Origin of the sequence: Siminovitchia jepli (assembly GCF_047228825.1) — a bacterium.
Classification (GTDB): Bacteria; Bacillota; Bacilli; order Bacillales; family Bacillaceae_C; genus Siminovitchia.
The window spans coordinates 1-57,671 of the sequence record NZ_JBFEGN010000004.1; the positions used below are offsets into that span (position 1 = coordinate 1).

57 protein-coding genes, 1 tRNA gene and 1 pseudogene (1 of these 59 running past the window's edge) are annotated in these 57,671 nt (G+C 43.5%); 47 read left to right on the forward strand and 12 right to left on the reverse strand.

The window, feature by feature from the left end; genetic code table 11:
• The first annotated feature begins 178 nt into the window (after nt 1-178).
• From AB1L08_RS03545 to AB1L08_RS03555, 3 genes are read left to right on the forward strand one after another with little or no spacing between them, the layout of a single operon-like run.
• Nucleotides 179-346, forward strand: coding sequence for a hypothetical protein (locus AB1L08_RS03545; protein ID WP_413063303.1), 168 nt, complete (start codon nt 179-181; stop codon nt 344-346).
• Nucleotides 347-397: 51 nt separating this feature from the next.
• Nucleotides 398-625 (forward strand): hypothetical protein, encoded by a 228-nt coding sequence (locus AB1L08_RS03550; RefSeq protein ID WP_413063304.1) that lies wholly within the window; start codon nt 398-400, stop codon nt 623-625.
• A 28-nt stretch (nt 626-653) separates the two neighbouring features.
• Entirely contained in the window at nt 654-869 is a 216-nt protein-coding gene (locus AB1L08_RS03555) for a hypothetical protein (protein WP_413063305.1), read from the forward strand.
• Between the two features lie 165 nt (nt 870-1,034).
• Here AB1L08_RS03555 and AB1L08_RS03560 read toward each other — a convergent pair whose 3' ends face one another.
• Entirely contained in the window at nt 1,035-1,385 is a 351-nt protein-coding gene (locus AB1L08_RS03560) for a zincin-like metallopeptidase domain-containing protein (RefSeq protein ID WP_413063306.1), read from the reverse strand.
• 357 nt (nt 1,386-1,742) lie between these two features.
• Between AB1L08_RS03560 and AB1L08_RS03565 the strand changes: the two genes are divergently transcribed.
• The 8 genes from AB1L08_RS03565 (at nt 1,743) to AB1L08_RS03600 (ending at nt 6,758) form a co-directional block, all read left to right on the forward strand.
• Nucleotides 1,743-1,976, forward strand: a complete 234-nt coding sequence (locus AB1L08_RS03565; RefSeq protein ID WP_413063307.1) for an AbrB/MazE/SpoVT family DNA-binding domain-containing protein — start codon at nt 1,743-1,745, stop codon at nt 1,974-1,976.
• Entirely contained in the window at nt 1,970-2,305 is a 336-nt protein-coding gene (gene mazF / locus AB1L08_RS03570; RefSeq protein ID WP_413063308.1) for an endoribonuclease MazF, read from the forward strand. The genes AB1L08_RS03565 and mazF overlap by 7 nt, the downstream gene beginning before the upstream one ends.
• An 822-nt stretch (nt 2,306-3,127) precedes the next feature.
• Nucleotides 3,128-3,220, forward strand: coding sequence for a hypothetical protein (locus AB1L08_RS03575; RefSeq protein ID WP_413063399.1), 93 nt, complete (start codon nt 3,128-3,130; stop codon nt 3,218-3,220).
• A gap of 115 nt (nt 3,221-3,335) precedes the next feature.
• Nucleotides 3,336-3,929, forward strand: coding sequence for a Uma2 family endonuclease (locus tag AB1L08_RS03580; RefSeq protein WP_413063309.1), 594 nt, complete (start codon nt 3,336-3,338; stop codon nt 3,927-3,929).
• Nucleotides 3,930-4,214: 285 nt separating this feature from the next.
• The gene (locus AB1L08_RS03585) at nt 4,215-4,460 is read left to right on the forward strand and encodes a sulfurtransferase TusA family protein (RefSeq protein ID WP_413063310.1); all 246 of its coding nucleotides are present in this window, start codon (nt 4,215-4,217) and stop codon (nt 4,458-4,460) included.
• Between the two features lie 19 nt (nt 4,461-4,479).
• Complete coding sequence (locus AB1L08_RS03590) at nt 4,480-4,839, forward strand: DsrE family protein (protein ID WP_413063311.1); 360 nt, start codon at nt 4,480-4,482, stop codon at nt 4,837-4,839.
• A 12-nt stretch (nt 4,840-4,851) separates the two neighbouring features.
• A complete protein-coding gene (locus AB1L08_RS03595; RefSeq protein ID WP_413063312.1) occupies nt 4,852-5,574 on the forward strand; it encodes a sulfurtransferase TusA family protein in 723 nt (240 codons plus the stop codon).
• A gap of 23 nt (nt 5,575-5,597) precedes the next feature.
• Nucleotides 5,598-6,758, forward strand: coding sequence for a vitamin-B12 independent methionine synthase (locus tag AB1L08_RS03600; RefSeq protein WP_489686518.1), 1,161 nt, complete (start codon nt 5,598-5,600; stop codon nt 6,756-6,758).
• A gap of 90 nt (nt 6,759-6,848) precedes the next feature.
• On the opposite strand, the gene selD is transcribed toward AB1L08_RS03600, so the two are convergent.
• A complete protein-coding gene (gene selD / locus AB1L08_RS03605; RefSeq protein WP_413063313.1) occupies nt 6,849-7,895 on the reverse strand; it encodes a selenide, water dikinase SelD in 1,047 nt (348 codons plus the stop codon).
• Between the two features lie 97 nt (nt 7,896-7,992).
• Here selD and selA point away from each other — a divergent pair, with 97 nt between their 5' ends.
• Nucleotides 7,993-9,390: an L-seryl-tRNA(Sec) selenium transferase gene (selA, locus tag AB1L08_RS03610; RefSeq protein WP_413063314.1), complete on the forward strand. Its 1,398-nt coding sequence runs from the start codon at nt 7,993-7,995 to the stop codon at nt 9,388-9,390.
• An 18-nt stretch (nt 9,391-9,408) separates the two neighbouring features.
• Here the strand turns inward: selA and AB1L08_RS03615 are convergent.
• Nucleotides 9,409-9,505: transfer RNA gene (locus tag AB1L08_RS03615), tRNA-Sec, on the reverse strand.
• Nucleotides 9,506-9,599: 94 nt separating this feature from the next.
• Here AB1L08_RS03615 and selB point away from each other — a divergent pair.
• The 9 genes and pseudogenes from selB (at nt 9,600) to AB1L08_RS03660 (ending at nt 16,873) form a co-directional block, all read left to right on the forward strand.
• A complete protein-coding gene (gene selB, locus AB1L08_RS03620) occupies nt 9,600-11,498 on the forward strand; it encodes a selenocysteine-specific translation elongation factor (RefSeq protein ID WP_413063315.1) in 1,899 nt (632 codons plus the stop codon).
• 740 nt (nt 11,499-12,238) lie between these two features.
• Entirely contained in the window at nt 12,239-12,541 is a 303-nt protein-coding gene (locus AB1L08_RS03625) for a hypothetical protein (RefSeq protein ID WP_413063316.1), read from the forward strand.
• A gap of 96 nt (nt 12,542-12,637) precedes the next feature.
• Nucleotides 12,638-12,772, forward strand: a complete 135-nt coding sequence (locus AB1L08_RS03630) for a hypothetical protein (protein WP_413063317.1) — start codon at nt 12,638-12,640, stop codon at nt 12,770-12,772.
• A 446-nt stretch (nt 12,773-13,218) separates the two neighbouring features.
• On the forward strand, nt 13,219-13,647 hold the full coding sequence (locus AB1L08_RS03635; RefSeq protein ID WP_413063318.1) for a hypothetical protein: 429 nt from the start codon (nt 13,219-13,221) through the stop codon (nt 13,645-13,647).
• Nucleotides 13,648-13,764: 117 nt separating this feature from the next.
• Nucleotides 13,765-13,917: a hypothetical protein gene (locus AB1L08_RS03640; RefSeq protein WP_413063319.1), complete on the forward strand. Its 153-nt coding sequence runs from the start codon at nt 13,765-13,767 to the stop codon at nt 13,915-13,917.
• 62 nt (nt 13,918-13,979) lie between these two features.
• Complete coding sequence (locus AB1L08_RS03645) at nt 13,980-14,342, forward strand: hypothetical protein (protein WP_413063320.1); 363 nt, start codon at nt 13,980-13,982, stop codon at nt 14,340-14,342.
• A gap of 120 nt (nt 14,343-14,462) precedes the next feature.
• Nucleotides 14,463-15,704 (forward strand): selenium metabolism membrane protein YedE/FdhT, encoded by a 1,242-nt coding sequence (yedE, locus tag AB1L08_RS03650; protein ID WP_413063321.1) that lies wholly within the window; start codon nt 14,463-14,465, stop codon nt 15,702-15,704.
• 78 nt (nt 15,705-15,782) lie between these two features.
• Nucleotides 15,783-15,953 (forward strand): annotated as a pseudogene (locus AB1L08_RS03655) (sulfurtransferase TusA family protein); the annotation flags it as partial.
• A 14-nt stretch (nt 15,954-15,967) separates the two neighbouring features.
• Nucleotides 15,968-16,873, forward strand: coding sequence for a selenium metabolism-associated LysR family transcriptional regulator (locus tag AB1L08_RS03660; RefSeq protein WP_413063322.1), 906 nt, complete (start codon nt 15,968-15,970; stop codon nt 16,871-16,873).
• 28 nt (nt 16,874-16,901) lie between these two features.
• On the opposite strand, the gene gbsB is transcribed toward AB1L08_RS03660, so the two are convergent.
• Together gbsB and betB are read right to left on the reverse strand one after the other, a co-directional pair.
• Nucleotides 16,902-18,155 (reverse strand): choline dehydrogenase, encoded by a 1,254-nt coding sequence (gbsB, locus tag AB1L08_RS03665; protein ID WP_413063323.1) that lies wholly within the window; start codon nt 18,153-18,155, stop codon nt 16,902-16,904.
• Between the two features lie 26 nt (nt 18,156-18,181).
• Nucleotides 18,182-19,684 carry a betaine-aldehyde dehydrogenase gene (betB, locus tag AB1L08_RS03670; RefSeq protein WP_413063324.1) on the reverse strand — a complete coding sequence of 501 codons (1,503 nt, stop codon included), beginning with the start codon at nt 19,682-19,684 and terminating at the stop codon, nt 18,182-18,184.
• 202 nt (nt 19,685-19,886) lie between these two features.
• On the opposite strand from betB, the gene cudC reads away from it, so the two are divergent.
• The 5 genes from cudC to AB1L08_RS03695 all read left to right on the forward strand — a co-directional run bounded on the left by cudC (nt 19,887) and on the right by AB1L08_RS03695 (nt 24,816).
• Nucleotides 19,887-20,453: a choline uptake/conversion transcriptional regulator CudC gene (gene cudC, locus AB1L08_RS03675; RefSeq protein WP_413063325.1), complete on the forward strand. Its 567-nt coding sequence runs from the start codon at nt 19,887-19,889 to the stop codon at nt 20,451-20,453.
• Between the two features lie 129 nt (nt 20,454-20,582).
• On the forward strand, nt 20,583-22,796 hold the full coding sequence (gene betT / locus AB1L08_RS03680; RefSeq protein WP_413063326.1) for a choline BCCT transporter BetT: 2,214 nt from the start codon (nt 20,583-20,585) through the stop codon (nt 22,794-22,796).
• A 118-nt stretch (nt 22,797-22,914) separates the two neighbouring features.
• Nucleotides 22,915-23,490, forward strand: coding sequence for a CD3073 family putative ECF transporter S component (locus AB1L08_RS03685; RefSeq protein ID WP_413063327.1), 576 nt, complete (start codon nt 22,915-22,917; stop codon nt 23,488-23,490).
• Nucleotides 23,480-23,944, forward strand: a complete 465-nt coding sequence (locus tag AB1L08_RS03690; RefSeq protein WP_413063328.1) for a CD3072 family TudS-related putative desulfidase — start codon at nt 23,480-23,482, stop codon at nt 23,942-23,944. The genes AB1L08_RS03685 and AB1L08_RS03690 overlap by 11 nt, the downstream gene beginning before the upstream one ends.
• A gap of 176 nt (nt 23,945-24,120) precedes the next feature.
• Nucleotides 24,121-24,816, forward strand: a complete 696-nt coding sequence (locus AB1L08_RS03695; RefSeq protein ID WP_413063329.1) for a TetR/AcrR family transcriptional regulator — start codon at nt 24,121-24,123, stop codon at nt 24,814-24,816.
• On the opposite strand, the gene AB1L08_RS03700 is transcribed toward AB1L08_RS03695, so the two are convergent.
• Complete coding sequence (locus tag AB1L08_RS03700) at nt 24,809-26,332, reverse strand: glycine betaine uptake BCCT transporter (RefSeq protein WP_413063330.1); 1,524 nt, start codon at nt 26,330-26,332, stop codon at nt 24,809-24,811. The two genes, AB1L08_RS03695 and AB1L08_RS03700, sit on opposite strands and share 8 nt — an antisense overlap.
• 223 nt (nt 26,333-26,555) lie before the next feature.
• On the opposite strand from AB1L08_RS03700, the gene AB1L08_RS03705 reads away from it, so the two are divergent.
• From AB1L08_RS03705 to AB1L08_RS03740, 8 genes are all read left to right on the forward strand, one after another.
• On the forward strand, nt 26,556-27,863 hold the full coding sequence (locus AB1L08_RS03705; protein ID WP_413063331.1) for a glycine/sarcosine/betaine reductase component B subunit: 1,308 nt from the start codon (nt 26,556-26,558) through the stop codon (nt 27,861-27,863).
• A 17-nt stretch (nt 27,864-27,880) separates the two neighbouring features.
• Nucleotides 27,881-29,197, forward strand: a complete 1,317-nt coding sequence (locus AB1L08_RS03710) for a glycine/betaine/sarcosine/D-proline family reductase selenoprotein B (protein ID WP_413063332.1) — start codon at nt 27,881-27,883, stop codon at nt 29,195-29,197.
• Between the two features lie 17 nt (nt 29,198-29,214).
• Nucleotides 29,215-30,189, forward strand: coding sequence for a thioredoxin-disulfide reductase (gene trxB / locus AB1L08_RS03715; RefSeq protein WP_413063333.1), 975 nt, complete (start codon nt 29,215-29,217; stop codon nt 30,187-30,189).
• Complete coding sequence (gene grdC, locus AB1L08_RS03720; protein WP_413063334.1) at nt 30,170-31,621, forward strand: glycine/sarcosine/betaine reductase complex component C subunit beta; 1,452 nt, start codon at nt 30,170-30,172, stop codon at nt 31,619-31,621. The genes trxB and grdC overlap by 20 nt, the downstream gene beginning before the upstream one ends.
• On the forward strand, nt 31,618-31,947 hold the full coding sequence (locus tag AB1L08_RS03725) for a thioredoxin family protein (protein WP_413063335.1): 330 nt from the start codon (nt 31,618-31,620) through the stop codon (nt 31,945-31,947). Before grdC ends, AB1L08_RS03725 begins: the two co-directional genes overlap by 4 nt.
• Before the next feature lie 20 nt (nt 31,948-31,967).
• Nucleotides 31,968-32,438: a glycine/sarcosine/betaine reductase complex selenoprotein A gene (grdA, locus tag AB1L08_RS03730; RefSeq protein WP_413063336.1), complete on the forward strand. Its 471-nt coding sequence runs from the start codon at nt 31,968-31,970 to the stop codon at nt 32,436-32,438.
• Nucleotides 32,439-32,722: 284 nt separating this feature from the next.
• A complete protein-coding gene (locus tag AB1L08_RS03735) occupies nt 32,723-33,733 on the forward strand; it encodes a TAXI family TRAP transporter solute-binding subunit (protein ID WP_413063337.1) in 1,011 nt (336 codons plus the stop codon).
• 93 nt (nt 33,734-33,826) lie between these two features.
• Nucleotides 33,827-35,788: a TRAP transporter permease gene (locus tag AB1L08_RS03740; RefSeq protein ID WP_413063338.1), complete on the forward strand. Its 1,962-nt coding sequence runs from the start codon at nt 33,827-33,829 to the stop codon at nt 35,786-35,788.
• Between the two features lie 160 nt (nt 35,789-35,948).
• Here AB1L08_RS03740 and rraA read toward each other — a convergent pair whose 3' ends face one another.
• Both rraA and AB1L08_RS03750 read right to left on the reverse strand, forming a co-directional pair.
• A complete protein-coding gene (rraA, locus tag AB1L08_RS03745; protein ID WP_413063339.1) occupies nt 35,949-36,437 on the reverse strand; it encodes a ribonuclease E activity regulator RraA in 489 nt (162 codons plus the stop codon).
• A gap of 105 nt (nt 36,438-36,542) precedes the next feature.
• Complete coding sequence (locus tag AB1L08_RS03750) at nt 36,543-37,442, reverse strand: LysR family transcriptional regulator (protein WP_413063340.1); 900 nt, start codon at nt 37,440-37,442, stop codon at nt 36,543-36,545.
• Between the two features lie 133 nt (nt 37,443-37,575).
• Between AB1L08_RS03750 and AB1L08_RS03755 the strand changes: the two genes are divergently transcribed.
• The 3 genes from AB1L08_RS03755 (at nt 37,576) to AB1L08_RS03765 (ending at nt 42,573) form a co-directional block, all read left to right on the forward strand.
• Nucleotides 37,576-39,336, forward strand: a complete 1,761-nt coding sequence (locus tag AB1L08_RS03755; protein WP_413063341.1) for a thiamine pyrophosphate-requiring protein — start codon at nt 37,576-37,578, stop codon at nt 39,334-39,336.
• Nucleotides 39,337-39,427: 91 nt separating this feature from the next.
• The gene (locus tag AB1L08_RS03760) at nt 39,428-40,891 is read left to right on the forward strand and encodes an MFS transporter (protein ID WP_413063342.1); all 1,464 of its coding nucleotides are present in this window, start codon (nt 39,428-39,430) and stop codon (nt 40,889-40,891) included.
• A gap of 221 nt (nt 40,892-41,112) precedes the next feature.
• Nucleotides 41,113-42,573: an aldehyde dehydrogenase family protein gene (locus AB1L08_RS03765; RefSeq protein ID WP_413063401.1), complete on the forward strand. Its 1,461-nt coding sequence runs from the start codon at nt 41,113-41,115 to the stop codon at nt 42,571-42,573.
• Between the two features lie 986 nt (nt 42,574-43,559).
• Here the strand turns inward: AB1L08_RS03765 and AB1L08_RS03770 are convergent.
• The gene (locus tag AB1L08_RS03770; RefSeq protein ID WP_413063343.1) at nt 43,560-44,477 is read right to left on the reverse strand and encodes a LysR family transcriptional regulator; all 918 of its coding nucleotides are present in this window, start codon (nt 44,475-44,477) and stop codon (nt 43,560-43,562) included.
• A 518-nt stretch (nt 44,478-44,995) separates the two neighbouring features.
• Between AB1L08_RS03770 and AB1L08_RS03775 the strand changes: the two genes are divergently transcribed.
• The 7 genes from AB1L08_RS03775 (at nt 44,996) to AB1L08_RS03805 (ending at nt 51,972) form a co-directional block, all read left to right on the forward strand.
• Complete coding sequence (locus AB1L08_RS03775; RefSeq protein WP_413063344.1) at nt 44,996-46,057, forward strand: quercetin 2,3-dioxygenase; 1,062 nt, start codon at nt 44,996-44,998, stop codon at nt 46,055-46,057.
• A complete protein-coding gene (locus AB1L08_RS03780; RefSeq protein ID WP_413063345.1) occupies nt 46,050-47,027 on the forward strand; it encodes an alpha/beta hydrolase fold domain-containing protein in 978 nt (325 codons plus the stop codon). Before AB1L08_RS03775 ends, AB1L08_RS03780 begins: the two co-directional genes overlap by 8 nt.
• Before the next feature lie 442 nt (nt 47,028-47,469).
• Nucleotides 47,470-47,694 (forward strand): hypothetical protein, encoded by a 225-nt coding sequence (locus AB1L08_RS03785; RefSeq protein ID WP_413063346.1) that lies wholly within the window; start codon nt 47,470-47,472, stop codon nt 47,692-47,694.
• Between the two features lie 273 nt (nt 47,695-47,967).
• Nucleotides 47,968-49,086 (forward strand): cupin domain-containing protein, encoded by a 1,119-nt coding sequence (locus tag AB1L08_RS03790; protein WP_413063347.1) that lies wholly within the window; start codon nt 47,968-47,970, stop codon nt 49,084-49,086.
• Nucleotides 49,087-49,102: 16 nt separating this feature from the next.
• The gene (locus tag AB1L08_RS03795; protein ID WP_413063348.1) at nt 49,103-49,963 is read left to right on the forward strand and encodes a fumarylacetoacetate hydrolase family protein; all 861 of its coding nucleotides are present in this window, start codon (nt 49,103-49,105) and stop codon (nt 49,961-49,963) included.
• Nucleotides 49,960-50,373 (forward strand): acyl-CoA thioesterase, encoded by a 414-nt coding sequence (locus AB1L08_RS03800; protein ID WP_413063349.1) that lies wholly within the window; start codon nt 49,960-49,962, stop codon nt 50,371-50,373. The genes AB1L08_RS03795 and AB1L08_RS03800 overlap by 4 nt, the downstream gene beginning before the upstream one ends.
• A gap of 15 nt (nt 50,374-50,388) precedes the next feature.
• Nucleotides 50,389-51,972 (forward strand): class I adenylate-forming enzyme family protein, encoded by a 1,584-nt coding sequence (locus AB1L08_RS03805; protein ID WP_413063350.1) that lies wholly within the window; start codon nt 50,389-50,391, stop codon nt 51,970-51,972.
• Nucleotides 51,973-52,021: 49 nt separating this feature from the next.
• Here AB1L08_RS03805 and AB1L08_RS03810 read toward each other — a convergent pair whose 3' ends face one another.
• Complete coding sequence (locus tag AB1L08_RS03810) at nt 52,022-52,807, reverse strand: IclR family transcriptional regulator (protein WP_413063351.1); 786 nt, start codon at nt 52,805-52,807, stop codon at nt 52,022-52,024.
• Nucleotides 52,808-52,986: 179 nt separating this feature from the next.
• Between AB1L08_RS03810 and AB1L08_RS03815 the strand changes: the two genes are divergently transcribed.
• Both AB1L08_RS03815 and AB1L08_RS03820 read left to right on the forward strand, forming a co-directional pair.
• Nucleotides 52,987-54,213 carry an FAD-dependent oxidoreductase gene (locus tag AB1L08_RS03815; RefSeq protein ID WP_413063352.1) on the forward strand — a complete coding sequence of 409 codons (1,227 nt, stop codon included), beginning with the start codon at nt 52,987-52,989 and terminating at the stop codon, nt 54,211-54,213.
• A 30-nt stretch (nt 54,214-54,243) separates the two neighbouring features.
• Nucleotides 54,244-54,795 carry a hypothetical protein gene (locus AB1L08_RS03820; protein ID WP_413063353.1) on the forward strand — a complete coding sequence of 184 codons (552 nt, stop codon included), beginning with the start codon at nt 54,244-54,246 and terminating at the stop codon, nt 54,793-54,795.
• 53 nt (nt 54,796-54,848) lie between these two features.
• Here the strand turns inward: AB1L08_RS03820 and AB1L08_RS03825 are convergent, their stop codons facing one another.
• Complete coding sequence (locus AB1L08_RS03825) at nt 54,849-56,135, reverse strand: phenylacetate--CoA ligase family protein (protein ID WP_413063354.1); 1,287 nt, start codon at nt 56,133-56,135, stop codon at nt 54,849-54,851.
• Nucleotides 56,136-56,278: 143 nt separating this feature from the next.
• Here AB1L08_RS03825 and AB1L08_RS03830 point away from each other — a divergent pair, with 143 nt between their 5' ends.
• Nucleotides 56,279-57,463, forward strand: a complete 1,185-nt coding sequence (locus AB1L08_RS03830) for an MFS transporter (RefSeq protein WP_413063355.1) — start codon at nt 56,279-56,281, stop codon at nt 57,461-57,463.
• Here AB1L08_RS03830 and AB1L08_RS03835 read toward each other — a convergent pair.
• Nucleotides 57,460-57,671, reverse strand: partial view of an IclR family transcriptional regulator gene (locus AB1L08_RS03835; protein WP_413063356.1) — the 3' end only. 556 nt of this gene lie beyond the right edge of the window; the window shows 212 of its 768 coding nt (coding positions 557-768); the start codon falls outside the window, past its right edge; its stop codon occupies nt 57,460-57,462. The two genes, AB1L08_RS03830 and AB1L08_RS03835, sit on opposite strands and share 4 nt — an antisense overlap.

A 57,671-nucleotide genomic window follows, 5' to 3' on the forward strand; every position in this document is an offset into this window, starting at 1 on the left:
ATGTGTTTGTAAATTCTTTAAAGAAATGACGCTGAATTTTGACGAACTCGAAGAAAAAGTTTTTATTTTTTTCTCTTTCACGTTTTTCTTTTCTTGTAATCATCCATAAATCCCCCTAAATCATGATAAACACAGTTAAATTATCCCATATTTATCAAAATTTGGGGGGGTAAAATAAGTGAATTATCTCGAAGAATTTTTACTCCTCAAAGCTGTAGCTAAAGAACAAGCCCATCTTGAAAAGGAAGTCAAGAAGTTTGAAAGTACCGTCTATCAATGCCCAGAAGATGGCGAAAAAGCGATAAAAGTGTTCCTGAAAGCCCATTCCAGCACCTATTTTCATTAGCTCCAACAGCTGACAAAAAATGAAGAAGCCATTGAAGAGAAAAAGCGTAAAATGAGCACATTTATCCTGATCACCAATAAGGTTGACCAAAATGAGCTGCCTGATCGCGGAGTCCTTCAAACATATAAAGGGCAGGAGGCTGCAGAGACGCGCTTTCGCCTGTTGAAAAGCCCTGCTATGATTGACGGTTTCTTTTTAAAGAAGCCAAGCCGAATCGACGCATTGGGCATCGTATTTGTCATGGCTCTTTTGATTTATGCCTCCTGGAACATCGAGTAAGGGAAAAGATGAAGCAGGAGAAGCTCCATTGGTCCTGGCCGGGAAGCGCAAGCTATTTCGCTCGACGGGGCAGGTATTGTTAAAAGAGTTGCAGGAAATTAAGGTCATTTATATTCGTCAGGCAGGGCAAGTGATTCGCTTTCTTCCTGACAATATCGGGGATCAAACGAAACGGATCCTTGAGCTGGCAGGATATGACATGTCCATCTATGTGACGAAAAAGGCCGAAAAAACGATGATTTGACTCCTAAAGGATACGGGAACGCTCAAAAACTGTCGAAATGGATGGATTAAAGTTGAGATAAGTCGATTGGAGACTTAATAAATCCAAATTTTTAAACAGGCACCTGGAAAAAAGAGGAACAGCTTGTCTTTCAGGTGCCGGATATGGGTTATATTCTGAATATAATCAGCTGCTTTTAGAGCCTGTGCAGCTGCGTGTAAGACTAATTTTGTATCTCCTTTCCAAAGTCCTTAGCCAAGATTGGATATAAGCGGCGCTATTGGGTAAGGTGCTGTTATCAGTTCTCGCAACTCCGCATAACATGGCGGCTCCCATTTCGGCAACTAATTCCTCTTTGCTGTAAACTTCATCCCTGAAACTTGCTGTTTGTGGGATGCCTTCCCGATCTAGACGGCTCTTATGGCCTGTACTATGAATCATTTCATGAAAAAGCGTTGAATAATATTCATCAGAGTTTTCATAATCTTTTAAAGGCGGTACATTTATATGGTCTCTGAAAGGCTGATAATAATGCATTCCCTGAATTGTAGTTGGATGAAGGGGAATTGATGTATTCGGCTTTTATTCTCTCGGCGACTTCAATTGGGTTATACTCGAAAGTTTCTTCTTTTCGTTTGCTTTGGAGCCCTTCAACCTGGCTATTGATTTCAAACACCCGGTAATATCGAAGTAAAGGGAATTTCTCTTTTTCGTCGCTGTCCTTATCTTCCTTTTCAATTAATGCTGAGAAATTGGACTTTTTATTTTGGAATTTCCTTAACGTTGTAAATCCGCATTTTCCTGACGGTACCCCTTGTATTAAAAGTTATCTTGTATATATTGTATTTTTAGTATAAACTTTGTATATACTATTAGTAAAGGGAGGTTGGTGACATGCAAGTTCAAAAGTGGGGAAACAGTTTAGCCATTCGTTTACCAAAAGCCTTATGCCAAGCGGTAAATATTAAAGAGGGAAAAGAAGTAGACCTCAGTATTAAAGAAGATGCTATTATCATAAAGCCAAAGCCTAAAGAAGAAACTTTAGCGGAAATGTTAGAGGGCATCACACCCGATATGTATCACAAAGAAACGTTTGATGATGGGGCGGTTGGGAAAGAAGAATGGTAACAGAATATACCCCAAAAAGGGGAGATATTATTTGGATCTCCTTCAATCCACAAGCAGGGCATGAACAGGCAGGGAGGCGACCTGCACTTGTTTTATCCCCTGAAATTTATAATGCCAGAACAGGGCTTTCTTTATGTGTTCCTCTAACAGCCAAAGTGAAGAATTTACCTTTTGAGGTTCCTTTACCTACTGGTTTGCCCATTAGTGGTGTGATTTTATCAGACCATATCAAAAATTTAGATTGGAAAGCCCGAAATGCTGATTATATTTGCGATGTAGATGAAGAAATCATTACGAATGTCCTTGAAAAGCTAAAAAAGTTATTGTAGGGCGGTTTTTATTAACCGTTCTTTTTTATGCTTGAAACTCCCTTAACGTTGTAAATCACGTTTTCGGTACTGTACCCCGAAAAATAAAATAAACGGGATAACAAGGATATAAGGGATACAAGGGGAACTCCCCTTGTTTTGAGGTGGGAGGCTGGCTGGGGTGAATTGGCGGTTCGGCGGGTACAATGGACAGAGCAAGCCGCCCTCGGGACCCCTCGTTTTGAGTATGGTCGGCTTGGGACAGACCATCACCCGCCGAATTTCTCCCTGCAAGGGGAAAAGGGTGAGATTTTCGGAGCAAATGGGCGGAGAAAATACTACCCGGCCCTTGCAGGGATGTTGAAGTTCCAGAGATTTCGGCATAGACAGTCTGTCAAGGGACCAAGAGCAAAAAAAAGTTTTTTGTTGCGTAGCGTTTTTAAAAAAAGTTTTTTTCTCCCCTTGACTGGCTGGCTCCGCCACTTGATCAAAACGAGTTGGGTTCGGGGATCCCGACACGTTTTGATCTTAGTGGCGTTGCGAACGATACGCTGCTACAGACAAAAGAAAAAAGCCTAATCATAAGGAGCGTCAGCGACACGCTTTGCGTTAGCAAAGGAACCACGATAAGATTAAATTTTTATAAAGAGCAATTATGAAATTGATTCACTCAATAAATTCAAGTCTGGCGTTAAAGGAACTGTAATATAACGTCAGCCTTAATTATCTCCCATCTATCTTTTCACCTGCTCTTCTCCTCAATGACTGGCGGTATCCATCTCCGGTTCAGACAGCACTCCGGAATGAGTTTGGCGCTGACACCTTATACCGGCAACTTGGACGATCACTTACTGGAGATGGGTGATGGTCTGGTCGCTTTATGTTGGAGCTTTTTTTGCCCGGATCTCCAAAGAAATCATTTGGCAGCGGGCTTAAAATTTCTTCGGAAAAGTGCGAGTAATGGATGACATTGTTTGATGATCAAGTCTTGAAAACATAAGGTATGATGATATGCTATTTGTAATATGAGAAATCATAAAGGGGGAGCGGAATGTCAAATAACAATCGTAAAAAGGCAAGCCCTGATCAATTAAAAGAAAGCGGTCTCACTTACAACGATTACGCAGCAATTGATGATGGCAATACGTATGAATTGGTTGATGGGCATTTGGAGCTGATGAGTCCTGCGCCAACGATTATCCATCAATTGGTGAGCGGGGAATTATTCAAGAAATTTAGTCAATCCTGCGAATCTGATTACATTATCTTGCCTGCCCCTGTTGACGTCATTTTAGCCCCAACCGAAGTACGACAGCCGGATCTCGCCATTGTCCATCGAAACCGTCTGGACATTTTGAGTCAACGAGCGGTAGAAGGAGCTCCTGATCTGGTGGTGGAAATTCTCTCTCCGGGCACTTTAAAACGTGATAAAATCGATAAATTAAGAACGTACGCCAAGTATGGGATTCCTGAATATTGGATCGTTGATCCAGAAGCCGGCGTATTGGAAGAGTACGTTCTGGATAAAGAGCGTTATGAACTCAATAATATTTTTCAGGAAGAAGAAATGGTCAATTCACCAAATATCCGCTGTATTTCCTTTACCATGACACAAATTATGGCAAAGATCCCGCGTTTAACCTGATAAAACATGAAAAAGCAAGCCGCCGAAGCCTTTCAAAAAGATTATCAATGGCAGAGACGTAAAAGCGTTAATATTGGCAATATTGCTGCTTCGGTCCGGGATTGAGGACCATTTACTTATTCCTGTAATTATACGTGCTGATGGACGTGGATTAATTGGCTTAAATTGTATAAATAAATGTTATTTTTTAAATAAATTTATGTTATGATATATTCAAAATATATTCAGAAAAGGAGTGTAGTACATAACGCATTTTCTACATTTTTTACATAGGGGTGAAAAAATTTGGTTCAAAAATCTTTTGAAGCAGATGTTGTGTATGATGCGGGCCCCACTGGTTGCGGAGAATTGATCATGAATCTATTTATGAAAATGAAAAAAATGGACAAGGGTCAAGTGATTGAGGTCAAATCTTACGATCCGGGTGCAAGGGAAGATATTCCGGCCTGGTGCCGCCTGCAGGGTCATACGTTATTAAAGCGGGTGGATCAGGGAAAGAACAGTGTCTATTATATTCAAAAAAATAAATAAATTTCAGGAGGAATCGTACATGGGAAAAATTGCAGTCAGCATTACTTGTGCAAAAAATGATCCGGATAAAGCAACGGTAGGATTTGTGGTGGCTAACGCGTCCGTGGCTTCAGGACAGGAAACGGTCGTTTTTCTAACCGTGGATGGCGTTTATCTGGGTGAAGAAGGATATGCAAATGACATTCATGAAGAAGGCTTTGCTCCTCTGAAAGAGTTAATGGTCCAGTTCCTGGAAGCAGGGGGACAACTGTGGGTTTGCAGCCCATGTTTTAAAAAGCGCGGGTTGGATGAAGAAAAACTGGTCAATGGAGCGAAAATTGTCGGTGGTGCAAAGCTCATTGAATTCCTTTCCCAAGGTGCTGCCTGTATCACGTATTAGGGGGGACTGTAAATGAATGAAATACCAGCGGTTGCAGCAACTTGCGATGGAGGAGACTTGGACTGTGGTTCAGGTCTTCTCCTCATTATTAAGAAACATATGGATGCGATTCAGAATGGAGAAATATTGGAAGTTCGGAGCCGGGAGCGGACTGTTGCCGAGGACTTGCCGGCTTGGTGCCGGATGGTACAGCATGAATTCCTCGATTCCAAGAAAAATAAGGATGATGTAAGTTATTTTATTAGAAAAGGCGGGGCAGACAGCAGTCTTCAGCAAGATTTGGAAGCAGCCCGCCATTACGAATGGAATGTTCGTGTACAGGCAAAAGAAGGGTTGACAGCCAATGTCTACAGCCGAAATCATACGTTTAAAGCAGGACAGCCCGCTGATTTTTCAGCAAATGTAGAGGCACCGAGTGCGATCGATTATTTGCTGGGCTCTCTTGGTACTTGTCTCATCGTAGGCTACAAACAGCATGCGTCTCGCCGGGGCCTTACGATAGATGCCATGGAATGCAGTGTAAAAGGAAAGCTTGATAATGTGCTCTATCATATGCAGCTTGAAGACGAAGGAAGTCCCAGGCTGATAGAGATAAGTGGCACGTTTTATGTAAGTTCACCGGAGGAAACAGCCTCGTTGCAAGAAACGTGGGAACTGACTTTGGAACGATCTCCAATCTATCAAACATTATGCCAAACCGTTCATATGGATATTCGATTTGCATCCGTTTTTTAAGAAAAAGAAGGAGGGAGCATGATATGGAACTTCCGTTGTTTCCCACTACGGTCGTTGGAAGCTGGCCAAGATCCAGGGAAGTATTGCATGGACTTCGCGACAAAAAGGCAGGAAGAATAGATGAACGTGAATTTCATAACATTGCCGACAAGGCGGTCATCGATTGTTTGAGGATGCAGGAAGAAGCTGGCCTGGATATTGTATCAGACGGCGAACTGCGGCGGGACAATTTTATCTCTTTTGTCGCCGATAAATTGGAAAATGTCAAAATGCTGACGGTGGCAGAACTGCTTGATTACGTGGAAGACAAAGCAAGTTTTGAAGAAATTTTGGGCACATTGGATGTTCCCGCTTTTTCTTTATCGAATCCGGCCGCCGTCGGGAAAATTGACAGGAAGAAGCCCATTGTAATGGACGAATATCAATTTTTGCGCCAGCATACCGATCGGGCCATCAAGGTAGCCTTGCCGGGACCTTATTTACTGACCCGTTCCATGTGGGTGGAAGGGTTGTCAGGGGAGTTTTATCCGACCAAGGAATCCCTTGCCGAAGATATTGTTCGCGTTCTTCGGGAAGAGCTTGAAGATCTCATTAAAGCCGGGGTTCATTTTGTACAATTTGATGAGCCGGTGCTGACAGAGCTTGTTTTTACGAAGAAAAATGCAAACCGGACCTTTATGTGCGGAGCACTCACGGCGAAAGCCGATCGGGAGGAAGAACTGGAATTTGCAACAGGGTTGATCAACCGGGTCATGGAAGGGATGAGAGGAAAAGGAACCAGAATCGGCATCCATATTTGCCGCGGAAACTGGAGTACGCAGGAGAGTGTACTGTTAAGAGGGCCCTATTCTCCTTTAATGCCTTATTTGGCCCGAATGAATGCAGACCAATTCATTCTTGAATATGCCACTCCACGGGCAGGAGAATTGGACGAAGTGAAACATTTGGCGGGGAAAGAATTGGGTTTGGGTGCGGTTAATCCGCGTACAGAGAATTTGGAAAGTGTTGATTCAATCGTTGAAAGAGGAAAAGAAGCGGCGAAGATCCTTTCACCGGAAAAGATCTTTCTGAACCCTGACTGCGGATTTGGCACTTTTGCCCAGCGGCCCATGAATACACCGGAAAAAGCTGTTCATAAATTAAGGGTTATGGTTCAGGCTGCCCATAGATTAAGACAACAATAATGTGAAAAAATGTAAATCCCCCAGGTACATGCCAGGGGGATCTGTCGTATAACGGCCACTTGTGTTACAATTCAAACAAGAAAGCTTATTTTAGTAAACATATATGGCTTTTTCCTTCTTTTCGGTCACTTCTCCGATGACCGAAGCCTGAATGGAAAAGCTGGATGCAAGCGCCTGAATAAATGGATCGGCTTCTTGTTTGGGCAAGCTGATGAACAACCCGCCTGATGTAATGGCGTCGCATAAAATAAGCTGCTCCACTTCTGAAATATTTTGGCTGTACTCAACATCATTCACCAGCCATTGATGATTGGATTTTGAACCGCCCGGGATAATGCCGTCTTTGGCAAGCTCTTTCGTACCGGGCAAAACAGGTACGTCTTTGTTGGAAATCAGAAAGCTTACTTGGCTTCCGCTTGCCATTTCAAAGGCATGTCCCAACAATCCAAATCCGGTGATATCCGTTACGGCATTCGGATGAAAATTGGATAGGCATTGTGCCGCATATTTATTTAATTCGCTCATCACTTCAGTGACCCGGCTTATTTGTTCTTTTGTCAGTCGATTGCGCTTAATAGCCGTTGTTTGGATGCCGACGCCGATTGGTTTGGTAATTAAAAGCATATCTCCGGGCTGTGCACCGATATTTTTATAAATTTTATCAGGGTGAACGATTCCGGTAACTGACAGACCGAATTTGGGCTCGTGATCATCGATGGAGTGGCCGCCGACAATTTGCGCTCCAGCTTCTTTTACTTTATCACCGGAGCCTTGTAAAATTTCCGCCAATATTTTTGGCCCCAGTTTTTTTACGGGATAACCCACAATATTTAAGGCGGTTTTCGGTGTTCCGCCCATTGCGTAGACATCACTTAGTGCATTGGCTGCAGCAATTTGGCCGAACATATACGGATCATCCACTATGGGGGTAAAAAAGTCAACTGTTTGCACGAGGGCGATTTCATCTGTTAGCTTGTACACCCCGCCATCATCCGGATGTTCCAGGCCTACCAGCAGATTTGGATCACTTTTTTGTGTTGGCATATAGCGCAAAACTTGCGCCAGGTCCTCTGGACCGATTTTGCAGCCTCAACCTGCTTTAGTGGATAAGGAAGTTAATTTTAGCTGATCTGCCACTTTAATACCCCCTTTTTTAAAAAATATGGTTCCTAATCAGTATAAATTGTTTAATTAAAAAAAGCGAACAAACTAAACAATTTGGACGGTGAGAGAAATGACCAATCATCTCAGGCACCTGCCTGCCGTACATCAGTTAAAAAATCATAAACATTTTTCTCAAATCTTACATAACGCTTTCATCTCGGAAGATGTACTGACGGAATGGGTCAATGAGCAAATCGATATAGTTAGAAACAGATTGATAAAAAATGAATTACATATAAAAGACATTAATAGAGAAAAGCTGGTGGATTACATCTTTCAATTGCTTGAAAAGAAAATAGAGCAAATGCAAGAAAATCAATTGCGCCAGGTCATCAATGCAACAGGCGTAGTACTGCATACAAATCTCGGAAGAGCACGTTTAAGCAAGCAAGCAATTGATCATATGACCGAAACAGCCTTGTCTTATTCAACGCTTGAGTATAATGTAAAAACAGGTGAACGAGGCTCCAGGCATGATATTGTCGAGGATTATATTAAACAGTTAACAGGGGCAGAGGCGGCAATGGTCGTAAATAACAATGCAGCAGCCGTTTTTTTGGTGCTGAAAGCAATTGCTTCAGGCCGAGAAGTCATTGTATCCAGGGGAGAACTTGTAGAAATCGGCGGTTCTTTTCGCATATCCGAAATTATGGAAGAAAGCCAAGCCGTTTTGAAGGAAGTAGGAACAACCAATAAAACCCATATTGGTGATTATGAAAATGCCATTAATGAAAATACGGCATTGCTCATGAAAGTGCACAAAAGCAACTTTAAAATACTTGGCTTTACGAAAGACGCCGCCACAGATGACCTGGTAAGAATATCCAAACAGCACCATATTCCGATCTATGAAGACCTGGGGAGCGGAACTCTCTTTGACTTTCAAAAGCGGCAAATTGGTTCAGAACCAACTGTCCAGGAAAAAGTCAGAACAGGGATAGACATTATCTCCTTTAGCGGAGATAAATTGCTTGGGGGACCGCAGGCGGGAGTGATCGTGGGCAAAAAAAACTACATCGAGAAAATAAAAAAGCACCAGCTTGCCCGTGTGTTGCGGGTGGATAAGTTTACCCTTGCCGGCTTGGAAGCAACATTAAAATCCTATATCAGAAACCAGGAACACCAAGAGATTCCGACAATCCGTGATATTCTGCAATCAAGTGAAACAATTTTGGAGAAAGCAAATAATTTCATTAGGGAGTTAAGCTCTAAAAATGCAAAGTTTATTTGTCATATAGAGCAGGAGAAGTCCAAAGTTGGCGGAGGCACCATGCCGGAAGTGGAATTGGATACATATGTCGTGAATGTAAAACATGAGTCATTTTCGAGTAATGAAATGGCCGTTAAACTAAGGAACAACACAATTCCTGTTATAGTAAGGGTAAAAAATGAGTCGGTCATTCTTGATTTTAGAACAGTGACTTGGGAAGAGCTGGAAATGATTATCGAGGCATTTTTACGTTTTTAATAAATTGAGAGGATGGTTTGGCGGGATCGTGTGGGAATCGAACCCACCGGAGACGACACGCGCCTCCCAAATGGTTTTGAAGACCAAGGAGAACACCAGTACCTCATCCGATCCCTTGCTTTAAATTGTTGATTATTTAGACATCTTCTATTATATATTTATATTGCCCATTTAAGCAAGCACAACCATTTATATGGCAGGTGAACGATATGAATCAATATTTTACGATCGGAATGGCGGGTCATATTGATCACGGAAAAACGTCATTGACAAAAGCATTAACGGGAGTAAATACGGATCGATTAAAAGAAGAGAAAGAGAGAAATATTTCCATAGAATTAGGTTTCGCTCCATTTATAATGGATGACGGATTACAAGTTTCCATTATCGATGTTCCGGGCCATGAGAGATTTATTCGCCAGATGATCGCTGGTGTAGCCGGCATTGATATGGTGATATTGGTGATTGCAGCCGATGAAGGGATTATGCCCCAAACGAAGGAACATCTCGAAATCATATCCCTTCTCGGCATAAAAAATGGATTGACAGCCATTACAAAAATCGATCAAACAGACAAGGAATTGCTTGAAATTGTAATGGAAGATGTAAAAGAGCATCTTGGTCACACGTTTTTAAGACATGCACCCATTTTATGTGTTGACAGCCTTTCCAAAAACGGAATTCCCGAATTGAAAGCTGCAATAAGGGAAGAGTTAATGCGTATCAAGAAAAAAGAAAGGAAGGCCTCATTCCGGCTGCCAATTGATCAAGTGTTTACAGTGAAAGGGCAGGGCACCGTTGTGCGTGGTACGATATACGATGGAGAAGTAAGACAAGGTGAGCGTTTGAGGCTGCTTCCTCAAAATAAAGAAGTCAGGGTCAGGCAAATTCAAGTACATCATCACCAAACCGAAAAGGCTGTTGCAGGCCAGCGTACAGCCATTAATATTGGAGGTCTCTCCTATGATGAAGTATCAAGAGGAGACGTTCTTGCCGCCGATCAATATTATTCAGTTACAGATCGGATAGACGTTGTATTTTTCCCTTTAAAGGACATTCAGTATAGTATCAGGCAGCGGCAGCCTGTGAAACTGTATGTTGGTACATCCGAAGTAATGGGCAAGATTATTTTCTTTGACCGCAACGAAATAAATCAAAACGAAAAAGAAGAAATCCTTTGCCAAATCCAGTTACAAGAAAAAATCGTTGTGACCAGGGGTGACCGTTTTATCATCAGGAAACCCACACCTGTGGAGACAGTTGGCGGCGGGTGGATCATCGAGCCAAACGGAAAAAAATATCGGTTTGGAAAAAGCACGATCGAACAATTGAGTTTAAAGAAGGAAGGAAAGGCAATCGATCGTATTCGGTCATTATTGAAGGAGAAAATGGTTTTAACATATAGTGAACTTTTAAAAGGAGCTTCCATTTTCGAAAAAGAGCTAAATGAAGCGAAAGAACTGTTGCTTGAAATGGAAAATGGCGTCTTTACACTCGATTCAATATTTGGGGAAGTAAAAGACAACGTCATCCATTCCGTAAAAACTTTTCATCAACGATATCCCATGAGGGCCGGGATGGATAAAGCGGAGGTCATTTCCGAACTGAAACAACAATTCCCGGCACCCCTCATAGAGTACGCAGTTAAAACATTAGACGCAGAAAAAAGGATTAAAATTGAAAATCAGTATGTCTCTTTGATTTATGCATCTCCAGCATTGCCCTTGAAATGGAAATCAAAATTGGAAAATGCCCAACAAGAGTTAATACATCAGGGTATAGAGGTTGAAAAATTTGGCGTGTTACTTAAAAAGCATGGAATCCCCGAAGCAATTCAGAAAGAGTTTTATCATTATTTACTGCTTACGAATAAAGCATTTATTTTGCAAGACGACATGCTTATCTCAAAGGAAGCGGTTAATCAGGCCCGCATTAAATTGGAAGCCGATACTAACTTGGAAGAATTTACCCTGCAGATGGCAAGGGAAAGTTTGCCGGTAACAAGAAAATATTTAGTGCCTTTGCTCGAACTTTTTGACCGATTGGGGTACACAAAAAGGACTGATAATACCCGAAAGTGGATGCAAAAAAATTCAGTTCCCAATTAAAAAACATGGCTGCTTCCTCAAATTAAAGGACATTCGTATGTTGAATGATAAACGTGATACTTGTTGTACCTAATTTGATGATTTTCAATAAGAACCGGCTTCAACAAATGGCCTTTAATGGAATGATGAAGGAAGGCTGTATCATGACCAAACATCAGATTTATACATTTGGCAGGGTTCAAACACTGTGTCATGCCCTATTGAAATGATGCGACGATGTTCCGGATGCTTCTGATACAAAAGAAGATAACATGATTGATGAAATTGCCGGAAGAGTGGTTGAGCAGGGACCTTTTAAAGGTTGGTACGGAAAAAGTCGGCACTAAATGTTAAATTATGTGTTTTTTTATGCGGTTTCCGAAAATGATGGAGACATTGATGTGATTAACATTCTGCCTGCACGTTCCAAACATAAGCGGATAAGATAGTTCTTGAAAAGGGCCGGCTTGTGGAGTAATGGTTTCAAAGATTGGGGTGTTTTAGTGAATAAAAATGAAAAAAAATTAAATTTTATCTTATTGTTCACACCGTATGTAGTTGCCGTACTATTATTTGCAGTTATTAAAGTCATATGGCATGATGTTCATACCTCTTGGTTGCTTATAATTTTAATGATAGGTCTCTCTATAAGTTTAATCATATCAATATTCATTCGAAGAAATAATCAAATTTAAACCTAAATATGGGCCATTTTTATATTTTCAGTAGTTGGAATACAAAGTGGAAGGAGGGATTCTAACATGGGGTTTTTCATGGCAATTGCGCCTGTTGTAATAGTGGGAGGGATTGTAGTATTTGTAATTCAAAGGCTCCAACATAAATATAATCAAGGCAGCCTGGGTAAGAAAAAAACAAAAGGCGCTCAAAATTTATTAGATAGTTTAATTCCAATGGGAATGCTTTTTGGTTGTGCTGTCGGTGTCATTTTAGGCATGCTTTTTCCGATTTCTCTAGCGTTTACTGTTAGTTTAGGAGCTGGAATCGGCTATTTATTTGGATATCTTGCTTATGAAGTTTATAGCAAGAAAGGGGAATATTCATAGATAAGATATCTTCAAAAGGGCGCGCAATTCCAAAGCGAGAATTGTGCTTTTTCTTTATGTTAATTGTGGAATACAAATACTTCGGGGAGGGCAGATATGAAGCATATTCTCGGATTTACAGTGGGGTATATAGGGTATTTTCTGATAGGGTTTATGGCGTTAAGGGCTCTGTTCATTCAAGATGATATGGCAGGCTTTATTGTATTAGTTGCTGGTTTAACTTACTTGTAAACTATATGTAATTTCTAGAAAAATCACACGGAACACTAAAGTATAGTGGTTAAATAAAAATCAGGACTTATAATGTTTTTTTGAACAAACTTGCGTGATAATCGAAGACAGTCATACCAAAAACAGGCCGGTTTACAGAATAATTAAAAAAAGAGGGTGTAATTATTTGAGATGGTTCTTTGCTATTCCGTTTGTCTTTTTGGGGGTTTTTTTAATGTCATTGACTATTGACAATATGGGAAATGTAGGGCATATGATTATGAAAATGATTGGGTTTGGATGCTTTTTCTTTGCTGGATTCATTGTCAAAAATAAGAAGATATTATCCTAAACAATCGGGCTCATTTTTGTTGCATAACATCTTATATACCAAGGAGGGGAAGCAATAGAGGTTTACTGTCGCCATTGCTTTATTACTCGTTTTTATATTAAGTAGTTGTAATGGTATGCTTACCAAAAATTCAGGTGGGAACAGAAGTTTATCAGGAGACAGACCTCCTAATGTGAATATAAAGGTAAACGGTGAAAAGTATGAGGTTAAACTGGGTTCATATTGCTGGGGATCTGATGGAACAACAGAATGTGCTGATACCGTTGGGCCGGTAGAGCTATTAGAAGGTGAAGAACCTATACAAGTACAGGCTGGTGAGCAAATTACATTGATAATGGATTACACGCCAAACCCCAATGAAATTCATCTTTCACAGATAAAGAATGGTAATGAGATTGAAGTTGAAGTGAATGATAATCAGTTTACAGTTCCCGATGAAAAAGGCACTTATTTTTACTATTATGGAGTATGGTGGAAGGATGAAGAAGATAAAAATTTATCTTATGGTGATGCCTTTTATGCTTTTGCTTTGAAAGTTAAGTAATCGGGCTCCGTTATTGAGTGATAGCGCTTTACTTCATGCTGGGTTCACACTATTTCATTTTCAAAATAACTGGAACAACGCAGATAATTTTTTGAATAAAAGGGGAGGGAAACCAGTGTGCAAGAAAGTCAAAATAAAAACCAAAAGCAAATTAAGGTTCAGGGTATTTATACAAAGATGAAAAGAGAATTGTGCTTTTTCTTTATGTTTAAAGACAATATTGAAGATCCCTCTCAAAGAGAGTTGGTTATGTTAAAAGATTGTGAGTAAAATCAGGTTCTTAATGTTTTTCATGTAAAATAATTCGGAGTTGAAGAGAGGACGGCATTACCATGGAAAACGTATCAAATGCAGAGAAATTGGAATCAAAAAAATCTTTACAATCAACAATCGGTAAACTTGAAAATGCCTTGGCACAGATGACTCAGAAAGGTGCAAATACTATTTTGGTAAAGAAACGACTTAAAGCTATTAACATCGGCTTAGCCATGCTAGAAAACGTTTGGAATCAAAGATCCCATCATTACACCCAGGAAGATTTAGCAGAAGCTCGCGATATTATTATTGGTTTATTCCCGTCAATTGAGAACATTTATGCTAAGTCAAAGGCAGGCAGTCCTCAAAGAACACTTTTGGAAAGAAGAATTAAAGCGTTGGAACTGGCTGTTCAAGCGATTGACGGTCTTTCCAAATAAAACACTTGGCTGTGTTTTTAAAATAGAGGAAATGAATTATTAGAAATATTTGACTAGTGAAACGCCCGATGATAATATATCCTTATACAAAGTATAATATTTTTGAATGGGGTGTTTGCGATGCGTCAACTGTTCCACAAGATCTTTAATGAGAACTGGAATCCTTATGCAGCGGTAGGGATGGCCGGGTTATTAAGTGCTCTATATTTTGGAATAACAGGTACGGTATGGGCTGTAACGGGGGAGTTTACAAGGCTTGGGGGGCATCTGCTTCAGTCCGTAAATGTCGATATTTCCAGTTGGGCATATTTTGATCTTGTCGGAATGAAAGGGACCCCGCTGGAACGGACAGATGGATGGATTGTGATTGGAATGCTGATCGGCGCATTAATGACTACGCTTTTAGGGAATAAATTTAAAATTCGTGTGCCGCAACAAAAGCGCCGGCTGATACAGGGGTTTATCGGGGGAGCCATTGCAGGGTTTGGCGCAAGGCTTGCGCTCGGTTGTAATTTGGCTGCTTTTTTCACGGGTGTTCCCCAGTTTTCTTTTCATTCATGGATTTTCATGGTTGCAACAGGCATTGGAACCTACATTGGCGTAAAAATTATCAGAACAAGATGGTGGCGCGGGAAACCCAATCTAAAAGCATTTAAAAGCACAAAACAAATGGAGGAGAAACAGACCAATCATTTTATACAGCGATACATAGGAGTTTTTGTTTTTTTATGCTTTAGCGTGATCGTTCTTTATTATTTCATTAACGGAAAAACATTATTGGCGATTGCAGCCCTTTTTGGTGCCGGATTTGGTATTCTAATTGAAAGAGCACAAATTTGTTTTACATCCGCCTTTCGCGATTTATGGATCAGCGGACGTGCCGTCATGACAAAGGCACTTGCGATTGGTATGATCATAAGTGTAGTCATTACTTATTTTTATATTCAAACAGGAGCAGAAGCAGTGATTAAGGTGGCAGGCCCCGGTACGCTGGTTGGAGGGCTTTTGTTTGGCATTGGCATTGTCATGGCCGGAGGATGTGAAACCGGTTGGATGTACCGGGCAATGGAAGGACAAGTCCACTTTTGGTCAGTAGGGGCCGGTTCAATTGCAGGCGCTACTTTCCTGGCATTTGCCTGGGATCACCTTGGTGTGTACAGTCTTCTTGTTGAAGGCTGGAAACCTATTAATCTAATGGAAGTGTTTGATCCGAAACTAGCCCTGTTCTTCACGCTGCTGCTGCTCTTTGCATGGTATTTATTTTCGGCTTGGTGGGAGAAACACTATCGTTTTGGAAAAGGGCTTGACCTGAATAGGAAAGAAGGCCATTATTCTGTTCAGCCTTCAGCCGCAAAGAAATAAAGGCAGGTGAGCATAATGGAAGATATCATCATAGATTATGTCTTGGATATCCGCGGGGAGCCTTGACCGTATCCTGTTACCTATGCGCTGGAAGCGCTGGCTAATATGAAAAAAGGCGAGGTATTGCAAGTGATTGCCGATTGCCCGCAATCTTTTCAAACCGTCCCGGAGGAAATTACAAAGCACGGCTATACCCTGTTGGGAAAAGAGAAGCAGAATCAAGATTTATATTTTACAATAAAAGTGTAACCGGGGTGATGGCGGTGAACATCAATCATATGAGAGCGTTCGTAACAGTTGTTGAACTGGGAAGCTTCAATGAGGCGGCCAAGCGTCTGGCCGTTTCCCAACCCGCAATCACCCAGCGGATTCAGTCACTGGATGAACATTTTAAGACAAAATTGCTGCAAAGAGATGCCGGCGGTGTGCATCTTACTTCCCAAGGGCAGATTGTCTATAATCAGTTCCTATCCATTTTAAAAAAATGGGACAATCTTGAGAGCCAATTATTGGGCGGCAATCTTACGGGTAAACTGACTGTAGGGGCCAGCACGATCCCATCCGAATATTTTTTGCCTAAATTGCTTAAAAGCTTCATGGATCTATATAAGGAAGTGGAAATCCATACCTTGATCGCCGGTTCCAAAGAAGTTTTTAATTGGCTGCTGAACGGATCTGTTGATTTAATCGTGACAGGGAGGCATGAAGTTCATCCAAGACTTGTGTCCAAACCGCTTTTGGAAGAAGAACTAAAAATTATTGCTCCCATCGATGGTGACCGATTTCCCGAAAGCATTAAGGTTGCCGACTTGAAAGATTGTGATTGGATCATACGGGAATCAGGCTCGGGGACAAGACTTGCATGGGAACAAGAACTTAAGGAGAAAGGTTTTGATCCAAAGTCATTTAATATTGCAGGCCAAATGGGAAGTACAGAAGCCATTATTGCTTCTGTAGAGGCGGGAATCGGCATCTCTGTCGTTTCCTCGCTGGCGGCTGAACGGGCGGCACGCTATGGGAGGGTAAAAGTGCTGGAAGTAGAGGATTTTATCGTCAGGCGCTGTTTCTATATTTCCACTTTAAAAGATTATGAAAGCAACCCGCTTGTAAAAAAATTTATTTCTTATGCCTCTGATAAAATAACGAATGACAAAAACAAGCCCCTTTAGCCATTGCGAAGGGGCTTGTTTTTTTACGTTATGAATACACTTCGGCTTTTTCGGCCGCTGCTTGTTGCTTACTATAAACTGTACTCGGAACCAGATTAAAGCAGCGTTTATAAATCCATTTATAGGCGTTCAAATTCAGGTCGCGCGGATTGCCGACAGTTTGCGGGTCGTTTAATGCTTCTTGAGCCAATCGATCAATCATATCTGGTGATACGCCTTGCTCTTCAAGAGTCGGAATATCCAAATCATCGACAAGCTCATAAACCCAGCGAACTGCGGCTTTAGCCGCATCCTCGGTAGATAAGCCGTGCGTATTGATACCGAGTGCCTGCGCTATTCTGGCAAATTTCTCCGGATTGCCTTTCCAGTTATATTCCATTACAGGTCCCATCATGGCTGCCACGCATTGTCCGTGGGCAACAGGAATGATTCCGCCAAGAGTTTGACTCATGGCATGAGCGGCTCCGGCTGACTCACTTCCGTAAGACAGTCCGGCCAGCATGGCAGCCTGTGCCATTCCATACCGTGCTTCAAGATCAGTCCCATCCGAATAGGCCCGTCTAATATATGTTGCAACATATTCCATTGCCAATAAAGCGACCGCATCTGTGATCGGCTGAGCATACTTCATGGTGTAGCATTCAATGGCATGGGCCAGGGCGTCAACACCTGTCATCGCTGTCACATGGGGAGGCATGGATACATGCAGTTCGGGATCAATAATTGTCAGATGCGCAGCGATCAGCGGACCGCCCGTGTTAAATTTAAACTGCCTTTCTTCATCGGTAATAACAGCCCATTGGGTTACTTCCGAACCGGTCCCTGCCGTTGTCGGAATGGTGACGAGCGGCGGGATTCTATTTTCAAGCGGCTTTTTTCCTTCGGCAGCTTCATAGTCCAAAACGGATCCATCATGGACTGCTTCCACACCAATGGCTTTGGCGGTATCCATGGAACTTCCGCCGCCAACCGCAACCAACCCATCGCAGTTTTCCTCTTTATAAATCTTTGAACCTTCATTGACAAGCCGAACGGGGGGATTGGGTTCCACTTTATCAAATAATACAACGCCTATTCCGGACTCTTCTAAATAAGTGATAATGGGAGTAACAACTCCAGCCTTATAAATTCCCGGATCGGTGACGAGCAAAATTTTAGAAACGTCTAATTTTTTTATTTCATATCCGATATTTTTAATGGCCCCGATCCCGTGCTTCATAACAGTTGGCGTCTCAAAAGTGTGATATTTGTACATTTGCTCCACTTTCATTTGTAAACTCATTTTTATTTCCTCCTGTCAATTTTTTATTAAGCTTGGGTATTCGCACTTACATTCAGCTTTTTTTCTTTGAACCAATTTTGCGGCTCCGGTTTTGTATTTTGGTAAATATGCTTGATTTCCGTGTATTCCTCCAATCCCATGTGACACAATTCTCTGCCGATACCGGATTGTTTATACCCGCCCCATGGCGCTTGCGGAAAATAAGGATGATAGTCATTAATCCAGACCGTCCCCATACGCAGTTGTTTCACGACTCGTTCCGCGCGATTCATGTCACGTGTCCAAACCGCTCCCGCCAATCCGTAAACGCTGTCATTGGCGAGTTCGATAGCTTCTTCCTCTGTATTAAAGGCCTCAATTGTCAAAATCGGGCCGAAAGATTCTTCTTGGACAATTTTCATCTTATGGTGGCAATTTGTGAAAACAGTAGGCTCCATGAAAAAGCCTTTTTGCAATTCTGGTGCAGACGGCCGTTTCCCGCCTGTTGCAAGAGTTGCTCCTTCGTCAATACCGGTCTTTATATACGTTTCCAACGTTTTCAGATGCTCTTCCGAAATGACGGGTCCCATTTCAGTTTCCTCATCAAAACCATTCCCCAATTTGATTTGTTTCGTCCGGTCTATGACGGCGTCGACAAAGCGGTCATGGATGTCTTTTTGGATGAGCAGGCGTGCCCCCGCCGAGCAAACTTGGCCGGCATGGAAGAATACCGCATTCAATGCATAATCGACTGCTGTATCAAAGTCTGCATCGTTAAAGACAATATTCGGGTTTTTGCCGCCGAGCTCCATGGAAATTTTTTTGAAATTATTGGAAGCTGCTTTCATGATTTCTCTTCCGGCCTCCCCGCCCCCTGTAAAAGAAATCAAATCGACAAGATCACTTTCCGCAAGTTCAGCCCCCACACTTGAACCCGGGCCAAGCACAAGATTGATCACTCCTTTCGGAAAACCGACCTCCTCAAAAATTTCACACATTTTGATCGAAGAGAGGGGAGTAATTTCTGCCGGTTTCAAAATGACAGTATTCCCTGCAGCCAAAGCGGGTGCGAGCTTCCAGGATGCCTGAAGCAATGGGTAGTTCCAAGGAGCAATTAACCCGCATACTCCCACAGGCTCCCGGACGACCCGGCTGATGGAATGTGGATTGGGAGATTCGATCATCATGCCGCCATCTTTATCAGCAAGACCGGCATAATATTGAAAGACCCCGGCAATTCCATCCATGTCCGCAAGACTTTCTGTAACTGTTTTCCCGGTATTGAGAGACTCTAATTCGGCAAGCTCCTGCCTATAATTTTTGATCTTTTGGGCGGTCTCGTACAACAGGTCTCCTCTTTCGGATGCACTAAAATGTTGCCACTGTCCGTGATCAAACGCATCACGGGCCGCAAGTATCGCTTTTTTGGCATCTTCTCTGTTACCTCTTGCAACTTCTGCAATCACTTCCTGGTTATAGGGATTGATGATTTTCTTTGTTTTCCCGCTTATACTTTCAACCCATTGACCATCGATGTACATTAATGTCATGTCTGCACCTCCTGTAATCCAAAAATTGGGATTTGTTAAATTTGTATTTAACATATCAAACTTACCGAAAGTATAATATAATAAATATATTCAGTCAATACAAAAATTCGGAAAAATGGTGTTGACATGATTTGGAAAGTTTATTAAATTTATATTTAACGTTTTAAATATCCGAAATTTTTCGCAAGGAGAGGAAAAGCTAATGCTGGACGAACAGGAGAATCATCAAGTTGAGGAACAATATTGGGATGTCTTGGAAGAGGCGGAATCATATGTGATAGATGCCCTTGCGGAAACAATGGACCTGTACGGAATCACACCTTCAATAGGGAGGCTTTATGGAGTGTTATATTTCAGTGAAGAGCCAATGACTCTCAATCATATGAGCCAAAGTATGGGGATGAGCAAACCGAGCATGAGTACGGGAATTAATTCATTAATGGATATGGAGGTTGTTCAAAAAGTTTGGCGGAAGGGGGAAAGAAAAGATTTATATATAGCGGAGAAAGACTTTTTTAAATTCTTTACAGTATTCTTCTGCAAGAAATGGGAAAGAGAGATATCGGTAAATATGGATGCCATTAAAAAGGCGACTGTCAAGCTAACAGGCTTATTAAATGACAATGTTCCCGAAGATGTCCGAAAAAAGGCAAAAGCGGACCTGAAACAGCTCGAAGATTCCATTGCCTATTATACGTGGTTAAAAAACCTCGTTCATGCATTAAGATCAGGAGATTTACATTTTTTTGAGAAAAATCTCAAAGAATAAGATTTTTCCCGTTTGTAAAATATTGTAAACGTTTACAGACGGGAAGTTATTCATGGCACCTAAGAATGAACTATAATCAGGGATTTTCCAATATTAAAAAATAATTGATTATAGGAGGAAGTGTGGAAAATGAGTGTGCCAAAGGAAAAACATAATCAAGTTACCGATGGAGAATCAGTTGATATAGATGGACAAAGGCCAAGAAAAAAAGAAGAGAAATCTGGTACGTTCGATCACGCTCAAAAACGAAAGGCAGTAATGCCAGTCAATTCGGTAGTCTTTTATGGTTCCGCAATCATTATTATTTCTTTTGCAGCATGGTGCATGATCTATCCTAATGCCGCGGAAAATTTTATCGGTGTAGTGGTAGGTTGGGTCGCAGACACCTTCGGGTGGTACTACATCCTGACTGCTACTTTAGTTTTGCTTTTCGTGATTGTGGCCGCTTGCGGGAAGACTGGAAGAGTAAAGCTGGGCCCGGATCATTCAAAACCGCGGTATAATATGTTTACTTGGACCTCGATGCTGTTTGCTGCCGGCATCGGAATAGACCTCATGTTTTTCTCAGTATCTGGCCCTGTCAGTCATTATTTGGCTCCTCCGGAAGGCATCGGAGGAACCGAAGAAGCTGCCAGGCAAGCGGTCATCTGGACACTGTTTCACTACGGTGTGACAGGGTGGGGGATGTACACACTTATGGGTTTGGTTTTTGGACTCTTCGCTTACCGTTATAACCTTCCTCTGAGTATCCGTGCGACGCTGTACCCGATCTTCGGCAAACGAATCAACGGTCTCACTGGGGATACAATTGAGATAGCTGCAGTCCTTGGTACAATCTTCGGCATTGCTACGTCGTTAGGCATCGGAGTAGTTCAGCTTAATTTCGGTCTCCATCTTATCTTCGGCGTACCCCTGGGATTGGGCGCGCAAATTTCGCTCATCGTGGTCGCTGTTGCAATGGCGACTGCGTCCACCGTCTCGGGCGTAGATAAAGGTATACGCCGACTTTCCGAGCTAAACGTGCTTCTCGCGTTTGCTCTCATGCTCTATGTTCTGTTCACTGGGGAGACAAAGTTTCTGCTCAATGCACTGGTGCAAAATATAGGTGATTTCGTCAGCCGTTTTCCAAGCATGACACTCAACAGTTTCGCCTACGGCGAGGCAGGCGGCTGGCTATCTGATTGGACGCTGTTTTTCTGGGCCTGGTGGATCGCTTGGGCACCATTCGTAGGCCTGTTCCTTGCGCGGATCTCGCGTGGACGTACGATCCGCGAGTTCGTTACCGGCACTCTTACGATTCCTTTCTTATTCATCCTGCTTTGGATCTCAATCTTCGGTAACAGTTCCCTCACCATCGTGATGGGTGGAAATAGTGCCTTTGGTGATATCGCTATGAACGCCCCCGAACAGGGATTCTACACCTTGCTTGAACAGTACCCGGCCGCTCCGGCAGTCGTGGTGGTGGCAACTTTCCTGGGCCTCCTGTTTTATGTTACGAGCGCTGACTCTGGTGCTCTGGTCATGAGCAACTTCACTTCCAAAGTAACCAATACTACTAGTGATGGGCCGCCGTGGATGCGCATCTTCTGGGCTTTTGCTACAGGTGCTCTTACACTTGCTATGCTAATGGTAGGAGGCGTACCTGCTCTGCAGTACGCTACCGTCATCATAGGGCTGCCTTTCTCGATTGTGCTTTACCTGTTCATGATTGGCCTCTATCGAGTATTGAGACGTGAGACACTCAGCATCGACTCTTTCCATAAAACGTTGCCGAGCGTTCTTGCTGGACGTGCGGCTGCTAATCAGAACGATGAGCCGGAGTGGCGCGGAAGGATCGCCCGAGTCATGTCCTATCCGGACGAAATGCAAACGTGTAACTTTATGAACAATACCGTGCGCCCTGCTTATCAAGCTGTTCAGAAAGACCTAGAGCGCAATGGCGCCGATGTCCAGATCAATTGGAGCTCAGTAGAAGGTTCAAATTGTCCGTCCGCTACGTTTATTGTCAACTTCACAGAGGCGTGTAAGTTCACCTATCAGGTTTTGCCAGTGTCCCATTCGATTCCGTCTTTCGCGTCAAGCCAAACCCCTGAATCCGGGCAGTATTTCCGCATTCAGGTATTTACCCAGACCGGAAGCGAAGGTTATGACATTTTCGGATTAACACGAGAACAGCTGATAGCCGATCTGCTTGACAACTTTGAAAGATACGTAGAGCTTCTCCATCTGTTTGAGGAGTCAGGGGCGATGGAAACGGCTTCCTGGCTATCAGTCGATGACGATCCAGCAGGTGCCTGGAAGGAAGATTTGCCCGAGCGCGCCAGTAATCCCAATTTGTCCTGATATCCAATGTGAAGAGGGGAATCTAGTGCAAAACGGCTAAACTTACTCCCTTCCCGTGTTATACCTTGAATGGAGGCTACACCGTTGAGCAGCTACTTTTTTGAAGAGGTGAGGAAAAATGAAAATTGGCAAAACGATGATGATTACATATTCAGCTATGGGAATCGCCTTGAATGTAGTCTTAGGTACCGTTGTGTCATCCATGAAAATACCGCTCTTGTTTCTTGATACGATCGGAACTGTGTTAGTTGCCGTATTATTCGGTCCCTGGTGGGGTGCTTTAACTGGCGGGTTAACAAATGTTGTGCTCGGGGTAACCACAGGGGGATCAGCCATCTTCTTTGGAATTGTAAACATCGTAATAGGGTTGGTTGTCGGGTATATTGCAAGGAAATTTGATTTTACAAAATGGTATATTGCCTTATTTACTGGAATTATTATTTCAATTATCGCCCCTTTAATCGGAACGCCAATAGCAGTTGCTGTATATGGCGGATTAAATGGCAGCGGGATGGATATTGTCGTTTTATGGTTAAGGGCTTCCGGGGAAAGTGTCTTTGCCTCAACCTTTATTTCACGAATTACTGGTAATCTTGTTGATAAAACGATCACGTGTTTTCTAGTCGTGTTCATGGTTACCCGCCTGCCGATTTTTTCAAAAATAAAAAGGAAGGAAAAGCGATATGCAGCGTAGTAAAAAGATTTTAATCGTATCTCATTGTATTTTAAATCAGAATACTGTAATTGATGGCGAGGCAAGAGCAGAAGGGGCCGTCCAGTCCGCGGTAGATTGGGCGATGAATGAAGGCTTTGGATTTCTACAGCTGCCTTGTCCTGAGTTTACTTTTCTTGGATTGAACCGCCCCTCGATGACTTATGAGCAATATAATACACAAGAATACCGGAAACATTGCCAAGAGATATTGAGGCCTATTTTGCAGCAAGCTGAAGAATATTTAAAAAATGGTTATGAGATTGCTGGATTGCTTGGAATCCAAAGCAGTCCATCGTGCGACCCTGCCCGTGGCGTTTTTATGGAAGAGCTTACTGCGATGTTTGCGGAAAAAGGGGTCACGTTACAAACACTTTGGTATTTGCCTGACAACAGAGAACCGGAATTTAAAAGTGATGAGCATTTTATTAAATAAAGTGTTAAGCAAACAAGCCAGCTTCCGGGATGGAGGTTGGCTTGTTTTATGTCGAACAGTGATTGGTCCAGTTCGCCTTTACTTTTGAGATCGCCCCCCTGTGGACTCTGATTATATTAAATGGTATATTTTTAAGTAATCAGGATTATTTGGCCACGAAATCGGAGTGTATACGGGTGGAAAAGAAAACGAACGAACGCCGGATGAAAAATAAAGAAATACAGACAAAAAGAATCATGTCGTATTTTATTGATGCAACAGCGAAGATTATTGAAGAAGAAGGAATTGAACATGTAACAATACGGAAGGTGGCAGATGCTGCAGGTTACAACAGCGCAACCATTTATAACTATTTCGAGGATTTGTCGCACTTGATTTTATTTGCATCCTTAAAGTTTTTAAAGAAATATACAGATGCTTTGCCCCAATATTTGTCAAAAGCAAAAACCCCTTTGGACAGATACTTTTTAATATGGGAGTGCTTTTGTAAGCATTCGTTTGAATCTCCTCACATATACTTTGCCGTGTTTTCTTCGGACCTGGGTGTCCATCCGGATGACCTATCGGACTATTATGATGTGTATCCGGCAGATATATTAAACCTTCCGCAAGATTTAAAGGATATGTTCCTGGAACCGAACATTACGAAAAGAACAAGAATGGCCTTAAAGAAGGCTGTTGATGACAGTCGGCTTCATCATGTCGAGGTCGACCAAATTGCTGAAACGCATTATTTAATTTGGCAAGGCATGTTGACATTGTTTATTAATAACAGATCGACCTACTCGGTCCAGGAAGCGACAGACCGGACGATGGAACATATTAAAAGAACGATGATTCACCTTGACGCCGAAAAGCCGCGAGTTACATAACTCGCGGCTTTTGGAAATCTTGTTCAGAAGATTGCTGGGCTTTCACATCGTCTTTTAATGATTTTATTAAAGAGACAAACATGCATATCATAACAAACACAAATGGAAAAGCGGCAATAATGGAAGCGGTTTGCAATGCGGCCAGTCCGCCAAACCAAAGCAGAACGGCAGCTGTTGCCGATTGGATGATGCCCCAAATCACTTTTGTTGAATTCGCAGGATTTAATTTTCCTTTTGAAGTTAACATGCCAAGGACGAATGTAGCAGAGTCCGCTGAGGTAATGAAAAAGATGGCAATTAAAGCAATCGCGATGATTGATACGAAGGTACTAAGCGGAAATTGTCCAATGACTGTGAACAATGCGACCTCTTGCCCTTGTTCAGTCAAAATGTTTTGGATATTCAAGTTTTGAAAAATCTCCATATGCAGTGCTGTACCGCCAAACACACTGAACCACACAATTCCGAAAATGGTCGGAACAAGCATGACACCTGCAATAAACTCCCTTATTGTACGGCCTTTGGAAATGCGGGCAATAAATGTTCCGACAAATGGCGACCATGCGATCCACCATGCCCAGTAAAAAATGGTCCAGCCTTTAGACCATTCCGATTGTTCAAAAGGAACAGAATTCAAGCTCATATCAGGGAGGTTTTGAATGTACATGCCAACCGAGGATGTAAGCACTTCCAAAATAAAACTCGTTGGACCCATAAAAAGAATGAACACCATTAATAATATGGCTAAAACGACATTGATATTACTTAAATATTTAATTCCCCGATTGATACCGGTAATGGCTGACAGCATAAAGCAAAAAGTAACGACAATGATGATTGTTAACGTTGTTGAAAAGTTATTTTCTATGTTCGTCAATGATGACAGTCCGCCGCTAATTTGTGCTGCACCCAAACCCAATGATGTAGCTACGCCAAATATTGTCGCAATGACAGCAAGAATATTGACCGTCGTTCCAAGCCCGCCATCCGCTCTTTTTCCAATGATCGGGCGCAGCGTTTCACTAACGAGTTGGGGTGCATCTTTTCGAAAAGTAAAATAGGCAAGAGAAAGAGCAACGATGCTATAAATTGCCCAGGGATGAAGCCCCCAATGCAGGAATGTATAGCTGAGCGATTCTGCCGCCGCCTGCATCGTTTCCGGGTCAGCTTTCGCCGGCGTATAAAAATGACTGATTGGCTCTGCAACCCCCCAAAAAACAAGCCCCACCCCCATTCCGGCACTAAACAGCATTGCAAACCATGAAATTCTGCTGTATTCCGGTTTATCATCTTCCTTCCCGAGTTTAATTTTCCCGTACCGCGAAAAAATCAAAAAAAGCGCAACAATGACAAAAAAAGATGCAGAAATTAAATAAAACCACCCAAAATGATCGACAATAAATCCTTGTACGGAACTTGTTGCTTTATCCATTCCTTCCGGTAAAAATGTACCCCAAATAATAAAGATAACCGTAATGACAGCGGAAATGACAAAAACGTTTGTCACTTTTCTCACAGACTCACTCCTTATAAAAATTGATAAAGATTAGCTAACAGAAAAGCTCATATGACTTAACAAATCAAATATATTAATCATGATTGTAACATAACCAGAATTGAATATAAACAATAATTAAATAATTTTATTACTGAATTAAGCAAAAGTTCTTTACTTTTCAAAAAAGTACTGATATATTTTATTCAAGATTAAAAAATAATCATGATTACGGAGGGGGACAATGAAATTAGAACTGGGATATTTCCATGTTGAAGACATTGTTTTCGGAAGTAAAACATTTTATGAGAATGGCATTTTAACAATAAATAAGAAAGAAGCACTCGATATCGTTTTTGAAGACGAAAACATAATCGATGCAGACATTCATATCGCTAAAAGCGGCCAACCTATCCGTATCACGCCTGTAAAAGAAGCAGTGGAACCCCGCTGCAAAGTTTCGGGCGGCGTTATGTTTCCGGGGGTAACGAATAAACTTGTGCCGGCTGGTCAGGGAAGAACCCATATTTTAAAAGGAAGCTGTGTTCTTGGTGTCGGAAAACATTGGGGCGGTTTCCAGGATGGCTTGATTGATATGAGTGGACCGGGGGCAAAACAGACGATGTTTTCCGAGTTGCTGAATATTTGCCTCGTTGCAGATACGAATGAAGAATTTGAGCGGCAGGAACAACAGAAAAGAAATAAGGCGATCCGCTGGGCGGCGATGCGGATGGCCGAATACTTGGGGAATTGTGTAAAAAACATGGAACCCGAAGAAGTAAAGATCATTGAACATGTTCCTTTACATGAACGAAGTGAGGAAGTGAGGCAGCTTCCTTCGGTCGTTTATGTTTTGCAGCTTCAATCCCAAATGCTAGAAAGCGGCTACAATGCTTTGGTGTATGGATGGGATGCCAACAAAATGCTTCCCACCTTCTTAACTCCAAATGAATTGCTTGATGGAGCTGTTATTTCCGGAAGCTTTATGCCTGCATCATCCAAAATCTCAACATACCAGCATGTAAATAATTCAACAATCATGCGGCTGGTGGAAGAGCATGGGAAAACGATTAATTTCTTGGGTGTGATTTTATCTAACTTGAATGTACAGCTGGAGGAAAAAGAACGCTCCGCTTTGTTTGTCCGCCAATTAGCCACATCTTTGGGCGCTCAGGGGGCAATTGTTGCGGAGGAGGGTTATGGAAATCCGGATTCCGACTTTATTCTCGTCATCAATGAATTGGAAGATGCCGGGATCAAAGTAGTTGGCATTACAAATGAATGTACCGGCCGTGACGGAAAATCCCAGTCGCTTGTGGATCTGTCGGAAAAGGCAAACGCTATCGTATCAACAGGAAACGTTTCACAATATTTGGAGTTGGGGCCGATGGAAATCGTCATTGGGAACCTTGAGGCATTGGCGAGAGATGGAAATTCTGGTGGATGGTCCGAATCGGTGTTGCCGGATGGGTCGATAAGGATGGAAAATAACGGAATGTTTTGTGCCGATTCAAGTACCGGCGATTATCATAAGACGGTAGTTGAGTATTAAAGTGAGGTGAAAGAAGGATGAAGAAAGCGGTTCATTACATCAACCAATTTTTCGGCCAGATAGGGGGAGAAGACAAAGCCGATTTCGAACCTGTCATACGTGAAGGGACAGTTGGGCCGGGAATGCTTCTAAATAACTTATTGTCTCCTGTCGCTGAAGTCACGCACACGATTATTTGCGGAGATAACTTTTTTGGTTCCCATAAAAGGGATGCTATAGACCGGATTCTGCAGTTTTTGGAAGATAAAGAGTTTGACATTTTCATAGCCGGGCCTGCTTTCATGGCCGGACGATATGGAACGGCATGCGGGGAAATATGCAAAGCAGTGCAAGAGCGCTATGGTGTTCCCGTTATTACAAGCATGCATCCAGAAAATCCGGGAGCGGAAATGTTCCGAAAAGATATTTATATTTTTCCGGGCGGCAACAGTGCGGTTTCCATGAGAAAAGATATGCCGAAAATGGCGGGCTTTGCAAAAAAACTGCTGCAAAATGAGGCATTGCAGCCGGCATGTGAGGAAGGCTATCTTCCAAGAGGGATCCGGTTGGAGGCGTTCAAAGAATCCGGGGAAATCGGGGCAGACCGGGCCGTCAATATGTTGATCAATAAATTATATAACAAAGAATATACGACAGAAATGCCAATGCCTGTCATCGACCGGGTGTCGATTGCCAGCCCGGTAAAGGACCTGAGCAAAGCAACGATTGCACTGGTAAGTTCGGGCGGAATTGTACCTCTTGGCAATCCCGATCGAATACAATCAGCATCTGCCACCAAATGGGGAAAATACGATGTCTCGGGAATCGACTCGCTACCGGCAGGAGAATGGGAAACGATTCATGCCGGATTTGATCCTACAGCTGCAAACGATGACCCAAATAGAATTGTACCTCTGGATGTAATCAGGGAGTTGGAAAAAGAGGGGAGAATCGGCAAGCTTCATCATTATATCTATTCGACGGTAGGGACGGGGACTACACAAGCGGAAGCGAGCCGAATGGGGGCCGAAATTGCCCAGGAATTACTTGATGCCAACGTATCGGCGGTAATACTAACCTCTACCTGAGGAACTTGTACTCGTTGCGGGGCAACGATTACAAAAGAAATTGAGCGGGCAGGGATTCCAATCGTTCAGATGGCCAATCTTGTCTCCATTGCATTAACAGTAGGAGCGAACCGCGTTGTTCCTACCATTTCCATCCCTTACCCACTTGGAGATCCCAATACGCCGATCGAGCAGCAAAGAAAACTGCGCAGACATCGAACCGAAGTTGCCTTGGAAGCCTTGACACAAACAATAGAGGAACCAACGCTCTTTGAGGTAAAAATTTAGGGAAGGGAAGTGGGGACATGATGACCGAAAAAATATACGATGTAATCATTGCAGGTGCAGGGCCTGCCGGCATGACTGCAGCGGTGTATACATCCCGGGCCAACATGAAAACGCTGATGATAGAAAAAGGGCTGCCGGGCGGGCAAATGGCCAATACACAGGATATTGAGAATTATCCTGGATTTGAGAACGTTTTGGGCCCGGAGCTGTCGCAAAAAATGTTTGACCATGCCCAAAAGTTCGGGGCGGAATTTGCCCGGGGGGAGATCCTGAAGATTGAAGACGATGGCTTATTGAAACGGGTCACCTTACGGGACCGGGAATATAAGGCCAAGTCCGTCATCGTGGCGACTGGTGCCAAACATCGGGAGCTTGGTATACCCGGAGAGAAAGAACTGGCCGGCTTTGGCGTGTCTTACTGTGCAGTATGCGACGGGGCGTTCTTTGCCGACCAGGAGCTTGTGGTTGTGGGCGGCGGAGATTCCGCTGTAGAGGAAGCATTGTTTCTTACACGCTTTGCTTCAAAAGTCACAATTATCCATAGGCGGGATCAGTTAAGGGCACAAAAGATCATCCAAAAACGGGCCTTTGACAATGAAAAAATAGAATTTATTTGGGATCATACAGTGGAAGAGATCCTGGGGGACGGCCTTGTTTCCGGTGTGCGTATCAAACATACCAAAACCGGGGAAACAAGAGAATTTCCTTGCGGCGGGGTATTTATATACATCGGCATGGACCCGATTACGGATTGTGTGAGGGATTTGGGGATTACGAATGAAAATGGATATGTCGTCGTGGATGAAAATATGAAGACATCTGTTGCCGGCGTGTTTTCCGCCGGGGATGTCAATGAAAAAATGCTGCGGCAAATCATCACGGCAACTGGAGATGGAAGTGTTGCTGCTTTATCTGCCCAGCAATATGCAGAGAGTCTGGAAGAACAAATCAGCGGGAAGGCAGGAATGGAATATGGCGCGGCCGGTTATTAAGGGAACGTCTTATGTAATTACTCATACACCGAGTTTGGTCCGGTACGGCTCCAAGCCGGTGAGGGAGATAGAAAAAAACAAGGAGCTGCTGGGTGATATCTTGTCGAGCTTAAGAAGCTTTGAGGAGGCGGTGGCCTATCCCCCGAACCAGGTGTTCATCGGAAACATGAGGCCCGAACAGCTCAAAGAGTATGAACGGCCCTGGACGAATGTCCAGGTGGAGAATGCCAGCCGCTTCAGCGAGTGGGGGGAAATCTTGCCGGAGACGGAGTTTTACGGATGGCTGAAAATCGCGGATCAATTTAATCTCGTCTTCTTGGAAGAACACTTTGTGGAGCGGGTGAAAAAAGAATGGGCCGACCATCCGCTCGTGACCGAAGCGGATCTGAAAGCCCTGGGCACTGGAGAAACTGCAGAGGAGATCGAGAGAAAAATAGCCGGCGGCGACTCCCTGCCGCTTTATATCAATAAAGACGAACTGGTGGGGGTGATCCTCACGGGACACGAGGAGGATAAAAACTTGTCGGCGCATATACTGCTTGAAAACTTGAGCAACAAAGCGTCCGGGATTGTGGCGATGCGCCATGTGCTCCGTGCCTTTGATGTCAAGCCTGAAGAAATTGATTATGTGATCGGCTGTGACGAGGAGGCAGTAGGTGACCGCTATCAGCGCGGAGGCGGGAACATGGCCAAATCCATTGCCGAACATGCGGGATGTGCCAATGCAACAGGTTCTGATATCAAATCCTTCTGCTGTGCTCCGGCCCATGCGGTCAGTGTGGCCTCAGCCTTTGTCCAGGCCGGAATCTATAAAAATGTATTGGTGATCGGCGGCGGATGCCTGGCCAAACTCGGAATGAAGTTTGCCGGGAGCCTTTCAAAGAACATGCCGGTGACAGAAGACATCATGGGGGCGATCGGTATTATCATCGGGGATGATGACGGGAAAAGTCCCGTCATCCGTACGGACGCATTTGGAAAGCATGATATTTCTGCAGGATCCTCCAATCAGGCCATCTATCAATCTTTAATTATCAAACCGCTGGAAAAGATCGGTCTTAACATCACGGACATTGATAAATATGCCGTGGAACTCCACAACCCGGATGTCACAGAGCCCAATGGAAACGGAAATGTCCCGCGAGGAAGCTACCGGACGATTGCGGCCATGGCTGTCATGAAAAAGGAATTGGAGCGCTCCGAAATGGAGTCCTTCGAAGAAAAGCATGGGATGCCCGGGTTTTCGCCCACCCAGGGCCATATTGCCTCCGCCATTCCGTTTTTGGGCCATGCGCGGGACATGATCATGAAGGGAGAAATAGACAATTCCATGTTTGTCGGGAAAGGAAGCCTATTTTTGGGAAAAATGACAAACCTTTCAGATGGCATGTCATTTTTAATAGAAAAAAATGATGGGAGGAAAGCTGTATGATCGAGGTCAATAAAGAAAACTTCGAAGCGGAAGTGCTTCAGGCGGATCTGCCGGTCATCGTGGATTTTTGGGGGCCGAGCTGCCAGCCGTGCCTGGAACTGATGCCGGACGTGGAAGCCTTGTCGCAAGCTTATGACGGCAAAGTGAAAATCGTGAAACTAAACAGTGCCCAAAATCGAAGGCTTTGCATCAACCACCGTGTAATGGGGCTTCCGGCGTTTTTAGTATTTAAAAATGGGGAAGAGGTAAAAAGAATCTCCGGTGGTGACTTAACGAAAGAAGATATTGAAAACCTGATCAAAGAAGTTGCACTTGTTCAATCATAAAAAGAAAGGGCTGAAAAACGATGGAATTGAAAGGGAAAAAAGTGTTCATTTTGGGAGAAAGAGACGGGGTGCCGGCACCGGCCATTGAGGAATGCCTGAAAGCTGCCGGAGTGGATGTTATTTATAAAGATACCCAGTGCTTCGTCTGAACGGCAGCAGGTGCGGTGGACCAGGTGGTCCAGGGAGAGTTGAAAAAAGCTGCTGAAGAATATGGAAGCGAGAACGTTGTGGTGATCTTGGGATCCCCGGATGAAGACAGTGTTGATATTTATGCCGAAACCGTAACGCTTGGAGACCCGACCTATGCGGGGCCTCTGGCCGGGGTGGCGCTTGGATTGCATGTGTACCACATTTTGGAAGATGAAATCAAAGCGCAAATACCGGAAGATATCTACGAGGAGCAGGTCGGTCTTATGGAACTGTCGCTTGACAAGGATAGCATATGTGCAGCGAGTAAACAGGCCAGGGAGAATTATTTGAAGGGTGAATGATTCATACTGCCAGGACATGGTTCATGAAGAAGGTCCGCCGCCAATCATTTGGGGGCGGATTTACTATTATAAAAGTGCTTCCCGATGCTTGAGAGGCACTTTTTCTTTTAAGTAAAATATTCGGAATATTCCATTGTTATATAAATGTCATTTTGTTATAATAGTATTATATCCAGGAGACACACGTCTAAAGGAATAAAACCCTTAATACGTGAATAACTTTATTATTGGGAAGGTTTTGAAAACGCTAACAAAAGTTGTTAAATGTAGAGGGGGAATAAAGGATGTATTTGAAAAAAAGATTTGGTTTCATAGCCGTCATTTTGCTGGTACTATTGGCCCTGGCAGCATGCGGGGGAGCGGGCGGCAAGAAAAGAGTGGCGATAGGACCGCCGGCCAGTGAGACGAATACTACTTCAAAATTGATTTTAAAAGCGTACGGCATAAAGGATGGGGATTATGAGGAGTTCCAGGAAGGGTTTGGCGATGCGGCGGATGGGGTGCAGGATGGCAATATCGATGTCTCCATCGGCATTTTGGGGCTGCCTGCCGGAAACATTGAAAGCCTGCAAGCATCGGCAGGAGATGTAAAAATGCTTGAACTTTCTGATAAGGCCATTCAATATATTGAAGAAAACAGCGGTTATAAAAGATATACCATTCCGAAGGACACGTATGATTTCCTTGATTCAGATATCGAAACTGTGACAGCCTACGCCATTTTAATGGGAAATACGAATACCATTGACGAGGAGCTCGGCTATGAGCTGGCTAAAACGATGATTGAAAAGGCGAGTGAAAATACGCACGCCCAGGCGGTGCACATGACGCTTGAAAATGCACTGGAAGGTGCCGAAGGGCTGCCGATTCATCCCGGTGCGAAAAAATATTACGAAGAACAAGGTTTAACGGTGGATAATCCTGTTGCGGAAGTGAAGGCGGATAAAGCGGATAGGAAGAAAGAATTGATTTTGGGAACGGGAAGCCAGGGCGGTACATACTACCCGCTCGGTGGTGAAATGGCCAATATTTGGAACAAGCATTTGGATGGTGTCAATATTACAAATACAGAGACAGGAGCATCCATAGAGAATCTGTCCAGCATCCGGGATAATAACATGGATCTGGGCATGACTGTACACGTGCCGGCTCTGGCCGCAATGAAGGGAGAAGGCGATTTTAAAGGCAACAAGGTGGAAAATGCGGCGTTTATCGGCCATATTTATCCTGAAGTCATTCAAATTGTGACCCGCGAAAAAACTGGCATTAAAAGCTTGGAGGATTTAAAAAAATAATCGTTCATAAAATGAAAGAGATGATGTAAAGCTAGTCATCTCTTTTCCTTCCTTTCCTTCTATAGATCACATTTAGAGGTGGTGTATCACTGAATGAACCATAACCCGCAAGCTGATGCTCAGAAAGTTCTGGAAAAATATGATAGGGAAAGTCAATTTAGGCAGCAAATCGGGAGATGGCGATGGGGTGTCACGTTTTTAGGCGTATATTTAACTGTCTTCCATTTATATACCGGATATTTCGGCACGTTGCCTTCCCAAAAACAGGGGGCTATCCATTTGGGAACAGCTCTTGGAATGATTTTTTTACTTTTTCCGGCAAAAAAAGGCATGCACCGAATTCAAAAAAAAGTTCCCTGGTATGATGTCGTTTTGGCTTTTGCGGCAATGTATGTAACGTACCATAAAATATTTTTTTTCGAACCCCTGCTAAAAAGCCGCATAACAGGATACAGTATGATTGATATTCTTATATCGATCATTGGCATTCTTCTTGTTCTGGAAGCTACACGAAGAACAGTTGGCGTACCGATTGTTGTAGTGGCAAGCATAACCATTTTATACGCCATCTTTGGAAAATACATCCCGACAACGATTTTATCCCATCCAGGTTTTTCGGTCGATCGGATTTCTCCCAATTTGTGGTATCAAGAAAGCGGGGTATTCGGGACACCCGTTCAAATTTCCGCAAAATTCATCTTTCTGTTTTTATTTTTTGGAGTGATGCTGATTCATACACAAATCGGCCAGTTTTTTAATGATTTGGCTTTTTCCTTGACAGGACGCTTTACGGGCGGGACTGCAAAAACGGCTGTTGTAGCAAGTGCCCTTCAAGGAATGGTTTCGGGAAGCTCCGTTGGTAATACCGTAGCATCGGGATCATTTACAATTCCCATGATGAAAAAATCAGGTTTTACGCCCGAGTTTGCTGGTGCAACGGAAGCCTCCGCTTCAACGGGAGGGCAAATTATGCCTCCGATCATGGGAGCGGCAGCTTTCATTATGATGGAATATTTGGGGGTGCCGTACTCCACCATTATGCTGGCGGCAGCTATACCGGCCGTTTTATACTTTACCGGGATTTTCATTGGAACTCATTTCGAGGCAAAAAGGTTGGGGATCGTTGGTCTGCCTAAATCACAGCTCCCTGTATTCAAAGATTTGATGTTTAGGAATGGCTATATGCTGATTCCGGTAGTCCTTATGATCGGCACGATTCTTTCCGGATTTACACCACAGCGTGCCGCCATGTTAGGGATCGCCGCCGTTTTCGTTGTCAGTTTAGTGCGGAAAGATACCCGGCTGTCTTTCCGAAGCATCATTGATGTGTTGGAGCAAGGGGCGAGGGTTGCACTCCCTGTGATTGCAGCAGTGGCAACTGCCGGCATTATCGCCGGGGTGGTCAGCATTACAGGGCTGGGGGCAAAATTTGCAGCGGGAATCATTGCCTTATCGGGTGGTTACTTGATTTTTGCTCTTATCTTTACAATGATTGCCTGCCTCATTCTCGGAATGGGCCTGCCGACAACGGCCAACTATGTCGTTACGGCAACCGTAGCTGCGCCTGCCCTGATCAATGAATTCGGGCTTGCACCCATTGCCGTACACATGTTTGTGTTTTACTTTGGGATTGTTGCTGACATTACGCCGCCGGTCTGCCTGGCTGCATATGCCGGGGCAGGGATTGCGAGAGCCAACCCGTTTAAGACTGGTGTAACAGCCGTAAAACTCGCCATCGCGGCATTCATCATTCCGTATATATTCATTTATAACCCCATATTCGTATTGGTGGATGTCACCCCGCTTCGTCTCATCATCGCATTCATCGGCGCCATTATTGGCATGATTGGTGTCAGCAGTGCGATAATCGGCCATTATGTTTGTGACACACTCCCCTGGGAACGGATCGCCTTATTTATCGGCGGCATCATGATGATTTTTCCCGAAACAATCTCGGATATAATCGGAGCCGGAATAATGCTCGCAATATGGTTTATACAAAAACAGCGGAAGGATATTCAAAAGGGAAGGCCGGGTGCGAGTGCAACTGTATAAAAACAAGACTGTCCCAGAAGTCAATGAAACAGACTTCTGGAACAGTCCTTTTTTGATTTTTATACAGCTCGTTGCAAACAATTAGTATGAATATAGAAGAATTATAGGAGATTGCCCACAATTATTTTAAATATCAATCAATTCTATCCGGTTAAAGCGATTATGTACTTATAAGCTCCCGCCCGGAAACGATCACACCGTCCTCATCGGCATAAACGTAATCTCCCGGTTTCCATGTAACTCCTCCAAATTCCAGCATGCCGCCGCGTTCTCCCTTTCCTTCTTTTTTGCTCTTCAAAGGGGTTGTTCCAAGGGCAAATATCCCGATATTGATATTGGCCAGATCGGCTGAATCTCTGACGCAGCCGTTGATGATCACTCCGGCAAGCCTCCTTGAAGCAGCGATGCCTGCCAAACGATCCCCCATTAAAGCGCAATTCCTTGAGCCGTCTCCATCAACGACGACAACAGCATTTTCAGGAACACTTTCCAGCGCCTGCAAAAAAAGGACGTTGTCTTCATGGACCTTCACGGTTTCAATTTTTCCGAAAAATCGGGCCTTTTTTCCATATGAGTGAAAGTCAATTTTGCATACCTGGACATGCTCCGAATGGTCATCACACAAATCCGCCGTTTTAAAATTCGCCAATGTACCTCTCCTCCTCAAAAATAAGTTCTGTAACCGATTACCTTAAGTATACAAAGTTTCAGGAAGATTGTCGCAATTTTCTTCCCTATTCAATCAGCGGGATTTTTAGAAAGACTCTTTTATTGATTTAGGCTTCGCATAGAAATTCACCAAGTGGTGAAGGAAAGCTTGAATTGCTGATGAAAAGCTCATTCCTTTCCGATAGATTGCCCCTACTTCCATTATAGGCATGGGGTCGGCCATATTAATGATTTTGATGGAGAGATTTTCTTCATAAGTGGTATACAATTTGGGCAATATGGTGATGCCGTTATTTAAGATAGCCATCCTGATCAGTGAATGGGTATCTGACAATTCGATAATAGGCTGTAATTGCAATCCTTTCTTTTTAAAAAAAGAATCAATTGCCTGCCTGATGATAAATTGTTTCGGAAGCGAGAAAAACGGATAATTTGCCAAATCTTCCACATGTACTGTATCCTTTTGGACTAAAGGATGGTTGTTTGCTGCAACGATAGACAGTTTTGATTTAAATAAGGGGATCGTTTCGATTTGCGAATGCTCGACGGGTAAAAAGACAATCCCAAGATCGAATTCCGAGTGTAACAGTCTTTCAATCGTTTTTTCAGTTTCCAGGTCAAAGACAGAGACATGAATATTCGGATGCTGTTTATGAAATGATAAAAGCGGTGAATAGAGCAAATGATTGCCCGAACAACCAATCCGCAGATGCCCCCGATTTAGCCCTTTCAGTTCCTGAATGACCGTTTTGGCTTGGTCCAACTCAAAGAAAATTCGGTTGACATGTGTCAGTAAAATATGGCCGGATTCCGTTAATTCTATTTTCTTCCCATTACGATGAAAGAGAACTGTGTCCAATCGCTCTTCGAGCAGGCGTATTTGCTGGCTCAATGTTGGCTGGCTGATCCCAAGCCTTTCTGCAGCCTTTGTAAAATGCAACTCTTCCGTTACTGCCAAAAAATATTGTAATAACCGAATTTCCAAGTAAAACACCACCTTATAGATATAAACTATTAAACATATAGATGTTATAGTATTGTACTATTCAAATTGTCCGATTACAATGTATTTATTAAAAGTTTTGAAAAGTAACTGAAAATAGAAAGGTGAGATCCAGTTGAATAAATACACCACAAGTACCGCATTTTTAGAAGCCCTTCAGGAAGCCGGAGTTTCTTATGTTTTTTCTAACTTTGGCAGTGATCATCCTGCGATTATCGAGGCATTGGCCGAAGCAAAAAAGAAAGGAAAGGATTTTCCAAAGGTGATTACCTGTCCTCACGAAATGGTAGCTCTTAGTGCTGCCCACGGCTATGCACTTGTGACAGGAAAGCCCCAGGCAGTCCTCGTCCATGTGGAATGCGGAACGCAAAATTTGGGAGCTGCCATTCACAACGCCTGGAAAGGAAGGATACCTGTAATAATATTTGCAGGCACTTCACCGTTTACACAGGAAGGCGAATTACTGGGAAGCAGAAATGAATTCATCCACTGGATTCAAGATGTTCCGGATCAACGCGGAATTGTAAGGGGTTACACGAAGTATGACAATGAAATTCGTACAGGGACAAATGTAAAGCAAATGGTTCACCGTGCATTTCAAATTGCCCAATCAAGCCCGCAGGGGCCGGTCTATTTGGTTGGCGCACGGGAAGTGATGGAAGAGGAAACTGTTCCTGTGACAATAAACAATGAACTGTGGAAACCCGTTGCACCAAGAGCTTTGCCGCCAAAGGATGCTAAAGCGATTATCGAGGATCTGTACAGAGCCAAAAGACCGCTTGTAGTCACGTCATATTTGGGCAAAAACAAACGTGCTGTAGGTGAACTTGTAAAGTTTTGCGAAAAAATAGCCATTCCGGTACTGGAATCCGTACCCAGCCATATGAATTTTCCGGCCGACTCCTCCCTTCATTGCGGCTATCAGTGGAACACGGATAAACAAAACAAATTGCTTGCAGAGGCAGATTTTATTTTGGTATTGGATAGTGATGTCCCGTGGATTCCATTAAAGAATAAACCTTCAAAAGATGCAATTATTTATTATATAGACGAAGATCCATTGAAGGAAGGCATGCCTCTTTGGTATATCCCATCCAAGCGGTTTTTTGCTGCAGATGCGGAAACTGCACTACAGCAATTAAATGATATTCTTTCTCACAGTACTTTTGACAAAGGACAAATAGAGAAGAGAAGAGCATGGGTGGAAACATACCATCAACAATTGCAGAAAAAACAGTTAGATGCTGAAAAATATCAGGAAGAATACATTACTCCTGAATATTTGCTGGCTTGTATCAGGGAAATATGTGATGAAAATACAGTTGTGATCAATGAACTGATCTCTAATTACCAAGCATCTTATACACATTTAAACAGAAATGAGCCCGGATCGATATTGGGAAGCGGAGCTGGCGGCCTTGGTTGGAACGGCGGCGCTTCCATCGGAGTAAAACTGGCTGATCCTTCCAAAACGGTCATAAACCTCACTGGTGACGGGTCTTACATGTTTAGTGTGCCCTCTACCGTTCAGTGGATATCAAGGCGGTATAATGCCCCTTTTTTAACGGTTATTTTCAATAATCGCGGCTGGAAATCTCCGAAACTATCCACTTTGGGGGTTCATCCGGAAGGAATAGCGAACGAGACAAATGAGTTTTTTGTTGACTTCACCCCGCATGCTGATCTTTCCAAAATAGCCGAGGCCTCCGGGGGAGCCTATGCAAGGAAAGTAGAAGATCCTGCAAATGTAAAGAATGCTCTTCAGGAAGCGTTGAAGGCAGTTCGTTCAGGAAGATCTGCGGTTTTGGATGTTTATTTACCTTCAATAAAAGAAGAAGGGCAAATGGCTAAGAAAAAAGATTTCGCTTCTCTTTAAAAAATCGCTTCATTTTGCCAGCACTCGCCCTAACCTTTTATTTGATGATACATGCAGGCGGCTTATTCATTAAAAATGGGAGTGATCACGCATGATATTAAAAGGATGGCAACGGTATCATACGATTTGGGCCATGTTATTTTTGGGGTGGTTCGTTTCATATATAGATAGAGTCGCAACTGGTCCGGTTGTTACCTGGATGATTGAAAACGAAGTTTCGTTCATGGCCAATGTGGAAAATCCACATGGCTTGGGCGGATTAATTGGCAGTTTATTTTTTGCCGGTTTTATGTTGAACCAGTTGCCCGGAGGATATTTGGGCGACAAATTTGGTTATCGGACGATTGTTGTTTTAAGTATTTTCTGGGCAGGGGTTGTTACGCTCCTGACCGGTGTAATCGGCGGTTTGGTCGTATTTGTATTGATGAGGGTCCTGCTCGGATTAGGTGAAGGTGTTTTTTATTCAAATGACAGATCATATATTGTTTTCAATACTCCGCCAGAAAAAGTGGGACTTGGCATGGGTGTCGTCATTACCGGATTATCCGTTGGTTTGACAGTTGCGACAATTGGTGTGCCGCTGCTGATTAATGCAGCAGAACCATTCATGGGAAAAGAGGCATGGCGCTCTCCTTTCCTCATCTGTGGGATATTCACCATGTTTTGTGCCTTTCTCATTTTTAAATTTATGAGGCCCAACATCATTCCGGGACAAAAGGTAGATCCCAACTCTCCTGGAATTAAGGAAGAATATGGGAAAGCTATTACACATATGGTCCTTTACGCAGCCATTTTTCTTGCCATTATTATGGGAATCTATTTTGCTTCAACAAAACTTGGGTTATCAAATATCGGAATAGCATTTATTCTTACTGCATTATGTCCATTATTAATATTCGTTGTTTATAAAATGAAAAAGTCAGAAGTGCATCCCATTCTTTTTAACAAAAACCTTGTTTTCCTGTACCTTTCTTTCATTCCGGTGATTTGGCATTTATGGTTTTACGGATATTGGTCAGTGGCGATTGTTCAGGATTTCGGCGGCGGTGCCTTACTGGCTGCTGCGCTTGTGGCCTCTTTTAATGGCCTTGCCGGAATTATTGGCTTTCCGCTCGGAGGAAAAATCTCTGACAAGTTGGTGGACAAACCAAACGGGAGGCGAAATGTATTAGTCATTCTGACCGTATTGTTGACCATTTCCATTTTTATTTTCGCTGGGTATGTCATGACAGGCAACAATAATCCTGTCCTGATGTCGATCATTCTGTTTATTTCAGGGTTGTTCTTCTTCGCTCTCCAGCCGGTGTCCCACGCTCTTTTGGCAGATTTAGCCCCGGCCGAGCAACGGGGGACCGCTTTTGGTATGATGAACTTAATTTCAGAAATTGGTGCCGTGCTGTGCCCTGTTGTATCGGGAGTCCTTCGGGATAGTACAGGAAGCTGGGGCATACCGCTTTTGCTGGATGGCGCTTTAATGGCAGCCAGCTTCCTGCTAGTTTTGGGAATTTCCCAGAAAGCGGTTCAGCGCGTGCAAGCAAAGCCAAGTGTTTCGTAGTCGTGATTTAAATCTTGGCTTTTATGCAACAAATGATATAATAGATGGAAAAGTAAAAATATTTTTACGTATTCATAGAAAGACATTAGGAGATGGCAAGTAATATACCACATTACTTTGTAAGGGCTTGCATTGCGTTAAAATTCGCCATGTAGAGGTGAATAGCAAGTCTTTATGTTAGATTCTTTGTCGCAGCTATAAATAAGGGGGAGGAAATGAAGATGCAAAACTTTGAAACGATGACGAAAAGCTATATGAACGGAGAGTGGGTGGAAGGAAACAGCGGAAGAACGTATCAAAATGTGAATCCCTACGATGATTCATTGATTGCGGAAATAAAAATAGCTTCCAAGGCACAATTGCAGGATGTTTTTAACATTGCCGGGAACGCACAGAAAAGCTGGGCCCGGTCATCCGTCGAAGAACGCAGGCAAGTGATTGAAAAAGCCATGGAGTATATGAATGAACATAAAGAGGAAATTGTCCGGCTGATCAGCAGGGAAACTGGCGGAACGATCTTAAAGGCAAATGTCGAACATCATCTCGCAATGGAAGTGATGGCGGAGGCGCTCAATTACGTGCATGAAGTAGGAACTGTAAGGGAAGTTCCCGGTGGGCCGGAAGGCAAAATCAATAAAATTTATCGTCTGCCCCTGGGCGTCATTTCGTCGATTTCGCCGTTTAACTTCCCGGTTAATTTGTCGCTCAGAACGATCGTTCCGGCCATCGCGCTTGGAAATGCGGTTGTCCATAAGCCGGATATCCAGGTGGGTCTGGCTGGCGGCGTCGTGCTGGCCAAAGCCTTTGAATATGCAGGGGTTCCGGCCGGTGTGTTCAACATGGTGCTGACCGATATTGAAGAAATCGGGGATGAGCTGCTCACCAATCCGATCACCCAGCTCATCAGCTTTACAGGTTCAACTGCCGTTGGCCGCCATATCGGCTCCATTGCGGGAGGAAATCTGAAGCGGGTTGCCCTGGAGTTGGGCGGAAACAGCCCCTTTGTCGTCCTGTCGGATGCTGACGTGGACCAGGCAGTGAATGCGGCGATCTTCGGTAAATATATACACCAGGGCCAAATTTGCATGATTATTAACCGAATCATCGTCCACAAAGATAAATACGACGAGTTTGTGGAAAAATTTGCAGCCAGGACGAAGGAGCTGCCGTGCGGGGACCCACAAGATCCTAAAACGGTCATTGGGCCGCTTATTAATAAGCAGCAATTGAGAAAAGCGGCAGGCTACGTGAAGTTGGCCAAAAAAGAAGGAGCCAGGACAGTCCTGGAAGGTAAAATAGAAGGCAACGTAATGAGTCCTTATATATTTGCCGATGTAAAAAATGACAGCGAAATTGCCCAGACGGAATTATTCGGTCCTATTGCCCTGATCATCAAAGCAGAAACAGATGATGAAGCGATTAAAATAGCCGGAGAAACGGATCACGGATTAAGCTCTGCCATTTTTACAAGTGATTTGGAAAAAGGGGAACGGTATGCGCTGCAGCTGGATGCCGGTATGACCCACATCAACGACCAGACCGTAAATGATGCGCCCAACATTCCGTTTGGCGGGACAAAAGCGAGCGGACTGGGCCGATTCGGCAACCCGTGGGTCGTGGATGAATTCACGACAACAAAATGGGTTTCCGTGCAGACGAAAGCGAGAGAATTTGCTTTTTAAAAACCCCATAAAACAATAGTAGAAGTGAGGCTGTATGAGTACCGAGTTTCCGGTTTTCCATGTTTCTCGTTTGCTTTTCCTTTGGATGGCAGCGTTATCCCGCAATATCCTGGAAGTGGCGACATCTGCCAGCAGCTTTTAGGGGAAAAAATGACAAAAGCAGGTGAAGAAAACGCAGTGATGTTCTTCACCTGCTTTTTTTTTAAAACTTTTATTCCGCATTGACTGGCAGTAATACCTCAACTTTAAGTGGGGGATGAAAGAAAACCCCTACTGATTGAAGTTTTACTGATATGAACGAAAATATAAAGTTCTTCTACCACAAAATTCCGCTAGACAATATTAAGCTGAGAGCAATCATTTATCTTTTTTTGCAGGATGATGGTGCTTTTTATCTGTTCTCTATTCATCGGATTTACAAACCGTTAAATTACACGGCACGAAGGCAAAAATCACTCTACGACGGTGAGCATACTAATATCCGTAGGTTTTCATGTTCCGTCTAAAGGAGCTTCCACCATCTTTATGCGTGGGTCAGCATGTGTTTCCCAACTGTCACAAGTGAAACACGTAGGTTCTACTTTCCGGTTTTTTTCTTTGCCTTCTAGCCTGTACTTAATTCCCTTCTTAATCCTATTTTTATTTTTAGTATGTTCCTGTTTTTCAGATTTGTCCTGAGCCACAGCGAAGCTGCTTTAGCAAGGGGTAATGGTGGCGGACGCGTTCGAAGATCCTATTCTGTTTGTTTAAGATGCGGCGAAATTCTCTCTTTTCTTTGGCCTCTAATTCCACACCCTTCACTCTTTCAATTTTTCCGGAAAATGCCGGCTTTTTCCAAAAAGGCGAAAATCGATCTGCATATTTGCAGATGTTCTAAATGTCACATAAATCTGCTGTTTTAAATGTTGCCAATGAAAACATCCTCCTTGAAGAGCCGAAAATTTTCATAGACATGGAGAATCCATGTCACGTCTTTTTTAGGTATTTTAATGGGACTGCTGCATGAGTAAGCTTAAGCGGCTGTTTTTCGAGAAAGCTTCTAATTCTTTCATAAAAAGGTGTATTAGTGGGTTGTGGTTATTTTTGTTCCAAGCAATGATGAAATCCGTATCATCAATGGTTTCTTCCAGTTCCATAAATCTGAGAGTTGGAGAGGGTGCAGCAATTGTTCTGGGAAGCATGGAAATCCCCACACCTGCTTCAATCATGAGTAAGACCGTTTCGTAACAAGAGCATTCTTGGACGATATTTGGAATATACCCGTATTTAGCAAATGTGTCGGTGATATGTCGATAGCCGTCCGGAGAAACTTTTTGACTAATAACAATCATTGGTTCAGAGGATAAAGCGTGAATACTAATTTTTTCTTGTTTTGCAAGCGGGTGCTCTTTCGGCATGACAATATTAATAGGCATATTGGAAATTTTCCTCCATTTTAATTCTGGGAATTTTTCCATTGATACCCCTAATGTAAACCCTATATCCAAATCCCCATTTTTAATGAATGTATTTAAGAGTGCTCGTGTATATTGTGTTAATTCGATTCCAATTTCGGGGAACTTTTTATTGAATTGGTGAATTAATTTTGGTAAGAAAGATCTTTCATGTCCTAAAAAACCAATTTTAATTGTTCCCGATATACCCTTACCAGCAAGCCGGGCTTTTTTTAAGGCTCGTTCATAATGAGCTATAACGCCTCGAGCTTCTTTAAATAGATGGGTTCCGGCTGTTGTTAATTGGACGGACCGTTTATTTCTTACAAACAATTGAACACCTATAAGCTCTTCAAGATTGGAAATCTGCTTGCTAATTGCCGATTGGGCAACAAAATGTTCGGCGGCCGCATCCGTAAAGCTTAAGTTTTCCGCAACGGAAACAAAGTATCGCAATTGTTTCAGATCCATCGGGCAATAGCTCCTTTCAATAAAATTATAATAGAGTGAATTCGTTTTACCGAATTTTTTGAATATAAAAAGTATATTGCTGTAAACTCTTTTTTATATTTCTCTTACTAGCAATATTACCATATAATTGACGAAATAGTAAGCGCTTGCCACAGGACAATGAGGGAGATATGTGGGGGAGCAGTCCCATTAAAATGCAACAGGAATCTTGTTGCATTTAAAGCGAGAGAAATGAACGAGTGGGTCCAATTAATCGGAAATGCTATTGCACCTGTGTTAGTCGTTGCAATTGCAGCGGCCGCAAATTTCGAAAATATCGAGGTAATTATATAACTGGGACGTTGGGACAGTCCTCCTGTTACAGTGACAGAAAAAATATCTAAAAGGTATTACTGTTAACAATTTTTTGTATTTTAAACCAAGGACAAGCTGCTCTATAATAAGAATATATAGTAAGCGCTTTCCTTATTGGCAACCCGATAGTTTTGGAGTTTGAAACATTTAGAGGGGGAATAGATATGAGCCTTTTAGTGAACAAATTGCCTGATCAAAAAATACCTTATTTGATCAGAAGTGGTGAAGGTGATCGATACGTTTTCGGCAGGCAGCTTGCTACGATTATAGCTAATGGAACAAGTACGGAGAATTTAGTAGAGCTAGTGATTCTATCCGGGGGGAAAGGGGATGCATTTCCGGCTCATAAACATGCCAAGAGTCATGAGGGCATTTATGTGTTGCATGGCAAGCTGGAAGTAGTAATTGAAGATAAGAAATATCTGTTGACTGATGGAAACTATGCTTTTATTCCGGCAGGTACCGTCCATGGTTATACGATGCAAAGCCATCGAACACAATTTTTGTCCGTTACTTCAAAAGGGGAAGTCTCCAGTCTTTATTCAGCAATCGGAAAGCCATATGACAAATTTGTACATCCTCAAAAAGCGATAAATGAACTTTCCGGAGAGGATTTTGCAGCAGCGGCAAATGTGGCAGATGTTTCCTTTCTCTTTGATCACCAAGTGGACGGAGCACCACAAATCGTCGAAAACGCTGTGGTCCCCGGAGATGTTTCACCATATGTCCTTGAAACAGGCGAAGGTGTCCGCCTGGTAACGGCAGACCAGCTTCACTCAGTCATCACTTCGCAGGCCAATACCAATTGTGATTTTATTACGGTAGTTACAGAAGGGCCAAAAGGGGAGAAAATTCCGGAACATTATCATCAAAAGCATACAGAGTTCTTCTTCGCCCTTGAAGGTCAAGTAACTATATGGGCAAATGGAGAAGAAGTTGTCCTTCACCCTGGAGATTTTCTTCATTGTCCAGCCAATACGGTTCATGCTTATCGCTTTGATTCCCACTATACAAAAATGGTTGGCTTCTTGGCAACGGGCTTATTTGAACCATTTTTCCATACGCTTGGCGATGTGTATGAAGATCATATCTTCCCGGCAGAACCGTATGCATTCCGTTTTGATCGGGTCCTGGCTAATTTAGATAAGCTTGATTTAGTTCCACTTGGAGGACCTCCCGCTAAAGAGGAGCCAACAACAGATGATAAGGAGACCATTAATGGCTGAAAATAGTCACCTATTAAAAAACAACACAAGTTACGAAATTGACATCATTTCTGATCTAGTTTATGCTTCCCCAAACGGAAGGGAGCTATTAGCAGATTTATATTTACCCAAAAATCGGAATAGACCTGTGCCTGTCATTATCTGGCTTCATGGGGGCGGGTGGCGATTTGGAGATCGTAAGTTAGGTCCCGATTTTTCAAAATACTTCGCAAGTTACGGTTATGCAATGGTGAGTATTGATTACCGTTTAAGTGGTGAAGCAACCTTTCCAGCCCCAATCCATGATGTGAAAACAGCGATTAGATGGGTAAAATCTATCGCAGAGGAGTACGGGATTAATCGTAAAAAAATCGGCCTCTGGGGATCTTCGGCTGGCGGCCATCTCACTGCTTTTGCAGCAGCCACTGGTTCTAGTCTTTTTCTGGGTGAAACCCCCGAATACGAGGAATGGTCAAGTGAAGTACAGGCTGTAGCGGTTGGCTATGGACCTGTTGATTTTCTGAAAATTGATGAACAAAAGGGTGTAAATGGCATCATTGAAGGAGATCCGGAATCCGTGCAAATTTCAGCTGATAAAAAAAGCTCTGATCCGGATTCATTTGAGTCGTTATTTATAGGGGCACCAATCGAAACATGTCCTGACCTTGTACGTAAAGCCAATCCGGTTACATATGTGAAACAGGGGCTGCCGCCATTTTTGATTATGCATGGTTTAAGCGATGTTGCCGTTCCGGCACAGCAAAGTGAATTGTTATATGAAGCCATGGTTGAGAAAGGGAATGATGTATCACTGTATTTGATTGAAGGCCTTGGGCATGGATTTTTTAATCGCACGAATTTGGACGATGCGGGGCCGCGGTCGGTGAAATACCGTTCCTCTCATAATGGAATAGAAGTATCTGCTGAAGAAATTTCGTGCTTGATTTTTCATACAATCGAAGCATTTTTTCGAAAAACATTCGAACGTTAATACCGCAAAAGAAGCGCTGGCAAACTGGACATTGCCGGCGTATTTTTTGAACCGGGAAACTTTTTGACAGAAATATTTTATAGTCTCCTTGAAACGTTTGTTCGTATTCGGATAATTGATTTAATATTCGGATTTAAATATTAATAAAGGCTGTCATAAAATAATGCTGAATACTGCTGTATGTGAACCTATGGAATTTGGTGCCGCATCGCCGGATTATGACGGCCTGTGGAAAAAAACTGATTGCGTGGAAAGAGGTTACCGGTTTAAGCGTGAATTGTTGTGAAATATATTAAAAAAGGCAGAGAACGGGCATGCAGGAAGATCTCAATACGTATCGGCACTATTTTATTTCATTGAATCCATTTTGGAGCTTCCGGATCAATTTGCACGGAAACTAAGGGAAGACATCCAACCAATTGTTTCAAAGGAGGCGGCTCAGATGTTGCGTTCAGAGGAATTTATGAAATTGCCGACATTGGCGGACATGTGGGAGAAATGGAAAGAAGAAGGGAAGAAGGAAGGGATGGAAAAAGGAAGAATGGAGGAAAGACAACGCTTGGCAATCGAGCTTCTAAAGGAAAACTTTACAGACGAACAGGTGGCAAAACTGACCAAACTAAGTCTGGAAGAAGTTTTGGAATTAAAAGGACAATTACGAAACTGAGGAAAGAGAGGTTGTCTTTGTTTAATTGGACTGGTCTCTTTTTTTTTCAGGTACCACACATCCTGTAATTCTTGCGTTATTGTTTTCCGCCTGTTTATAGGAATACAGGGAGTGCCAGTAAGAACAGAAAATTTTTAGTTTTGGTGCTTCCTTGTTCTTAACCCCAGATAGATTGAAAAATAAGAAAATGGATAATTGACAATCGGAATATCCATGTTATTATCTATTTAGGTAACTAAGTTATCCATTTTGAAAAAATAAGGGGTGTTCCACATGGCGGAAAAAGCGGTGTTTACAAAAGAAGAGCTGGACAGGTACTATGAAAATATGAAAAAGGATCATCTTGGCCCATTATGGCATGATCTTGGCCACATGGTCACAAAAGAACCGGTACATGATGTCAAACCGTATTTGTGGAAATGGAAAACAATCCGTGAATACGCAATTCAGTCTGGAAAAATGCTTGAGCCCGGCAAAGATGCAGAACGGCGGGTCGTTTATTTGCAAAATCCGAGTTTGCTGGAAAGAGGGCTCGTCGGTTATGGAACGCATACATTATATGCCGGCATTCAATTGCTCCTTCCCGGTGAAAGCGCTCCATCACACCATCATTCGCAATCAGCCATTCGATTTATTATTGAAGGAGACGGGGCTTATACAGCAGTTAATGGACAAAAGATCTTCATGGAACGCGGGGATATGATATTAACGCCGGCCTGGACATGGCATGAACATAAACATGAGGGCACCGAACCGATGTTTTGGCTGGACGGCCTGGATGTCGGCCTTGTGAGAACGCTTGCAGCTTCCTTCTTTGAGCCATATGAGGAAGAATCTTATCCTGAAATTCCACTTGAACATTATTCAGCCGAACAATTTTCCAAAGGCTCTTTTAAAAAGCTGAATGAAACTGTCAAACCTGGCTACCCATCTCCAATATTCGGCTATAAGTTCGAACGGGTGAAATATTTGCTCAATGAAATGGATATGGAAGATTATGACGAATATGATGCATTCGCCATTGAATATATAAACCCGGCCACAGGGGGATCTGCGGATTCAAGGATTGGCACGATGATGCAAAAGCTCCCATCCGGCAAGCACACAAAAGCCCATCGCCATGTTCACAGCGCCATTTACCACGTACTTGAGGGGAGCGGGTATACGGTTATTGACGGCCAAAAATTTGAATGGGAAAAAGGGGACTTTTTCATTTTGCCGCCATGGAGTTATCATGAGCATGTCAATACTGGAGAAGGAGATGTATTTTTATTCTCATTTAATGATAAGCCGGTCATGGAAAAGCTTGAATTGGAATTCGGCGAGTCATACAAAGAAAACGGCGGACGGCAATCAGTTACATCCACATTTACGCCATACACGAATGCATAAGGGGGGATAGAGGTCTGTGAAAATTGCCATTTTTAATGAGGATTTACTGGGGGTAGTACAAGGTGATCAAGTCGTAGATGTCTCGGATGCAGCCGGATGGGATGCACATAACCCGGAAGCATCATTTCTTCACCTTGTGGAAAATTACTGCGATTTAAAAGAAAGAATTCAAAAGCAGGCAGAAACCGGAACATCCTATCCGTTATCTGACGTATTTTTAAAGCCGCCTGTTCCAAGCACAAGAAAGATTTGGGCGGCACCAGTCAACTATAAAAGCCATCAAGAAGAAATGAACAAGATGTTTGACAATGCTCCCCGGACGATTGAGGAACTGAATTTATTTTTGAAGTCGCCCGAATCACTGTCAGGTCCGATGGATCCGATCATTCTTCCCTTCAAGGACAGGAGAACGGATCATGAAGCGGAGCTTGGATACGTTGTCGGAAAAAAAGCGAAAAATGTGAAAGCGGGAGATGCCAAAGATTATATATTCGGCTATTTTGCTTTACTGGATATTTCCATCCGGGGCAGCGAAGAAAGGACGTGGCGAAAATCTTTCGATACGTTTACGCCGATCGGCCCCTGGATTGTGACGGCCGACGAAATAGAAAACCCGAACGATTTGCAGATGAAGCTCTGGGTGAATGACGCATTAAGGCAGGATGGCTCCACAAAGCATCTTATATATGATTGTTACAAATGTTTCGAAGTGGCTTGCCAAAATATGACGCTTCTTCCGGGGGATATTATTGCCACAGGAACGCCGGATGGGGTGGGGCCAATCGAAGCAGGGGACCGGGTGACCATTCAGATTGAACAAATTGGCCGGTTTACAGTAGATGTTAAGCATGCAGAAGAGGAGAAGAAACAGCAATGAAAAATATACACAGAATCAAAGTGGCTTTTGGCGATACAGATGCTGCAGGAATCGTGTTTTATCCAAATTTTTATAGATGGATGGACCAGGCCGCCCATGAATTGGTCGGAGCGGCGTTCATGCCGGTTTCCAGGCTTCAAAAAGAAAGAAATATTATTTTGCCGTTGTTGGAGACGTTTTGCCAATTTAAAACCCCTTTATTTTTTGAAGATCAAGTTGAAGTTCACTCACAAGTCATTGAAATGAAAGACAAGGTGTTCAAGGTGGAGCATGTATTTAAAAGAGGGGGTAAAGTTGTTGCCGAGGGCTACGAGGTGAGGGCCTGGACTTCCATTGAAAGCGGCCGGCCAAAAGCGGTCTCTATTCCGGAAGAAGTGCAGGAAGCATTCGGTGTAGTCAAGACCATTTAGGGAATGGAGGGTAACATGTTGAAAACATCGCGTTTACCGGCAGCCATTCACGAACTTTTGGAAAGAGCAGCGAAAGAGTATGGCAGCAAAGTCGCATTCAAAGACGGAAAAAGAGAAGTATCGTTTCAAGAAATAAAAATGCTTGCGGAGCGCCTGGCCAAACATTTTCTTGCCATGGGCCTGCAGAAAGGCGATGTTTTGGCTGTCCAAATGGGAAACAGTTTCGAATTTGCTGTTACCCATTTGGCGGCAGGCCTCATAGGCCTTGTTTTTAACCCGCTCAGTCCGAATTACCGCCGCCAGGAGCTTTCTTATATGCTTAAGATTTGTGATACAAAAGCACTTATCGTCATGGGTGATCAGAAAAAATTTGATCATGAAGGGCTTGCCCACGAATTAAAAGAAGAATTGCCGCATTTAAGCAAAGTGATTGTCACCGGAAACCGCCAAAACAAGGAAAGCATCTCTTTTTCCACTCTTTTGGAAAAAGATCCAACGGGAAGCTTTGACGTCGCAGCACAAAGGCCGCTGCCGGATGATCCGATTTTAATCATGTTCACGTCCGGAACGGAATCAAACCCAAAAGCAGTTCTTCATACGTCGCGTACCTTTGTGGCAACCCATTTGCTGAACGTAAAGGAATACGGTTTGACGAATGATGATACACTGCTTAGTTTAACTCCCCTATCCCATATGTTTTCTTTGCCGATGATCATGTTAACGCTGCAAGCGGGCGCTGTGCATTACCTGGCCAAAACATATAAAGCGGAAAATGTGATAGACATCATCCAGCAGGAACAAGTCAGCTTTTTAATTGCCGCTCCAGCCCATTTATTGGATATTTTACACAACATTAATGAAGAACAAGCAGAAAAGACTAACCTTCGCCTTATTTTAACCGGGGGTACGAAAATACCGTCCCAGCTCGTCAAAGATCTTCGAGACAAGCTGGGCTGCAATGTCGTGGCGCAATGGGGGATGACGGAGGTTTGCGCCGGAACATTTACGAGGCCGGAAGATCCCCCGGAAAGGACATGGGAAACAGTTGGACGGGCCAGTCCGACCGGAAAAATAGTCATCGTGAACGAATCCCATGAAGTCTTGCCCCCTGGAGAAAGAGGAGAAATTGCTTTTAAAGGCGACTGCCTATTCAAGGAGTATTATAAAAATCCGAATCAGACAAAGCTGGCGTTTACAGATGACGGATATTTTTTAACAGGCGACCAAGGGTACCTGGATGAGGACGGCTATGTATACTTCTTGGGGCGGACAAAAGATACGATCAATCGGGGAGGTTTAAAATACCATGCCGCCGAAATCGAAGACGCGCTGCATATCCATCCCAAAATCCAACGGGCAGCCATAGTGAGTGTACCGGATGAAAGGCTTGGAGAAAAAGCATGCGCCTTTATCGTGCTGCGAAACAGCAGTGACAGGCTTACGCTGGACGAAATCAAAAAATACTTGATTGACAAGGGCTTTGCAATATATAAAATACCCGAGTATTTAGAAATTAGAAACGAATTGCCAACGACGGCATCCGGGAAAATTGCCAAAGGACCCCTGCGGTCAGAGGCCCAAACAATGCGGAGAACGTAAAAAACGATCCCCTTTTTGAAGAAGGAATGTCTTCAAACAGGGGATCGTTTTATTTCTGCCGATCACTGTTCAGCAAGCCGGAAAAGCCGAACAGTTCGGAGATCTGACGGCTTTTTTTCAGCAATTCAATGCTCATTTCATCTTCGGGTTTTGCCGGGATGGTTTCCCTGAATCCTACAATGATGACAGCCCCGATGATTTCCTGTTCATAATTGAAGATTGGAATCGCGGCCGAAGCGACGGAAGGGGCAAGCGCTTCATGGGCAAAAGCAATGCCGTCCTTTCTGATGTACTGAAAATCGTTTTGAAGCTCATGTACCGTTTCAGCAGGCAATGACTCTGTCGATTCGGCCATCCAGTTTTCCACGAGAGGACCGGACTTAAAAGCAGCAAACAGCTTTCCGGCGGCAGAGTTAATGGGCAGGATGGTTCCCAATTGCCCGCCCAAATTCAAGCCGGCCCTGCTGTAGATCATTTTCACAATCATCGGCCCGTTATGAGTCCATACTGCGAGCAAGGTTGTTTCTTTTGATAAAAGATTGATTTCTTCCAGGTACGGATTCACCTTATCAATGATGTTTTCCCGGTTCACTGTCGCCATTCCGTACTGAATTAATGCCGGTCCTCCCGAGTAAAGGCCAGTTTCCGGATCGCGGTGCAAAACCTGAAGAGATGTGAGGGTATTTAAATATTTGTATAAGTTGCTTTTCGATATTTTCGTATAGTGATGTATATCATTGAATTTGATGGGATGAGCGCTTTTGGCAACGAGATCAATGATCGAAAAGCCCACCAAAAGTGATTGAATTTTGGGCGGATGATCCTGATTTGACATAAAAGTACCACCTTTTTCTTCATAACACTCACCATTGTAACATTTATTACACTTTTTTCCCAAAAACATTTTATTTTTATTTTTAGTTCCGCATGCAGGAACAATCCGCTATATTGTAACCGCTGTCCCGGCTATAATCAACTTAACAACGTTCTTAAAACATAAAGGAGTGCAAAAACATGACAGTTAACCAATGTGACGTGATTGTGGTCGGTGCAGGTCCTGTCGGGCTTACAGCCGGCTTGGCGCTGCAGAAGAAAGGAATTTCATGTGTAGTAATAGAAGCCAATCCGAAAGACCATCCAAGGCCTGGAAGCCGCGCGATTTATCTTCATAGTGCGACATTGAAGTTACTTGAGGAAACGTCCGAAGGGCTGGGCTTTGAATTGGCGAAAAATGGTGTGATTTGGCCAATCAAGCGGACGCTCTACCGTGGAAAAGAAGTATATGTCCGCAATTATGGCTTTACAGACAACCAGGATCCCAACAAACTGCCCCACTTTACTTCTCTCCACCAGCATGAAATTGAAAAATATTTATACAATGCATGTATGGAGGCAGGGGTAAAAATTGTTTGGGGCGAGCCTGTTGAAAAAGTGGACATCCAAAATGATGGTGTTTCCATTACAACTGCATCTGGAAGCCAGTGGGAAGCGAAATATGTGATTGGCTGTGACGGTGCCCGCTCTGTCGTAAGGGAGCAGGCCGGTTTGATATTTGAAGGGCCGCGTACGCATGACACTTTCTTAGTCGTTGACCTGGAAGAAGATGAGAACGATCCGCTTCCGATTGAAAGGGTATTCCACTATCAGCATCCAGCCATGGGATATCGCAATGTCATGCATGTTCCGTTCAAAGGCGGCTGGCGGGTGGATTTACAGTTGTTAAAAGATGACGATGTGGATGAATTCACAAGCTTGGAAGGGGTCAAAAACTGGATTCCTAAAGTCATGGACCCAAAATATGCAGATAGAATTACTTGGGTGTCCAGCTATCGTTTCCATCAAGTGGTGGCCAATTCGTTTACAGATGAAAACTGCCGTGTCCTTTTGGCCGGGGAAGCAGCCCACTTGTTTGCCCCATTTGGTGCACGCGGATTAAATTCGGGTGTTCCTGATGCCTTGATTGCCGTGCGCGGGATTGAAAAAGCTCTTCAGGCAGGAAACGAAGAAGCAAGAAGAGAGGCGATTTTGGCAGCGGCCAATGAACGAAGAATTGCGGCGAAATGGAACCGGGATGCTTCCACAACCGCTTTGCATCATCTGCAGGGAGATTCTCCGGAAATGAATATGAAGCGCGAACTTGCCGCTTCACTAGTCTCCATAGTGCCAAGACTGGGCCGTTGGCTTGATGAAGGACCATATGGACCGAAATTCGGGCCTCCTGAGTTGACAACTAAATATTAAATGTGATAAAAGCCAAAAGGAGGATGAAAAATGGCTGTTATGCTCAATCAAGACCAATTTGGAATAAAAGCCCAGTCGATCAATGGTCTGGCAGAAAGACTGTCAAACATACCCTGGTACAAAAATGCAGGCAAGGAAGATAAAAAAGCCGAAGAACTATTTCGACGTTTTATGAGAAATATAAATGTATCCGAATACGAGATCGTATGGATTTCCAAAGAAGAAGCAGCAGATACGATCAGCAAGCTTCGCTTTGAGGGGAGTAAGTTATGGGAAGTGCTCAGTGTACTTCCTGATACATTAAAAAAGAAAGTGGATGAATTGGAGCAGAGGCATTTGCTCGAAACGGCCGTGGATACATTGCCCGAATTTGTATTCCACTTTGCATTTGATGGGGCATTTCAAGTATTTCAAGAAGAAAAGGCCATCAACTTTTTAACGGGGCACGCCATGTATATTGCGATATTGGCTGCAACGGCTGAAATTGCGGGAGAAGCGGAGCTATTCGCGCCATTGCTTGACATGCTTGAATCAGGACATGTTCCGCTTGGACCGGAAGGGAATGTCATATACCTTTTATAACATAAAAAAGCTGTTCCGGATGAACATCCGGACAGCTTTTTCCACACTTACATTTACATTGTCACTTTGTTGTTCCGTTCATCCACCACGCGTCTTGCTTTCATGGAAAAGCGGGGCAACGAACCAGCTTCGACGATCTCCGTTTCGATACGAAGTCCAATCCGTTCGCGCAGCTGGGTGGAAAGTTTCTTTTCGGCACGGGCATCTGTTGTTTCGATTTGTACTTTGATTTGATCCATGTCCCCGCTTGTATAATACACAATGCGGAATTCTTTAATTTCGGAATATTCCCGGACGATGGCTTCGATGGAGGATGGATAAATGTTGATGCCGCGAATGACTACCATATCATCGGCACGGCCGATAATACCGCCCGGCAGGAATCGAAAATGATTTCCGCACGGGCATTTTTCCCGGTGGTTGATGACGATATCCCCTGTTCTGTATCTGACGAGCGGATATCCGTAACGGCCCAGGTTCGTCAATACGAGTTCACCTTTTTCACCGTGCTTGGCAGGTTCATGTGTATCCGTATTGATAATTTCGGCAATAAACTGCGCTTCATTCACGTGAATACCGTTTTGTTCCCGGCATGAATAACCGTAAGCGCCCATTTCTGTCATGCCCACATGGTCGTAAAGTTTTGCTCCCCATGCGGTTTCGATTTGCCGGCGGATGGATGGTACGGATCCGCCCGGTTCTCCGGCGGTAATGATTTTTTTTATTGATGAATTTGGAAGATCCAGGTTCATTTCTTCGGCAACTTCGGCTAAATGAAGGGCGTAGCTGGGCGTGCACAGCAATGCCGTCGCGTTGTTTTCCATCATCGTGGCCAATCTTTCTTTCGATGTTTGGCTTCCGGCCGCAATGACAAAGGCGCCGATTTTTTTCGCAGCTTCAAAACCGCCCCAAAAGCCGATAAAGGGACCGAAAGAGAAGGCCAGGAAAACGGTGTCATTTTGATTGACGCCGCTTGAACGGAACACTTCTTCCCAACATGTTTCCCACCATTCCCAGCTTTCTTTTGTGTCGAGCACTTTAAGCGGCTTGCCGGAAGTACCGGATGTTTGGTGGTACCGTGAATAGCTCTTCAAAGGATATGTGTGGTTTTTCCCATAAGGAGGGAATTGCTTTTGGTCATCTACCAGTTCTTGCTTGGTCGTAAAAGGAAGCCGCGACATTTCTTCCCGAGACAGAAGCGGCAATGTGATTCCGGCTAATTTGTTTCGGTAAAATTCATTTTCCTGTAAAAGAAAAACGAGCATTTGATTCAGCTTGTGCAATTGATAGTTTTCAAGGGATGTATGAAATTCGTAGACAGGATAACCAGTGCTGGACATGAAAATTTTCTCCTTTCTGAAATAGCCGTTATTAAGTTTATGTTATTGCGGGAAAGCGCTTTTAAAAACCATACAGTTCTTCTATATGGAACTTTTGCAAAAATTCATCACTTCAAAATATAAATCGGGAGGGGGAATTCTCTTTGAAAAAAGAAGCGTTATGGACGAGGAGCTTTATTTTTGTTTCGGTCGCAAACCTTTTTCTTTTTATTACCTATTATGGATTACTTGTAACGCTGCCTTCGGCCACAATTAAGTATTACGGTGCAACCGGTACTGCGGCAGGCTTGGTAAACGCGGTTTTTCTGGGGGCGGCTATCGTGATCAGGCCATTTTTGGGTCCGTGGATTGAAAGGTTTGGCCAAAAATTTATTCTTATCCTCTCGTTAACCATGTTTGCAGCTTGCTCTTTTGCATACAGTTTTTTGCATTCAGTGGAATCCTTGCTTGTTTTACGATTTATTCATGGGATTGGTTTCGGGATGGCCACCACGATTACGGGGACGATTATAGCGGATGTAGTGCCGGAAACGAGAAAAGGCGAGGGCATGGGTTACTTTGTCATGTCAAACAACCTGGCCATTGTTGCCGGGCCATTTATTGGGCTGACGATTTTCCGGGAACTGGATATTAACGCCCTATTTTGGACAGGCGCATTTTTTTCTTTTGCGGCATTCATGCTGGGCGTAGGAACAAAATTGGCGAAAGAGGGGACCTTTATCCCCGGGGAGAAGAAACAGGCGGTATTCGAAAGGCGGGCCATTCCCATTTCCATTACAAGTGCCTATTTTGCCCTTGCTTATTCGACCGTTTTGTCTTTCATGGCGGTTTTTGCTGCTGAAAGGGGATTGGCGGTTGAATCGAGTTTCTTTTTTGCTGTTTATGCCTTTGTTCTTATTTTGTCCCGCCCGTTTACAGGGAGATGGTATGATCAATACGGTGCAAACTGGATCATCTTTCCGGCCATCGTGTTATTCGGCATGGGCATGTTTTGTTTGGGGATGTCGCACGGGGCTGCCTTGTTTTTCATTGCCGCGGGATTGATTGGTGTTGGATGGGGAACACTTTTTTCCAGCTTTCAAACGGTGGCGATCCAAAGCGTCGATCCGAAGCGCCGATCGGTGGCAACTGCCACTTTTTTATCCGTTTTCGACATCGGCATTGGCGGAGGCTCAATCATAGCCGGGGCGTTGGCAGGGACGATGGAACTGGGAACCATTTATATCGTCAGTTCCATCTATATTTTCACGGGACTGTCTGTTTATTATTGGGCCCAAAAGAAAAGTGTCCCGATGACCGGGAGAATCACCCGGCGAAAAAACGCTTAGCTCTTTTTTTGCCAGCCAAAGCATTCTGAAAGTTCGAAGGCCTGTTCAATAACGAAAGAGCTCATGTCACTTTCATGTGAGCTGGGAATGAGCTGGGTGAACCCAACAATCGTAATGCAGCCGATCATATCATCTTTATAGTCAAGTACCGGAACACTGAAAGAGGAAACATGCCTTACGAGCGGCTCTGCCGCATATGAAAAATAAT

What these genes read in the sequence shown, in the direction of transcription:
- AB1L08_RS03590 (WP_413063311.1), top strand. Translation starts at nt 4,480, where the DNA reads ATGGGAAAAATTGCAGTCAGCATTACTTGTGCAAAAAATGATCCGGAT.
- AB1L08_RS03770 (WP_413063343.1), bottom strand. Translation starts at nt 44,477, where the DNA reads ATGGATCTGAAACAATTGCGATACTTTGTTTCCGTTGCGGAAAACTTA.
- AB1L08_RS03630 (WP_413063317.1), top strand. Translation starts at nt 12,638, where the DNA reads ATGAAGCATATTCTCGGATTTACAGTGGGGTATATAGGGTATTTTCTG.
- yedE (WP_413063321.1), top strand. Translation starts at nt 14,463, where the DNA reads ATGCGTCAACTGTTCCACAAGATCTTTAATGAGAACTGGAATCCTTAT.
- AB1L08_RS03725 (WP_413063335.1), top strand. Translation starts at nt 31,618, where the DNA reads ATGATCGAGGTCAATAAAGAAAACTTCGAAGCGGAAGTGCTTCAGGCG.
- AB1L08_RS03790 (WP_413063347.1), top strand. Translation starts at nt 47,968, where the DNA reads ATGGCGGAAAAAGCGGTGTTTACAAAAGAAGAGCTGGACAGGTACTAT.
- AB1L08_RS03780 (WP_413063345.1), top strand. Translation starts at nt 46,050, where the DNA reads ATGGCTGAAAATAGTCACCTATTAAAAAACAACACAAGTTACGAAATT.
- betB (WP_413063324.1), bottom strand. Translation starts at nt 19,684, where the DNA reads ATGACATTAATGTACATCGATGGTCAATGGGTTGAAAGTATAAGCGGG.
- AB1L08_RS03810 (WP_413063351.1), bottom strand. Translation starts at nt 52,807, where the DNA reads ATGTCAAATCAGGATCATCCGCCCAAAATTCAATCACTTTTGGTGGGC.
- AB1L08_RS03635 (WP_413063318.1), top strand. Translation starts at nt 13,219, where the DNA reads ATGCTTACCAAAAATTCAGGTGGGAACAGAAGTTTATCAGGAGACAGA.
- AB1L08_RS03645 (WP_413063320.1), top strand. Translation starts at nt 13,980, where the DNA reads ATGGAAAACGTATCAAATGCAGAGAAATTGGAATCAAAAAAATCTTTA.
- selA (WP_413063314.1), top strand. Translation starts at nt 7,993, where the DNA reads ATGACCAATCATCTCAGGCACCTGCCTGCCGTACATCAGTTAAAAAAT.
- gbsB (WP_413063323.1), bottom strand. Translation starts at nt 18,155, where the DNA reads ATGAGTTTACAAATGAAAGTGGAGCAAATGTACAAATATCACACTTTT.
- AB1L08_RS03740 (WP_413063338.1), top strand. Translation starts at nt 33,827, where the DNA reads ATGAACCATAACCCGCAAGCTGATGCTCAGAAAGTTCTGGAAAAATAT.
- AB1L08_RS03580 (WP_413063309.1), top strand. Translation starts at nt 3,336, where the DNA reads ATGTCAAATAACAATCGTAAAAAGGCAAGCCCTGATCAATTAAAAGAA.
- AB1L08_RS03560 (WP_413063306.1), bottom strand. Translation starts at nt 1,385, where the DNA reads ATGCATTATTATCAGCCTTTCAGAGACCATATAAATGTACCGCCTTTA.
- AB1L08_RS03765 (WP_413063401.1), top strand. Translation starts at nt 41,113, where the DNA reads ATGCAAAACTTTGAAACGATGACGAAAAGCTATATGAACGGAGAGTGG.
- selB (WP_413063315.1), top strand. Translation starts at nt 9,600, where the DNA reads ATGAATCAATATTTTACGATCGGAATGGCGGGTCATATTGATCACGGA.
- cudC (WP_413063325.1), top strand. Translation starts at nt 19,887, where the DNA reads ATGCTGGACGAACAGGAGAATCATCAAGTTGAGGAACAATATTGGGAT.
- AB1L08_RS03565 (WP_413063307.1), top strand. Translation starts at nt 1,743, where the DNA reads ATGCAAGTTCAAAAGTGGGGAAACAGTTTAGCCATTCGTTTACCAAAA.
- AB1L08_RS03760 (WP_413063342.1), top strand. Translation starts at nt 39,428, where the DNA reads ATGATATTAAAAGGATGGCAACGGTATCATACGATTTGGGCCATGTTA.
- AB1L08_RS03595 (WP_413063312.1), top strand. Translation starts at nt 4,852, where the DNA reads ATGAATGAAATACCAGCGGTTGCAGCAACTTGCGATGGAGGAGACTTG.
- AB1L08_RS03550 (WP_413063304.1), top strand. Translation starts at nt 398, where the DNA reads ATGAGCACATTTATCCTGATCACCAATAAGGTTGACCAAAATGAGCTG.
- AB1L08_RS03775 (WP_413063344.1), top strand. Translation starts at nt 44,996, where the DNA reads ATGAGCCTTTTAGTGAACAAATTGCCTGATCAAAAAATACCTTATTTG.
- AB1L08_RS03800 (WP_413063349.1), top strand. Translation starts at nt 49,960, where the DNA reads ATGAAAAATATACACAGAATCAAAGTGGCTTTTGGCGATACAGATGCT.
- trxB (WP_413063333.1), top strand. Translation starts at nt 29,215, where the DNA reads ATGATGACCGAAAAAATATACGATGTAATCATTGCAGGTGCAGGGCCT.
- mazF (WP_413063308.1), top strand. Translation starts at nt 1,970, where the DNA reads ATGGTAACAGAATATACCCCAAAAAGGGGAGATATTATTTGGATCTCC.
- AB1L08_RS03600 (WP_489686518.1), top strand. Translation starts at nt 5,598, where the DNA reads ATGGAACTTCCGTTGTTTCCCACTACGGTCGTTGGAAGCTGGCCAAGA.
- AB1L08_RS03785 (WP_413063346.1), top strand. Translation starts at nt 47,470, where the DNA reads ATGTTGCGTTCAGAGGAATTTATGAAATTGCCGACATTGGCGGACATG.
- AB1L08_RS03625 (WP_413063316.1), top strand. Translation starts at nt 12,239, where the DNA reads ATGGGGTTTTTCATGGCAATTGCGCCTGTTGTAATAGTGGGAGGGATT.
- AB1L08_RS03705 (WP_413063331.1), top strand. Translation starts at nt 26,556, where the DNA reads ATGAAATTAGAACTGGGATATTTCCATGTTGAAGACATTGTTTTCGGA.
- AB1L08_RS03815 (WP_413063352.1), top strand. Translation starts at nt 52,987, where the DNA reads ATGACAGTTAACCAATGTGACGTGATTGTGGTCGGTGCAGGTCCTGTC.
- AB1L08_RS03825 (WP_413063354.1), bottom strand. Translation starts at nt 56,135, where the DNA reads ATGTCCAGCACTGGTTATCCTGTCTACGAATTTCATACATCCCTTGAA.
- AB1L08_RS03735 (WP_413063337.1), top strand. Translation starts at nt 32,723, where the DNA reads ATGTATTTGAAAAAAAGATTTGGTTTCATAGCCGTCATTTTGCTGGTA.
- betT (WP_413063326.1), top strand. Translation starts at nt 20,583, where the DNA reads ATGAGTGTGCCAAAGGAAAAACATAATCAAGTTACCGATGGAGAATCA.
- AB1L08_RS03685 (WP_413063327.1), top strand. Translation starts at nt 22,915, where the DNA reads ATGAAAATTGGCAAAACGATGATGATTACATATTCAGCTATGGGAATC.
- AB1L08_RS03805 (WP_413063350.1), top strand. Translation starts at nt 50,389, where the DNA reads ATGTTGAAAACATCGCGTTTACCGGCAGCCATTCACGAACTTTTGGAA.
- AB1L08_RS03820 (WP_413063353.1), top strand. Translation starts at nt 54,244, where the DNA reads ATGGCTGTTATGCTCAATCAAGACCAATTTGGAATAAAAGCCCAGTCG.
- AB1L08_RS03690 (WP_413063328.1), top strand. Translation starts at nt 23,480, where the DNA reads ATGCAGCGTAGTAAAAAGATTTTAATCGTATCTCATTGTATTTTAAAT.
- grdC (WP_413063334.1), top strand. Translation starts at nt 30,170, where the DNA reads ATGGCGCGGCCGGTTATTAAGGGAACGTCTTATGTAATTACTCATACA.